Raw genomic sequence first — 57,671 nt, forward strand, 5'->3', positions numbered from 1 at the left:
CAATGTTTTTTCTGAGTTTTGGGATTTCTTCTTCGGCTTTGGCAAAGAGTTGCGCCGCGTAAAGGTTACCCAACATATAGGATGGGAAATATCCTATCATTCCATTGGCCCAATGAACATCTTGAAGGACACCTTCGGCATCATTCTGAGGTTCTATTCCAAGATATTCTTTGATCTTTTCGTTCCACGCTCTTGGGAGGTCTTTAACTTCAAGGGATTTGTTTAGCATCGCCTCTTCCAGTTCGAATCTGAGCATTATGTGGAAGTTGTAGGTAACTTCATCGGCTTCGATACGGATGAGTGAGGGTTCAACGTGGTTTATGGCACGGTAGAATCTGTCCAGCGAAACCCTTCCAAATTGTTTCGGGAAAACCTTTTTTATTTCAGGATAGAAGAATTTGAGAAATTCGTAGCTTCGTGCGACCATATTCTCCATCATTCGGGATTGAGATTCGTGGATTCCTAGAGATACTGCTCCATATATGGGAGTATATTTGAACTCTTCAGGAAGTCCTTGTTCGTATAGCGCGTGACCGCCTTCATGGAATGTCCCGTACAGAGACGGTTGTAGAAAGTGCGGATCATACTTTGTGGTGACTCTTACATCGCCGGCACCAAGGCTTATGGTAAATGGATGAACGGTTTCATCCAGGCGGCCGGCTTCAAAATCATACCCGATAGCTTTGAGTGCTCTTATAGAAAGTTTTTCCTGTGCCTTTTTCCCGAATCGGCCGTATAGAATTGAAGGATCGGTTTTTCCTTTCTGTTCAATTATTTCCCGTAGGAATGGGATGAGTTCCGCTTTCAATGTCTCTATGATTTTCTTTAGTTTTCTGGTTGTTATCCCCGGTTCATATTTATCTAATAGAGCATCATAAGGATTTTCTTTATAACCGTAGAGTTCTGCCATTTCGCGCAACATTTCAAGGAGTTCTTCAAGATAGGGTTGGAAGCTTTTGAAATCGTTGTTTTTCTTTGCCTGTTCCCAGACGGTTTCGCTCTTTGAAGCGGTAATGGTGAATTTCTGAAAGAGTTCCGGCGGAATGGCTTTTGCTTTTTCATATTCCCGCTTTGCGATTCTGACCATTGCTTTTTCGTTTTCGTCTAAACGGTTGAAGTTATCTTCTTTTTCGAGTTCCCTGATTATTTCACCCGTTTCGTCCGATATGAATTTTTTGAAAGCTATCGTAGAAAGGTATCCGATTGCTTCTGATCTTGTTCCGGCACTTTTTGGTGGCATGTAGGTTCTCTGGTCCCAGGCCATTGTTGCAACGGCTGCATTAATGAGTTCCAACTCTTTAGACAATGCTTTTAGTTTTTCCAAGGCGTCCACTCATTTCCCTCCTTTGAATCATTTGATTCGGTGTGAAAAGTTTAGAAGATATGATTCGGTGTGGTGAATGATTAGGTTTTGTACAATTTAATCTACGCTCATTAATTATAGCACCTGGTTCGCTAAACCAAGCGATTACTTACTATTCTGGCGCTTTTTAGGGATTAAGTAAGGTGTGCTTTGAGTCAACGTGACTTTTTTGTGGAAGCGGAGAACAAGGCCACGGAAATGAAGGTAACTATATACGGGATCGTTAGAAGGAGTTTCGGTGAGAATGTGGTAATAACCTGGAGTACGTTAGACAGTTCTGTCGCACCTATCATGATGATGGAAGCAGTCACGACGGGAAGAGGTTTTCCACGCCCGAGAAAAACAGCAACAAGAGCTATCCATCCCCTGCCGGCAGTCATGTTGCCAACAAAGGCTCCCAGCGGGAGAGAGAGGGAAGCGCCGGCGAGCCCGAAGAAAATTCCGGCGATAGTATAAGCTATGAGACGGGTTCGTACGATATTTATTCCAGAAGCGTAAGCGGTTTCTTCGTTCATTCCCACAGCCTGAATTCTAAGCCCTATCTTGGTCTTGTGAACTAAAAAATATACGATTGGAATCGAGATTATGGCAAGGTAATTGAGGATATTCAAATTGTTGAAAATTTCTCCCAGAGGTCCGAATTTGTCCAATATTCCGAAAGAGATTTGTCCGAGTTTCGGTATATTCAAAGGAGCAATGGTTCCTTTGCTGTGAAAGATTTCGACTGATAGGAAAACGGTTAATCCGGAAGCGAATATGTTGGTTGCCAACCCGACGATGAAAAGATTGGCTTTTAGTTTTTCAGTCAGGAAGATGGTTAAAAAGCCTAAAGAAATGGCTGACGCTACTGCAGATAATGTGCCAATCAGGAGGCGTTCGGAGATATAGGTCATCATAAAGCTGAAGAATGCGGAGAGAAGCATCATGCCCTCTATGCCTATGTTTAAGGCTCCTGATAATTCTGTAAATAGTCCTCCGAGCGCAGCAAAAAGGATAGGTGTTCCCGTGATTATAAAACCGTGCAGAAATTCCGTCATTTTTTCTCACGCCCTACTGTATATATTTCATAAAAGGCTCTGGCAGTTATGAAATAAAAAATTACCGATTGAACCACACGTGCAACTTCCGGTGTCAGGTCAGCTTGAAAGGAAGCTATTTGAGCTCCGGTGTCGAGATAAGCAAAGAATAAAGCTGAGGGAATGACAAGGAGAGGATTATTCCTGGCGATTAGAGAAACAGCTATGCCATTCCAGCCGTATCCTGCCGAAAACCCTCTTATTACCCTTCCCTGTATTCCTAGAACATCCACTATTCCACCAATCCCGGCGAGTCCCCCGCTCAAAAACATTGAAATGATATAGATGCTTCCAATCTTTATTCCAAGGTATCTGGCAAATTCCGGATCTTTGCCGGTTATTCTAAGATCGTATCCCATTCTTGTATGATATATGAACCAATAAATCAATATAGCAAAAAACAGCCCTATGAAAAAGCCTGTATGGAAGTCAGAAGGTGGCATAACTTTACTCAGCATGTAGTTGTCAGGTACCTTTGGGGTAGCAGCAAGGCCGGAGTAAAAATCCTGAAAGGGTCCTTCGACGATATAGTCGATCAATATGATGATCGCATTACCAGCTAAGAGAGAGGTGATTAGTTCATTTGCTCCTCTGGAAGATTTTAGCCAACCTGAAACACCAGCTAAAAGTCCTGACACGAGGAAACTTGTAAGAAAGATCAAAGGAACTACTCCGAATGGGAAAGCCCCCCCGAGTCTGACGGCGATGAAGGTTCCTGCGAGGGCACCGAGATAAACCTGACCTTCGACGCCGAGGTTGTATGTACCTGCTGAGAAGGCCAAGGATACCGCCAGCCCCGTAAAAATCAACGGTGTGGCACAGGCAAGCATATTGAAAAAGAAGTACTTACTGGTAAAGGGACTTATGAAGAATGAAAATAATGATTCTGACGGGACATCGCTCGTCAGGAGTATAATTATTATTCCAGCAATTATTGAGATTGATAGAACCGTTAAGGTGCCCAACAGGCTGGAAATTCTATCTCTTCTCTTCAAAATGTATCATCCTCCGGAAAATCGTTTCTTAGGCCTAACATGTATTCGCCTATGAGTTGCTTGGTAAGGTTTGTATTTGGTTTGTTGAACACAATTTTACCTTTATACATTACGATTATTCGGTCGCTGATTTTTAAGATCTCATCGAGATCACTGGAGACGACGAGAACGAACTTTTCATTTTTTAGTTTGAGCAATTTAGAATGGACATATTGAGAAGCAGCGGTATCCAATCCCCGGGTAGGTTCTGAAACGATCAAAACGTCTGGGTTGAGTTCGAGTTCTCTTGCTATTATGATTTTCTGGATGTTTCCGCCTGAAAGGTATTTTATCGGGAGTTCAAGTTCAGTTACGTTGATCGAATAGGTTTTGATAACTTCTTTTGCCCATTCCCGGAGCTCATGGTAATTCAGTAAGAATCCTGGTTCTTCGGAGTTTCTCAGTTTGTGAGCAATCAGGTTTTCGAGTACACTGCATTGCAAGCAACTTCCCACTCTCGTTCTATCTGAAGGAATGTAAGCAATTCCCAGCTCTCTTAACTTCCTTGGGGAAAGTCCAGTGATGTTTTTCCCTTTGAAAAGTACTTTTCCGGAGGTTATTTCTGCCATTCCGAACAATGCATTAACAAACTCTTCCTGACCGTTTCCTGAAACACCGGTTAGTCCAATGAGTTCACCGGCATATCCTTCTATGGAAACATTTTTTACAACATTGCTACCGGTTCCCGGATTTTTAACGCACAAGCCTTTTATTGAGAGAATAAGATTTTTTTCAGACTTCAACTCATGTTTCGTCTCTTTTGAAGAGGTGGTTCCTGACATGACAATGGAGATTTCCTTTTCGTTGAATTCTTTGTTATCAAATTTCCCGACAATACGTCCACGATTAAGAACGGTGATTTTGTCAGCGATTTCTTTAACTTCATTCAATTTATGAGTAACGAAAATAATAGTTTTTCCGGACGTTTTGAGTTCTCGCATGATTTTAAACAGACTTTCTACTTCTTGTTCCGTCAAAACCGCAGTTGGCTCATCGAGTATCAGAAGTTCGGCGTTTCTTACGAGAAGTTTTAGGAGCTCTACCTTTTGTTTTTCACCAACGGACAGTTGTGAGACACTGGAAAGCGGTTTGATGTCCAGATTGTACCGGCTGGAAATTTCTCTCACGATTTTTTCGGCTTTCCTACGGTCATAAATACCGAGCTTTCCAGGTTCTGTCCCCAGGAAGATGTTGTCGACAACGGTTAAATCCTCTATCAGCATAAAATGCTGGTGCATCATCCCGATGCCATGCCTATAAGCGTCCAGCGACGACTTAAGCTGCAATTTCTTTCCTTTGAAAATTATCTCGCCTTCGTCCTTTCTTTCTAATCCAGCGATAATCTTCATTAGGGTCGTTTTCCCTGCGGCATTTTCTCCGATAACAGCGTGAATAGTCCCTTTTTTCACCTTAAGGGTGACTTTATCCAGGGCAAGGACTCCTGTGCTTTTGTAGAATTTGCTGATATTTTTTACTGTAAGTAAGGCACCTTCCATAGAATTCACTCTCCCTGAATATCCTATCACATCACCCGTGCGATGATTTTTTCCAAAAACGCAAACATCGTGATATTAGAAGAATTGATAAGAATTTTTTTTGTGAAATAAAAAAGCGGGGAGAAAAGCTCCCCGCTTTTAGTTTTGTTGAGGTGATTATCCGACATCTTTTGCTTCTTCGGTTACTTCTCTTGCTTCTTCGATCTGGATGTTCGCGTACATATCCAGGCCTGTTCCAGCAGGTATGAGTTGCCCTACGATGACGTTTTCTTTTAAGCCGAGTAGATAGTCCACTTTTCCTTCCACAGAGGCCTCCGTGAGAACCTGCGGTGTCTGCTGGAACGATGCAGCGGATAACCAACCGTGGCTTTCGAGAGATGCCTTGGTTATTCTCAGCAGTCTGCGCCTGTATTTTATGGTTTCTTTCGGGTTTATCTGTATCGTTTTCTGTGGTATGACCAGTTCCGGGTCTATCTCTTCCAGAAGCTTCTGGTATTCGTCTTCAGTTACATCGTATATTGTTATTTCTTTGATACCCGTTTCTATTATTTTGTTCATGAGTTCTTCTGTTATGGGTTCTCCTTCAACGGCTATCTTTGTAACGTTTCCTTCTTCATCTTCGTCTAGAATCCTTCTGGCGAGCCTTCTGCCTATTACATATTCGCGGTTTTCCTCGACCTTCTTGTTGTCTTCCAGAATTTCGCGATTTATCTTTTTGACGTCCTGCAAGCTCAGAAGATCGCCTGGCAGATAGTCCGTGCTTCCGGGATCAACGACTTCCACCATTGATAGCATCTGGCGAATTATTAGCTCGAAGTGCTTGTCGTGTATTTCAACACCCTGCTCTGCGTAAACACGCTTGGTTTCCATGAGCAGGTACATGGCCGTTGGTATGACTCCGAGCTTTTCCATAAGTTTTCTTGGTCTTATTGTTCCTGTTGTAAGGGATTCACCTTTCAGTACCTTGTCTCCTACTTCGACCCTTGGCTTTATGACAGTGGATAGATCATGCTCCTTTATTTTCCCTTCCAGTGTTTCGATGTAGATCTTCTTTCTGCCCTTTTCGTCTGTTGCTATATCTTTGACAATTCCTTCTTCTTCAGCGAAGAGTGCTTCAGGATCCTTGAGTTTTTTACGTGCTTCGAACAGTTCTTCAGCTCTTGGAAGACCGCGTGTTATGTCAGCACCGGTAGCGATACCGCCGGTGTGGAAAGTTCTCATTGTCAGCTGGGTTCCTGGTTCACCGATCGACTGTGCTGCAACGATTCCAACGGCCTCTCCGACATTTACGATTTCGTGGTTGGAAAGGTCCATACCGTAACACATGGCACAGACACCGTGATCGGCATCACAGGTGAGTACTGACCTTATTTTTATAACTGGCCTGACTTCAACGGATGTGAAACCGTTGTCTACAAGTTTCTTTGCCGTGACAACATCTATCTTTTCCTGGTATTTTACGAGTACCGTACCGTTCTTATCCCTGAATTTTGGTCCTACATAGACTTTTCCAACGGCTGGATAGATGTCGAGCATTACTTCGCCAACTTCCAGTGTTTTGAGTTCGTGGAGTATGTCGCTTGTAAGCTGTGTTCCAGCTTTGAATTCTTTGTCTCCTATTTCTACATCTTCAGCCAATTCGGCGTAATAACCGAAATGCCCAACTTCGTTGAGATTTACTTTTTCTGTCTTTTTAACGGGAATAGTTTTTCTGAAACTCGCTACGAATTTGGCGTCTTCATCGCGTATCATTGTGTCTCGGATGTATTCTTTGCCGGAAACAGGGTTTTTAAGGACTTCGTTTGTTTCGGGATCGATGACGTCTTCAGCGAGGACACGGCCGAAGATGAAGTCCTCTAGCTTTTCTATGGTCACATCGTCAGCCATCATTTCGAAGGCTTCTATACCATTGCTGGTTCCACAATCCGGGGTTGTGATGGTAACACCCTGTGCTACGTCAACCAACCTTCTTGTCAGGTATCCGGCAAAGGAGGTTCTCAAAGCTGTATCTGCTGATCCCTTTCTTGCACCGTGCGTTGAGGTGAAGAATTCAAGTTCTGTAAGTCCATCACGGAAGTTGGAGATAATAGGTACTTCGATTGTTTTACCGGATGGATCTGCCATGAGACCTCTCATACCGGCGAGCTGCTTCAGCTGGTCAATGTTACCCCTGGCCCCGGAATCAACCATCATGAAGACAGGGTTGAATGGGTATTTCTTGAATTCATCGAAGGTTTTGCGCATCAGTTCTTCTGTGGTTTTTTCCCAGATCTTTATGATTTCCTGTGATCTGTCGAGTTCGTTAAGGAACCCTTTCCGGTAAAGGTCTTCGATTTTATCAACTTTCTTTCTGGCCTCTTCTATTATCTTGTCTTTTTCCGGATAGATGACGATGTCCCTTATGGATATCGTAAGACCACTGATGGTTGCGTAATGGAAGCCGAGTCTCATCATATCGTCGAGAAGATCGGCTGTTCTGTCTATACCGTACTCCTGGAAACACCTGTAAATCAAGTTTTTAATAGCCTTTTTGCCAAAGGTCGTGGAGTAATCTTTCAGGTCCTCAGGGAGTATCGCATTGAATATGATCCTTCCCACGGTGGTGAGGGTCAGATCACCCTTGTTTTCGTCGAGTTTAACGAGTATGGGTTCGTGCAGCTTTATGATTCCGATATCATATGCGAGTAACGCTTCGGCCTCTGAAGAGAATTTCCAGTTTATCTTTTCAAGGGCTTTTTCCCTTACACGTCTTCTGAGCTCAACGCCATCGATTCCCTGAGATTTTAGTTCTTCCTGGTATTTGTTCAACTTCTCCTCGAAAACCTTGTATTCGTGATCAACTGTGGTGAGGTAGTACACACCAACTATGATATCTTTTCCAGGCATTGAGATGGGTTTGCCGTTAGCAGGTGATATGACGTTGTACCTGCTGAGCATAAGAAATTTCGCTTCAGCCTGCGCTGCAGCAGATAGCGGAACATGAACAGCCATCTGGTCTCCGTCAAAGTCTGCGTTGAAAGGAGCACAAACCAGCGGATGGAGCTGTATGGCGTTACCTTCAACGAGCCTGGGTATAAACGCCTGAATGGATATTCTGTGCAGTGTTGGGGCCCTGTTCAGCAGAACAGGGTGCCCTTTTATAACGTCTTCGAGTACTTCCCAGGCTTCGGGCATTTCCTTTTCTATGATTGTCTTCTTTAGTTTTCTTGCGGTCTTGCTTGATTCACTTCCATGAAGCAATTTACCGAGAACGAAGGGCTTAAAGAGTTCCATGGCCATTCGTTTCGGGATACCACATTCGTGGATTTTGAGATCAGGTCCGACAACGATAACCGCACGGCCGGAGTAGTCCACACGCTTACCGAGCAGGTTTCTTCTGAACCTACCTTTTTTACCCTTCACGAGATCGGTAAGGGATTTCAACGGACGGCCGGATTTATCTGTAACTGCTTTTCCAACACGGCCGTTGTATATAAGGGAATCAACAGCTTCCTGAAGCATCCTCTTTTCATTTCTGACGATTATGTCGGGAGCACCGATACTGAGGAGCTTTGCGAGACGGTTGTTTCTGTTGATTACCCTTCTGTAAAGATCGTTCAAATCGGTTGTAGCGAAACGTCCACCTTCAATCTGGATCATTGGCCTAAGTTCAGGTGGTATGACGGGTAACGCCTCGAGAACGATCCATTCAGGTTTGTTCCCGGATTTCAGGAAATCTTTTACGAATTTGAGCCTTCTGAGAAGTTTCAAGGCTCTAGCACTGCTCTTGGGGATACCCTTCAGCTCGTGCTCTATCTGGATCTTAAGTTCTTCAAGGTCAAGGCTTCGCAACAGCTTCTGGATAGCCAGAGCGCCGTAATCACATTCAATTTTCCCGGGATAGATTTCTTTGTATGCGTCGTATTCGTTTTCAATTATGATGTCTCCAACTTTAAGCCCTGTTTCCTTGGAAACGTCTTCGTCTATTTTGGTTACGATAACAATCGGCCTGTCGCTTTCCGTGTCTGTTTCACTTTCGAACTTACCCGGGTAGTATTCTTCGAAGATCTTAAATTCCTTTTCAGAGAGCACCTCGTCTTCAAACAGGAACCTGTCTGCAAGGGTATCGCCCTGTCTTACTTCGTCGCCGTCCTGAACGTAAATCAAGCCACCTTCGAAGATGGGGTACTTTTTGGTTATTCCATTTTCTCCTTCAATGATAATCCAGTTCAGTTCACGTTCAGTGTTCCCGGTGCCGTTTTCAATCTTTACTTTACCGTCGATCTCTGCGATGACAGGGCCACGTGGAGAACGGATCTTGTAACCCTGTTCAACGTCAAAATCCCATTTCTTTGAGTATATGTCATATTCTGTCTGGTAGAGTGTTTGACCGGGGAAAAAGTCGGTTCCCTTGGGGTCTGTGACGACGTAGAGTTTTTCAATTACGCGTTTTGAGCCGTAGTAAATGATGTTTTCAAGATCCTTTGATGGAATGTTTAAAAGCGATGCGAGAATACTTGGGGCACTCTTGAGATACCAGACGTGAACAACTGGTGCTGCGAGCTCAATATGGCCGATTCTTCTTCGTCGAGCTTCTTTGGACTCCACCCTTACACCACAGCGTTCACAAATTGTGCCCTCGTATTTTTTTCCTTTGTATTTACCGCAGGCACACTCGTAATCTTTGGTTGGCCCAAAGATCTTTTCACAGAACAAGCCATCTCTTTCAGGCTTGAAGGTTCTGTAATTTATGGTCTCAGGTTTCTTTACTTCCCCACTTGACCATGAACGTATTCTCTCCGGAGAAGCGATTTTAATCTGTACAGTAGAGATTTTCCTGTTAAATGTACTTATAGCCATTCTTTTCCCTCCTTGAGGGATTTTTTATAATTTGTCAACATCAAGTTCGTTACCGTTCTGATCGTAAACCCTTATATCCAATGCCAATCCCTGAAGTTCCTTTATGAGAACTTTGAAACTCTCCGGGATACCGGGCCCCGGAACGTTTAAGCCCTTCAGGATGGCTTTGTAAACCTCGTTTCTTCCTTTTATGTCGTCGGATTTTACTGTAAGGACCTCGTTTAGGGTGTGTGCAGCGCCATGAGCTTCAAGTGCCCAGACTTCCATTTCACCAAATCGCTGACCACCAAAGTGGGCTTTTCCTCCAAGAGGCTGCTGGTGAATCAGGGAGTATGGACCGGTGGATCTGGCATGGATCTTGTCCTTTGCTATGTGAACAAGTTTAAGCATGTACATTACACCGACAACAACAGGGTAATCGAAAGGAAGCCCACTCCTACCATCTCTAAGTAGGACTTTACCGTTCTTCTCTTTCTTGGAGTCGCCAACATCTATACCGGCAGCTTTTCTTGCTTTGTAAAGTTCTTCCATTATTTCGTCTTCTTTTGCACCGTCAAATATTGGTGTGGCGAAATATCTGTTGGTTAATTGCCCTAACCATCCGAGGTGAGTTTCAAGAACCTGTCCAACGTTCATACGTGATGGAACACCAAGAGGGGACAAAACTATCTGTACCGGTGTTCCATCTGGAAGGAACGGCATATCTTCCTTTGGTATGATGTTCGAAACAACACCTTTATTACCGTGACGTCCGGCGAGTTTATCCCCAACATCGAGGGGTTTTCGGCAGGCGACATAGACCTTAACGAGTTTGTTCACACCGGAACCGAGTTCGGAAATCTCCTCTTTATCGAAAACCTTGACATCAATTACTCTCCCCTCAACTCCGTGGGGGACTCTTAGTGATGTGTCTTTTACGTCTCTACCTCTGTCGCCAAAGACTGAACGGATTATCTTTTCTTCAGGTGTTGTGTCGGATTCACCCTTGGGTGTGACTTTACCGACCAATATATCTCCAGAACTCACATAGGCTCCAACCCTGACGATTCCATTTTCATCAAGATTCTTAAGCAGTTCTTTGGAGACGTTTGGAATATCAGCTGTGATTTCTTCTGGACCAAGTTGAGTATCTCTTGCTACGGTTTCGTACATCTCTATGTGTATGGTTGTGAAGGTTTCTTCTTCGAGTAGCTCTTGACTCACGAGTATGGCATCTTCGAAGTTGTAACCTTCCCATGGTAGGAATGCGACAAAGATGTTTTTACCAAGAGCAAGCTCTCCCATGTCAGTGGAAGGACCATCAGCGATTGGATCACCTTTTTCGACAGTTTCACCCTGGGAGACAATAGGTCTTTGATTTATTGTGGTATCCTGGTTGGTTCTGATGAATTTGTGCAAAGTATAGACGTCCTGAATGGGTTCGCCACTTTCAGAAAGAATTGGGTTGCCATCTTCGTCGATTCTTTCGATGATGATCTTTCGCGAATCGACTTTCTTGACAATTCCCCTGTGCTTGGCCAGAACAACGTATCCAGAATCTCTAGCGGCAATAGCCTCAACTCCTGTACCAACAATAGGAGCTTCGGGTTTTATAACGGGAACGGCCTGGCGTTGCATGTTGGAACCCATCAGAGCACGGTTAGCGTCATCGTGTTCCAGGAACGGGATAAGAGATGTCGAAACGCTGACGATTTGCTTTGGAGAAATTGCCATCAGGTCAACTTTTTCTTTTTCAACGTATTTTATTTCGCCTGCGTGCCTTACTTCAACGACACTCTCGACAATGTTTCCGTTATCATCGACTTCGATTGTTGATTGGGCAATATTGTAAAGTTCTTCTTCGTCTGCTGCAAGATAGACTATTTCATCTGTGACCTTACCATTTTTGACTTTCCTGTATGGAGTCAGCAAAAAGCCGTATTTATCTATTGTTGCATAGGTAGAAAGAGAAGTCATGAGACCTATATTGGCACCTTCAGGTGTTTCTATTGGACACATTCTACCATAGTGTGAATGATGAACGTCGCGGACTTCAAATCTTGCATGTTCTCTTTTAAGGCCACCAGGTCCGATAGCAGATAATCTTCTCTTATGAGTCAACTCCGCCAGTGGGTTGACCTGATCCATAAATTGCGACAACTGGCTGGTTGCAAAGAATTGATGCAGAGTGGTCATAAGGGTTCTAACATTAACGAGATTCTGAACGGTGACCTTATCGAATGACGTGTAAATGGTGAGCTTTTCTTCTAAAAGCTTATGTATTTTGACAAAGGCTTTTTCGAATTCATTTTGCATTAATTCGCCGACCGTTCTGACTCGTTTGTTCCCAAGATGATCTTTTGTATCCAGCAATTCTGGATGACTTTCCAGCTGGGCCAAATGTCTGGCCGCTAGAACTATATCAAGTTCGGTCAGAACGGTAGATTCTTCGGCGTATTCAATGTCTTCTGGAACTTCAGTCTTTTTAACCTCTTTAAGGTATTCTTTATAAACTTTCCTGAGTCTGGAGTTTATCTTGTGCCTTCCAACCTCAGAAAAATCAAATCTATCAGGACTGAAGTACAGGTTGTGGAGATAGTTCTTTGCGGCGTTGATTCTGGGGATTTCCCCGGGCCTGAGTTTTCTGAATATCTCTATGTACGCGTCTTCAGATTTAATATTCTCACCGTAAGTTCTGTGGAAAGCTTTAAGGGTACTCATTGCTATTGGCATTGGAAGTTTGATAACGTCAACATCGGATTCAGCGATTTTTTTTGCCAGAGCTTCGGTGAGCACTGCGCCTCTTTCTGCTATCAGTTCGTTTCTTGTTTTGACGTCGCTGAGGATAATGCTTCCTACGTGTTCAAGCAAAACATATTCATCGTTGGCATCTACATCATGAACGAATAGGTCAAGAAGTTCGAGGTCATCTTCGTAACCAAGCGTTTTGAGAAGAAGGAAAAGGTTCATTTTTCTTCTTCTGTCAATCCTTACCTGAAGTACTTTCTTATTTGGGTTCAAAAGGATTTCAAGCCAGGCACCTTTTACCGGGAGGAAATGAGCAACGAGAATTGGCAAGGAGCCTGAAGAGGCTTTTGTTGGTTCATCTACAAAGTAAACCCCCGGCGATCTAACCAGCTGGTTTACAATGACTCTTTCCGCTCCGTTGATAATGAAAGATGCGTTGTCCGTCATATAAGGAAGGTAACCGAAGAAGGCTTCTTCTTCCTTGATTTCTCCACTGTAAAGATCAGTTATTCTGACGGTGACATACAGTGGAACGGAGTAGGTAAGACCTTTGTCTTTACACTCCTGAATGTTGTACTTTGGGTTACCAATTCTTGTGCGGACGAACTCCAGTGAGAATCCCTTTTCATTCTTTCGTGAATCTGGGCGTTGAATTTGTGATTTGATAGGAGAGTACTTCTTCAAAACATCCAGAAGTCCTTCTTCAAGGAACCACTTGAAGGACTTGAGCTGAATTTCAATGAGATTGGGAATCTCAAGAGGTTCGATAACTTTCCCGAAGACCCAACGTTCTCTTTTACCAAACATGGCCTTTCTCATCACATCACCTCTTGTTTATCTAAGCACACTAAACCCACATCAGGCATTTCACCTGATGCGGGCAATTAATAATTATAATCTTTGTGTGTAAAGGCTTGATTACCTAATTACTTCAGCTCTACTTCAGCACCGGCTTCTTCGAGCTGTTTCTTGATCTCTTCGGCTTCGGACTTGGATATACCTTCCTTTATAATAGCGTCAGGGGAACCAGCCTTTTCGACGAGTTCCTTGGCTTCCTTAAGTCCGAGACCGGTAATGGCTCTTACGGCTTTAATAACTGCGATCTTCTTGTCGCCGAAGGACTTAAGAACAACGTTGAACTCTGTCTTTTCCTCTTCCTGAGCTGCCTGTCCACCAGCGGCTCCGGGCATGGCAGCAACAGCAACAGGCGCGGAAGCACTAACACCGAATTCCTCTTCAAGAGCCTTAACGAGCTCTGCGAGTTCAGCAACTGTCATTTCTTTAATAGCCTGAATAAGTTCTTCCTTCGTCATTATAACACACCTCCATAAGAATTATTCTGATTTCTTATCTTTTATAGCGTTAAGCGCGTAAACAAGCTTGCTGATGATACCGTTCAGCGAGTACACGAGACCAGAAATTGGGGCGGCAAAACCACTGACGACCATAGCAATAAGCTGCTCTCTGGACGGTAGCTGTGCCAGATCCGGAATCTTGCTTTCATCGTGGAACACTTTCTCCAGGTAGCATCCTCTCAAAACAGGGAGCTTCTTTTTCTTGGAGAAATCGTAGACGATTTTAATCGCCTCAATTGGATCGGCATCGACTATGGTAAGGATAGCTGTTGTCCCGGTAACCTGCTCTTTCCATTCTTCTTCTTCGTAAGACGCGTTTCTCAACGCCAGTCTGATGAGCGTATTTTTGGCAACCTGATAACGGGCTTTATCTTCGAATTTTTCGTACAACTGTCCTCTGAGTTCGGAGATTGTTTGAACATCCATGCCCTTGTAATCGGTGAAGAGAATAAGGGATGCTTTGGAAAATCTATCGGTCATTTCCTGGACAAGTTGTTCCTTTTTGGCTCTTGTGAGCATCCGCTGTTGCACCTCCTTTCAAAAAAAGCGGCCATTGAGGCCGCAGAAATATGTGAAAAATTATTCTTTCAATCTTTTCCGCGTACCTCGGTAGGCGGTATGGAAAACCTTTAGAAACCTACTGTCTTCGGTACATATTCACTTTCACTTCTTTATTCTACCACTTTTAATTCTGTTATTCCACTACTTTCTGGTGATCGAGCTTTATACCAGGGCCCATTGTTGGTGCAACGACCACTTTAACGATGAAGCGTCCTTTGGCGGCTGCTGGCTTCATTTTAGAGATTTGCTCGAGTGCGGATACGAGGTTTTCTTTGAGCTTTTCGCTGTCAAAGGATTTTTTGCCAATCGGGAAGTGAAGATTCCCGGTTTTATCGTTTTTGATTTCGACTCGTCCAGCTTTGAAGGCTTTAACAGCTTCTGCGACGTCTGTTGTTACCGTTCCGGCTTTGGGGGAAGGCATTAATCCCCTTGGACCGAGAATTCTTCCGAGCCTACCGATTTCTCTCATCATGTCAGGAGTGGCAATAGCCACATCGAAATCTGTCCATCCTTTCTGGATTTGCTGGATGAGTTCGTCGGAACCCACAAAGTCAGCTCCTGCGGCTTTTGCTTCTTCAACCTTTTCTCCGCGTGTGAATACGAGAACTTTTACGTTTTTACCGGTTCCGTGGGGAAGACTTATCGTACCTCTCACCTGCTGATCAGATTTGGAAGGTTCAATCCCGGTCTTTATATGAAGCTCAATTGATTCATCGAACTTTGCTGACGGCATCTGTTTCAGAAGTTCAATGGCTTCATCGATTGTATAGGCTTTTGTCCTGTCAACGAGTTTACGAGCTTCGAGATACCTTTTTGATCTTTTAGGCATACAGATCCCTCCTTAGTCTACGACCTCGACGCCCATATTCCTTGCCGTACCCTCGATGATCTTCATAGCAGCTTCGAGAGTCCTGGCGTTCAAATCGGGCATCTTGATTTTGGCTATTTCTTCCACCTGAGCTTTGGTGATTTTTCCAACTTTGACTTTGTTGGGTTCACCGGAGCCCTTCTTGATGCCGGCAGCTTTCAGTATTAAGAAGCTGGCAGGTGGCGTCTTCAGTTCGAAAGTGAAGGATCTGTCAGCGTAGACGGTGATAACGGCCGGGAAAACCATTCCTGGCTTATCAGCAGTGACAGCGTTGAATTTCTTACAGAAGTCCATGATGTTAACACCGTGCTGACCCAATGCGGGACCAACAGGTGGAGCCGGTGTTGCTTTTCCGGCTTCGAGCTGCAACTTGATTTTTGCAATAATCTTCTTAGCCATATTTCACTACCTCCTGTGGTTTTAGCGGGATATTCCCTCCCACGTATTTATCGTGATGCTTCAAAATGCTTCAAACAATTTTTTCTATCTCTGACAGGTTTAGCATAACTGGTGTTTCACGGCCGAATATGCTGACAACGACTTTAACTTCCTGTCTTTCAGGATCAATCTCTGTGATTTTACCTACGAAGTCTTCAAAAGGTCCAGAATTTATACGAACCATTTCGTTGACTTCAAAATCAACCTCAACCTTGATTGGTCTAGTTTTTTCTTCGTATTCCTCGAGCCCAACCAATCTTAACAGCGCCTTGATCTCTTTGGGCTTTAGTTCTATGGGCTGTCCGCCATTTGAGACGAAGTTGACAACATTAGGTGTACTCTTGACGAGATTCCACGTCTCGTCAGTCATGATCATCTCGATAAAGATATATCCCGGGTAAAGCCTTGTGCGGGTGATTTTAAAGATCTTGATCTCTTTTCTACCGGGTAGTTCAGCGATCTCTGTACGCCCATCAATCTTGGAATATATGGTTTTCGAATCGGCTATTTTCTGTCCGCGGCTGACTTTGGCGCCTTTTTTGATGATCTTCGGATCATAGCTCTTCGGATAGACCATGTAGACGTCTTCTCCGCCGTTATCTTTTTCAACTACGATACGTTTCATCTTTTCGGTGAAGACGATTCTACCATCAAGCTCACAGAAAAAATCTCCCTGCTTCGCCAGAGGCATTCCCTGACGAATTCGTGCACCGGCCTTAATCCCTGTTTCGACTTTTGCGCTTTCAGGAATGTAATAGGTTTTAGTATAACGCCTGTCTATTGTTTCTATGAAGATCACCCGGTAATTCTTGATCTCTTTTATTACACCGTCGTTTTTCGCTTTTGCTTCTGGCTCTCTGGCAATGGGATCACCCTTCTTGACATCCTGGTTAGATGATACAAGAAGCTCGGCGTCAGATGAGACAATATGCTTCTCCGCCGCCGCGGAGGTTCTGTCAAGCTTTACCTCTTCCGGGACAAGGATTCTGCCGAAAAGATGATCATAACCATAGGAGCGAACTTTTGCTTCCAGAGCTTCCTTAATAGAATTTTCAAGTCCGGAATAAGTTTGAATTATGTACCACTTTTTACGCACCAGATATCACCTTGCGGTATTCATTATTATAGGCCACCTGTGAGGAACTTAAGAAGGTCGCCTATGACATTAGTAAAAATAATATCGAGAAGTCCGAGAAAAATACCGCAGACCAAGAGAACAACCATAACAGCACCAGTTGTAGAAAGAAGCTGTTTTCTATTTGGCCAGGTTACCTTTTTGGTTTCCTGCCTAACCTCGGTGATGAATCTCCAAAAACTCTTTTGTGCCATTCAATCTCCTCCTAAGGAATGAAACGTCCATTATTTGGATTCTTTGTGCAATGTGTGTTTTCTGCACCTCGGACAGTATTTTCTGCTGTCGAGCTTATACTTTTTTCTTCTGTCCTTGAAACGATAATAGTTTCTGGTACCACATTCAGTACACTTGAGTGTCACGAGTATTTTGTTGCTTTTCGTTTTCTTGGCCATCGTGTCACCTCATCCGTTTTTTTATTCATATATAACATAAACAATGGTGGTAAGGGGTGGGTTCGAACCACCGTAGGCGTTCCGCCAGCGGATTTACAGTCCGCCCCCTTTGACCACTCGGGCACCTTACCACCGCTAACTGTGTGGAGCCAACGAAGGGACTCGAACCCCCAACCTGCTGATTACAAGTCAGCCGCTCTGCCAGTTGAGCTACGTTGGCTCGACACTCGGTTTTTATTATAAACGGTCAATAAGAAGCTGTCAAGATACCAGAAAAAATTTTTGTTTCCAGTGATCAAATTAGTTAGTGTTCTTTGAAATAACGGTCAGTTATTCTTTTCACGATTTCATAAGCCAGTTCAGCTTTTGACATTTGGGGTAGCATTTCAAAATCTCCTGAGTCATATATTATTCCCACTTCGTTGAGTTCGGATTCAAAGCCTATGTCTTTTCTGGATATGTCGTTGAAGATGATCATATTCAACCCTTTTTTCTTGAGTTTTTCCTGTGATCTTTCAAAGACCTGTGAATCTTCGGCACTGAATCCTACGAATATTTTGCCATTAGATTTGTCAAGACTGCTCAATATATCCTTAGTTCTTTTGAGGTTTAGTTGTAATGGTTTATTACTCTTTTTTAGCTTCGCGCTCAAAGTTTTCTCCGGTGTGTAATCAGCGACAGCAGCAGTCATAACAAGAAGATCGGCTTTCTTTACTTCGGTTATTGTAGCTTCAGCCATTTCTGAGGCAGAAACAACGTTTATTACTTTGATCCCGTAAGGTGGTGTTAAATTCGTTGGGCCGCTTATGAGTACAAGTTCTGCTCCCATATATCTGAGAGCACGAGCTATCGCATAACCCATCTTTCCAGAAGAACGGTTGGTTATGAATCTTACTGTGTCAATGTATTCTCTTGTGGGACCCGCAGTGACAACCGCTTTCTTTCCAGAAAGGGGTTTCGGAGAAAGAAGAAATGCCAGTTCTTCAATTATTTTGTCGTTATCTGGATAGCGGCCTTTACCGGTTTCGCCACAGGCAAGATGGCCTTCTTCCGGTTCGATGAAGTACCAGCCGTTATTTTTAAGGATGGCGATGTTCCTTTGTGTTGTTACATTCTCGAACATCCTTGTGTTCATGGTAGGAACGAGAAGCTTTCTATTCCCGTTATATGCCAATACTGTTGACAACAAAAGATTATCGGCTATCCCGTGAGCTATTTTTGCTAGAGTATTTGCTGTTGCTGGTGCAATGATTAAAGTATCTGCCCAACGGGAAAGCTCAGTGTGTGGAATCCATCCTTTTTCTACAGCGTTGAGATCTGTGTATACCGGACAGTTGCCGACAGCGGAAAAAACAACACCAGAGATCATTCCTTGAGCCTCTGGTGTCATAATTATTGCTAAATTTGCCCCTAATTTTCTCAGTTTACTTACAAGATCAACAGCTTTGTAGATTGCTATGCCGCTGCTTATACCTAAAAGTATGTTCTTACCTTTCAGAAATCTGCTTTCCATCATTTTACCTTTGGGACGAGGATTTTCAACATTTCTTCGTTTCTGATGACTATGCGACCCTCTTCCAATTCTTTAAGGGCAATGTTTATCTTGTCGCCGGCTTGTTTCACCATTTGGGGGTCGAGTTTTGGCCTACCAAAGTCTTTTAGACCCTCGGCTCTACGCGCAGCGGCTATAGGGATAGCGTACTTATGCCTTATCCTTTTGAGAAGTTTGTCGTAATTAATTATCACAGACATCGTTATCACTCTCCTTAAAGAAGTCCTGTAGTCCCATATGATCTTTTATTCTATCAACTCTCAGTTGTTCTGCTATTATTACTGCTTCAAGTTGTTTTACCGACTCGTTTAAAGTTCTGTTAACTACCAGATATTGAAAATCTGAAATGTGGGATAATTCCCACTTGGCATCTTTGAGTCTTCTTTCCCGATCTTTCTCTTTTTCAGTGCCCCGGTTGTCAAGGCGCTTTTTCAGATCTTTGAATGATGGAGGGCATATGAATATGGTAACAGCGTCGGGAAGTTTTTTCATCACAGACAATGCACCCTGAACATCAATATCCAGGATAATGTTTATCCCTTTTTCAATCTTTGACTCAACGAAACTTTTTGATGTTCCGTAGAGGTTACCATGGACTTCCGCCCATTCAAGAAATTCCCCACTATTTACCAGTTCCACAAATTTTTCTTTACTAACGAAAAAGTAATCTTCCCCATCAATCTCTCCAGGCCTTTTGGGGCGCGTTGTATAAGAAACAGAAAATGTAAGATTCGGGATTTTTTTTAGGACTTCTTTCAAAATTGATGTTTTTCCAGCTCCGGAAGGACCGGAGACTACATAAATTGTTCCCCTCATTCTTCCGTCCGTCTCTCCGCCTGTCTGATTTCTTCGAGAAGTTTCTCGATGTCCGTGAAGGTTTGCATGAAACGAGAAGCGATTGTTTCTGGTTGAATTGCGCTGAGAATAACGTGGTTACTGTCAGTGATTACAATAGCACGAGTTTTTCTACCGTAAGTAGCGTCTATTAGCTTTCCTTCCTCTTTGGCAACCTCTTTTAGTCTTTTCAAGGGAGCTGATTCAGGGTTAACAATCGCTATAACACGATCCCCAATGATTACGTTTCCAAACCCAACATTGATAAGTCCGTACACTCTCTGCACCTCCTACTCTATGTTTTGCACCTGTTCTCTGATTTTATTTACCAACGTACGTCCTTCGATTGAAAGAGATGTTATGGACAGTTTCTTTGATTTAGCCGCTATGGTAGAAAATTCGCGATGCATTTCCTGACAGAGGAAATCAAGTTGAATACCACATTCGCCATCTTTATCGAGAAGCTTTTCGAAGGAATCTATGTGTGAGAATAGTCTTACTATCTCCTCAGATATATCGGCGCGTTCAGCGAGGATTACCACTTCCTGCTCCAATCTATTCTTATCAGCTTCAAAATTGAGAATTTCTTCCACTCTCTTTTTGAGCTGTTCACGATAAAATTCCAGAAATCCTTTGGATTCCTCTTTTAGAGAATTTGCTATTTGTCTCAAACTGGTGAGATAGGAGCGTATGGCTTGAGAAAGGTTTTCGCCTTCTCGTTCTTTGTCTTTGTTTAAGTCCGTCACCGCTTTTCCCAGAGCGATCTTAGCACAGTCCCATATTTTTTCCATCAACTCTGGAGAGACTTTGTACCTCAATATATCTTTCATTTTCGTCATTACATCGAGACTTATCCTGTCAGCAATTTTGAATTTATCAGCGAGTTGATTTAAAGCTCTGTAATAAGCGCTTGCCATTCCCATATCTGGTTGAATTACATCGGCCTGATCCATGAACAGAATATCTATGTATGCTTTGATTGTTCCCCTTCTGAGGTGATCTCTCAAGAATCTGGAGGCTTTGATTTCGAGTTCGGTGAATCTTCCACCTGTGTTTACATCAATGTTCAGGTGTTTAGAGTTAACGCTCTTTAATTCAACGGAACATAGTATTCCGCCTTTTTCTTCCTCTGCTCTTGCGAATCCTGTCATACTTCTAATCATTAGATCACCTCAAAGAGAATTATATCTGACTGTGAACAATTATACCCGTTTAGAGTCAAAATTTCAAAGCGGCGGCCAGTTTCTTTAGGACATTGACAAAGGTCAGAATTTCCTTTTCAGTATTTTCTCGTGACATACTTATTCTTATTGCCGACGCGGTCTGTTCAGGATTGATCTTCATTGCTTCTAAGACGTATTGACCACCATCGCTTCGTGAAGAGCAAGCGGAAGAAGTTCCCACACAAATTCCTTCATCGGAGAGAGCATTTACCAGAATTTCTCCCCTTATTCCGGGAATAGAGATGTTAAGAGTGTTAGGAATAGAATGTTCGAAAGGTGTATTTACTACACCGCCTATTTCTTTAACTGTTTTGATGATGATTTTTCTGTATTGATTGAGACGGGTAGAGGTTTCTTCGAGTGAATTGACAGCTAATTCTAATGCTAAAGCTGTTCCAACTATTCCGGGAACGTTTTGTGTTCCAGAACGCATGCCCCTTTCCTGTCCGCCTCCGGTGATGAAAGGACGCAGCTTCGTGTTTTTACGAACGTAGAGGATGCCCACACCTTTCGGACCGTGAAACTTATGAGCGCTGAAACTTGCAAAATCGCATGTCACTTTTTTTAAGTTGAAAGGTATTTTTCCTATAGTTTGTACCGCGTCTATATGATAAAAAATTCCTTTTTTCGCAAGAAGGTTTCCTAGTTCTTCAAAGGGTTGAATCGCTCCGGTGACATTATTAACCGCCATCAAAGAGACAAGGTAAGTATTGTCATCGATTTCTTTCAATATTTTTTCAGCAAGGACGATACCGTTCCTTTCCGGGGGTACCTGAATGATTTCGATATTGTGGGTATTTTTGAGATCTTTCAAGGTGTTTAAGACCGCTTTGTGTTCTATGGAGCTTGTAATAACTTTTTTTCTATTTCCTCTGAAACTGGTAGCGGTTCGTAATGCCCAGTTGATCGATTCAGTTGCACATGAAGTGAAGAATATTTCTCTTGGGTTTGTACCGAGAAGATTGGCTATTTTTTCTCTAGCTTCTTCCATAGCCATGCTGGCGGTTAGTCCCATGGAATGGATAGAATTGGGGTTCGCGTAATCTTGCATATAATAGCGTGTCATGGTTTCAAGGACTTCAGGAGCAAGCCTGGTTGTAGCGTTGTTATCAAGATATATCATTTTTTTCTCCCTCCCGAATCAACTTAATGAATTCCTCTTCGTTTATTGTTTTGACGTTTAGGGCTTTGGCCTTTTGAAATTTTGAACCAGGATTTTCTCCAACGACCACGAAATCGGTATTTTTTGAGACGCTGGAACTCACTTTTCCTCCCAGAGAGACTATGAGTTCTTCCGCTTCTTTTCTGGTGAAGTTCTTCAAGGTTCCGGTCAACACAAATTTTTTCCCTTTGAGAAGCTCTTCTTTTTTCGAGGAACGTTCTGAGGTATTAACTTCTTTCTTGAGGTGCTCAATTTCTTCCTTTATCTCTGGAAGGTTGAAAAATTCCACTATGTTTTTTGCCAATTCCAGTCCGATGCCCGGAACTTCAAGAAGCTGGTCGATTGTTGCATTTTGAAGTGCATCAAGGGTTTTAAAATGTTCCGCCAGATCCCTTGCGAGTTTAACTCCGACACCTGGAATGCCAAGCCCGGCAAGAAGCTTGTGCAAAGGTCTTTTTCTACTTTTTTCAAGTTCTTTATAGAAGTTCCTTATGGTTTTTTCTCCTATTCCGTTGCCGAGTTGCGCAAGATCAAAAGGGGTGAGTTTATAGAGGTCAGCCGGGCTTTTTACAAGTCCCGAATGAACGAGCCTTTTTATCATTTTCTCTCCGAGTCCATTTATGTCCATAGCATTACGTGAAACGAACAGCAAAATCCTCCTTTCCGTCTTAGCAGGACAAGCAGGGTTGAGGCAGCGTAAAGCTACTTCGTCTTCTTTTGCTTTCCCAACCTTTCCACCGCAAACTGGACAGCTTGATGGAGGTTCAATGACTTTTTCTTTGCCCGATCGGGTTTCGGCTATTGGTTTAACGATTTGCGGGATTATTTCTCCAGCTTTTTCTACTATTACAGTGTCACCGATTCTTATATCCCTATCTCGAATGTAGTCAAAATTATGTAAAGTAGCACGTTTAACAATTGTTCCGGCAAGTTTAACCGGTTCCAGTTCAGCTACAGGGGTTATTACACCTGTTCTTCCAACCTGAAAGGTAACATCGAGGAGTTTTGTTCGTGCTTGCTCGGCTGGAAATTTGAAAGCGATTGCCCAGCGTGGACTTTTGGCGGTGTAACCAAGCTTATTTTGAAATTCTATCCTGTTTACTTTAACAACGAGTCCATCTATTGCATAGTCTAAGTTATTTCTCGATTCGGACCATTCTTTCCAGAACTCGATAACCTCTGAGATATCGCTGACCAGCCTGGCATGTGGTTCAGTTTTCATACCAATTTCTTTCAGAAACTGCAGAACCTCCCATTGAGTTTCTAATTCATAGTTCTCCGGGGAAACTATCTGATAGAAAAAGGCATCGAGATTTCTTTTGGCTACTTCTTTTGGATCAAGTTGTCTTAGCGTTCCAGCGGCTGCATTTCGCGGATTGGCAAAGAGAGGCAATTCCTGTTCGGCCCTTTCGTCATTTATTTTTTTGAATTCGCTTTTGGGGAGATAAACTTCTCCTCTTATTTCTATCGTAAGTGGTTTTCTTAGTCTCAAGGGTATTGACTTTATCGTTCTGATATTTTTTGTGACATTTTCTCCAACGGTACCATCGCCCCGGGTAGCTCCCAAAACGAGAATTCCTTCTTCATACCTTAGGGTAACGGAAAGCCCATCTATTTTTAGTTCGCACACATAATCGAGCTGTTCGACATTGAGTAATTTTTTTATTCTTCTATCGAAGCCTTTGAGTTCTTCTTCAGAATAAGTATTGTCCAGGCTGTAAAGCCTGGAAGAATGAATGACCTGTTCAAAGCCATTTAGGGGCTTAGCCCCAATCCTTTGGGTTGGAGAGTCAGGAGTAATTAGCTCCGGGTATTTTTTTTCAAGTTCCTGGAGCTCCTTTAACATCCTGTCATATTCTTCGTCGGTGATTATTGGATCGTTCAGTACGTAATATCTATAGGCGTGGTAATTCAGTTCTTCTCTCAATTTTTTTGCCCGTTCAATTACATCATGGGGGGCTCTCATTTTTCATCCCTCCTCAGTACAATTACAACCGCAATGGCATACTCTTTTTCATGGGATATGCTGACCTGTAATTCAATATCATTAAGTAGTTTTTTGAGTTTCTTTCCGGGGATAGGTTTCCCGTTTTCATCTTTTAGAAATTCTATTTTTTTGAAATCTAAATTTTTTTCACCATAAGCTTTTATAAAGGCTTCTTTGGCAGCGAATCTTCCAGCCACAAATTCCTTTTTTCGTTTTACGCTTTTGAAGCTGTTGTAGATCTTTTTTTCTTCTTCACTCAGAATTCTTTCCGCCAATTCTTCGGAAATTCTCGAGATGGCTACTATATCTGTCCCAACGCTGAACATCATCACACCTCTATCACCGTTACACCGTGGCCACCCTCAGAAGGGGTTCCCACTCTGAAGGTTTTAATTTTCTTTGATTTTCTTAGATAACGCCAGACGGCTTCAGCTAGTTTTCCCGTGCCCTTCCCGTGGATTATATACCCTGTTCTGAGCTCTTCGTTAAGTAACTCATTGATGAATTTATCGAGGACGAATGGAACATCTTCAGTGACCATACCGCGAATGTCAATCTCCTTTGCGGTGAATCCACGGGATCCTGAAGGGGTGTAAGAATCGCTACTTATGTCGGTCAGATTTGTGGGGGTATCAGCGTGTTCAAGTTTTTCTAGAGGGAGATCCAGAGTCAATCGGCCGGATTTTACAATTGCCCGGTTCTCATCTATATCAATTATTTCTCCTGTTAAACCTGTTTCGATTATTTTCACCGTTTCACCTGTTTTGAATTTTTTGAAGGTTTTTTCTCGACTTATTAACTTCCCGGCGTCCATTTCCTTACGAACTTTCTGGAGTTTTTTCACAGCTTCGACCTTATCTTTTTCTCTGCTGGAACGCGAGAGGTTTATTGCATTTTCGATTTCACTCATGAGTCTGGTAACTTTCTCTTCAAGTTCCTTCAACTCTTCGCTAACCTCGGCGTATCGCTTTTTCTTCAGTAGCTCGAGTTTTTTCTCATAGGTTTTTTTCAGTTCTTTGAGATTTTGTTTTTCATTTAACAGTTCCCGCTTGAGTTTTTCTACCGTAGATCTTTCCCTATGCAGTTTGGAAATGAGTTTTTCAAAATCCACAGTTTCTGAGGTAAGGTAACTTTGGGCTTTTTTAACCACCTCCTGTGAAAGCCCGAGCTTTCTGGAAATCTGGATTGCGTTCGAGCTCCCGGGGACACCTATAATCAAATGATAGGTAGGCTTCAGACTTTCTACATCGAATTCGACACTCGCGTTGAGGACTTTTTCTTTCTCCATGGCGTACATTTTCAGAGGGGATAGGTGAGTGGTTATTACGCTTTTGCATTTCTTTTCCAGAAGTTTATCTATTATAGCCATGGAAAGTCCCGCGCCTTCCACAGGGTCGGTTCCAGCGCCCAGCTCGTCGAGGAGAACCAGGGTATTTCTATCAGCATTTTCGAGTATTTTCACGATCCTGCTCATATGAGAAGAAAACGTACTGAGGCTTTGTTCAATTGATTGTTCATCTCCTATATCGGCGAAAAGTTTATCGAAGTATGGAATTTTTGATCCATTAGCTGCTTGAACTGGAAGGCCGCACATCGTTAATGCAACTGCAAGACCAATATTTTTCAATGCTACGGTTTTTCCGCCAGTATTTGGGCCTGTTATTATGACGGCACTTTTGTCAGGAGGAAGCTGAAAATCTATTGGTACAACTTTGTCAGAAGGGATCAAAGGATGTCTTAGATTTATCAGATCAAATTCAAATTCGGTATTGGGGAAGATAAAGATCGCTCGATTTTTCTTCGCATAGATTGCAGCTGCGTAGAGAACATCCAATTCTGAGATAGCTGCAATGTTTTTTTTCAAGCGTTCCAGCGAAAGGAAGAATTTTTGGGTAAGGTTTCTAAGTATCCTGTGTATTTCTTCTTCTTCCATTGAGTAAAGGATTTTGAGCCTATCGTTTAGAGATACCAGCTCCTTTGGTTCAAAATAGACGGTAGCACCACTTGCGGACGCACCATGTATGATTCCTTCATAAAGGTTCTTTCTGGCAGCCAGCAGTGGCAGGACGTATCTTCCTTCACGGGTAACAAGGTTGCTGCTGGTCAGGTTTTCTTGATATTGCGAGATGAGGTTATCGAGTTTTGTTCTGAGGGTTTTTGTTAAGCTTGTCAGTTCCCTTCTTATTCCTTTTAATGCCGGAGAAGCGTTGTCTTTTACATTTCCATTTTCATCTATGGCTTTTTCTATTTCATTAACCAATCCGCGCTCACAATAAAGATTTTCAGCTATTTTCCAGACTTCCGGGTATTTTTCTTTAACAGCTTCGATGAATTCCTTAATTCTACAAAGAGATTTAAGAGTGGAGGAGATTTTTCTCAGATCCTGTCCGCTTAAGATGCTCCCTGATGATGCTCTTTCTATCTCTATGCTCAAATCATGGATACCAGACGTTGGTGGTTCACCTTCGTAGAGCAGAAGTTCAAAGAATTCTTTTCCCCTTTCCAGCCTTTCGTAAGGTTTTTCAGCGGGGGAAAGAATTTTGAAAGCGTTTTTGCCGTAAGTGGAGAAACAATGAAGGGAAATCTTCTCCAGGACATGATCAAATTCGATAAGCCGGAGGGTTTCATCTAGCAGTGAAAAAACCATTGCTTTTACCCACCTTCCTGAGTATACGTGGCATGAGTTTTTCTCTGTTTTTTTTGTCATAGATCGATAATAACAGATAAACTCCAGCAACAGCCAGCAGACCAACGATAACAGCGAATCCCTCCGAGATTCCCAGAGAAACCAATCCCATCATAGTAATGATAAATGCTATTAGGGGGAGTCCATAAAGAAGAAAGGCGAGTTTGGTTGCGGAAAAATTAGGAACCTCTATTTCTACAATATCACCGGGTTTAACATCGATACCGTTTTTCATAGCTCTAATGGTCATTGTTTTTCCTGTGGTGCTATTGGATACGCTACACATATTCTTAGCTGCGCACATCGCACAGGCTTCTTCTCGTGATTTCGTTAATATCGCATATTCTTGCTCTACCTTTTTTACAATCGCTTGTTCGGTCATTTTAATCACCTCAGAAACTGTACATCGTTTCCATCGATACAGACCATAAACTAAGAGTGTTTCCGTCGAGAATCTGTGTTTCTATCCCAAAATTAAATGCGAAAGATAGATTGTTCAAATTAAAAGCAAGTCCCGGGGTTAGGCTTAAGAATGTCCCCATTTGTTTGAATCCTATAACTGAAAAGCCAGTTGCGAAGCAGAACCTTATGCTGAATATCTTTTCGGGAGATGATTCGTAAGCGGTGATATATAAAAATTTCAGAAACAAATTGATGGGATTCTCAAGAAATTCTTGAGAAGAACGAGATTCAATGAGTGCAAAGGTAAGACCGGCTCCGCTTGATAATTTTAGTGATGTTGGACTGAAGTATTTTATTGTTATTCCATCATAATAAAGATTGAGATCGAGAGTATTTGGTATAGAATTAAAATGTCCGGCTTCGAATCCAAGTACAGGAGAAGCTGTTAAAAGGGTGGAGAAACTTAAAATCAGTATAATAACCAGGTATCTCACCTGATCACCTCCCATTAAATTATATCATGTTAATTCTGCCGAAATCTGAAGAGATGCGGAAAGGAGGCAATATTTGAAAGTACTGGTAGTTGAGGACGATGAAGGTTTGAGAAGGCTGCTAAATCTAGAATTAACTCACTATGGTTATGAAGTGAAAACATCTGGAAAAGGAATAGATGCATTAAGGATGTACAGGGATTTCTGCCCGGATATAGTGTTGCTCGACATTTTATTGCCTCAACTTGATGGCTTTGAATTGCTGGTGGCTTTTCGGGAGATCTTTCCGGGTGCCGGAATAATTATATTAAGTGTGATAAATGACAAAGAGAGCAAGCTTAAAGCCTTCAGGCTTGGTGTTGATGATTATGTGACTAAGCCTTTTGACATGGAGGAATTACTGGCGAGAATAGAAGCTCTTGCACGCAGGGCTTTTTTACATGAAAGGGTCAAGAATAATGAAAGGCTATCCGATATATCTTCCCGCATTGAGATAGATGATAAAAGCAGAACCCTGCGGAGTGGTGAAATCGAAGTCAGGTTGTCTTCCCTTGAATTCAGAATATTTAAAATACTTTATTCGAACACGGGAACCGTTGTCGAAAAAGATCAGATTATAGCAGTTCTTTGGGGACAGGAAAGAGCTCCAAGCGAGAGTACAATACCTGTTTATATAAAGTATCTCAGGGAAAAATTAGAACCTTTGAAGATAAAGATTGAGACTGTGAGAGGAGTTGGCTATGTACTCAAAGTTGAGGGCTAATTTCTGGATGACGGTTATAAGTCTTATCGCGTCGCTGATAGTTGTTTTGCTGGCGTATGCGACCGTTTATCGCGTTGTTATTGTCAGTACCAGCAGGAATGCCCTTATCGCATTGAAACAGATTGATCGTGTTTATAATGAAAAAATTCTTCAAACGATTCCTCCAAAGATGTTTAATAGAATTCCCGCTACGGTTATTATCCTTAGGAATGATGAGTATAAGGTTATTCAGGATGCTCTTGGAATTGGAGAACAGGTTGAAAAGATTTTGGTGCTCTCTGCAGAAAAAAAGATATTCGATCTTAATGGTGAATACTTTTTAAAGACACAATTGAAAACAACACGTGGAATTATTGTTGCTATTCAACCTGCGAATCATATTGTCGAACTTTTAAAACGTACAGCTGGATTGTTCTTCATCGTCTGGTTGATAGGTGCAGGTGTAATCCTTTTCTTTTCTTTCCTTTTCAGTTCACGGTTCATAAAGAGTATTGGAAGCATTATAAAGAGAGCCGAAAAGATATCGAGAGAGATGGAAGGATTACTTCCTGAAGAAGGATTGAGCGGAGAGATGCTGGAGCTGACGAAGAGTCTTAATAAAATGATTCTTAGATTAAGAAATGCTCTTGAAGATGAGAAAGCATTTTCTGTAAGTGCTGCTCATGAATTAAAAACCCCTCTGGCGAATATTATTGGATATGTTGGAATGCTGAGGCGCTGGGGGTTGCAACATGAGGATATAGCCTATGAATCTCTAGAAAGAATTGAAAGAACCGCTATTGAACTGAATGATCTTGTATCGAAGTTTCTCAATCTTAACGAACCTATCGACCTTTCCAAGATGCTGGAAATACAGGCGAGTGATTTTCTTAATGACTATATTGATGAACTTAAAGGCAGATTACCGAATAGGAAGATAGAAGTTGATTGTAAAGCCGACCCGTTTTTGAAAATTCCCGATGGACTTTTAGAAAATATCCTCAATATACTTGTTGATAACGCAAACAAGTTTTCTCCGGAGAATCTGCCGATAAGGATTGTTGTTGAGAACAATAAAATAGGTGTTATGAGTTACGGTCCAAAGATACTCGAGGAGTATAAAGAAAAAATATTTGAGCCGTTTTTCAGGCTGGATAAAGAAAAAAAAGGTCATGGACTTGGTTTAACCATCGCGAGACGATTGGCTAGAAAAGCGGGATGGGATGTTTACCTGGATATCTCAAAAGAAGGAAATATTTTCTGGATAAAATTTAACTGAGGATGGCAGAAAGGTAGCCCACTGTATGATATTTATCTCCAGAAACGTCGCCGCTCGTGGCATGCTTTAATATTTTCAGTTCGTCGAAAAGTTTCAGAACCACTGCTATTGGTCCCAATCCACATGCAGTTATTCGGTTTTCCCGGGCGACCTGATAAATTCTGTCAATATCTTTTGTTAGCAAAGCTTTTATGAGAAGTTCGTCTTTTCTAAGTGTTGTTTCGTGATTGTCATAATGGTTCATGTCTGAAGACGCGATAACAAATATCCCTTCTTCTTTTTTTAGAATGCTTGAAATGGCTTCTACCAAAGTTCTTACGGCGTTTATGCTTTGGTCTGTCATTATTATTGGAACGATTGTGGGATCGTTATCAAAGATGTGCTGGATGAATGGAAGCTGCACTTCAATGGAGTGTTCGTAAAGGTGAGCGGAAGTGTCCGGTTTCAATTCACCCTGGGAATTCCTTACTAGTTCACCAACAAGGGATTCGTCTATTCGTAATGTTCCAAGAGGAGTATGCCAGCTGCCTTCAGGCCATATGGACAGCCGCGCGCCATAACCTGTATGATTCGGGCCTATAATGATTATCTTTCTGGGTTTACCAATTTTCGACAGTTCCAGATAACCGTGGGCCGCAACAGGACCACTGTACATATAACCTGCGTGTGGAGTAATGAGTCCAGCATTTTTGAGCGCAAAAGAAAAAACTGGTCCGGGCAATTCACCCGGACCTACGGGGTGATCGTAACATGCAGTTATCTGCTTTTTCAATTCTTCAGCATTGGAAGCGTAAAATCTACCGGCAAAGACCGGGTTCCTATCCATTATGGGGCCACCACCTTCGCCGTTATGAATATGACCATTTCCCTCTGTTCTTTCGTTGTCTTTTCGGCCCTGAAAAGTTTCCCAATGAACGGTAAATCGCCAAAGAAAGGCAACTTGGTAACGCTCACGTTTTCTCTTTCGCTTACAAGGCCACCTATCGTCAGGGTGTTACCATCGGAGATAACAAGTTTTGTTTTTGCTTCTCTGGTTTTTTCACCGTAGAGATCGTTGGCGTAGGGTTGGGGTTCACTGACCTTTATGTAGAGATCGAGCAATATGGTGCCGTCGTCTTTTACCGTTGGTGTTATCGTCATTTCAACACCGGTTTCAAGATATTGGAGTTCTTCAACAATGTTTCCCGTTGCTGGATCGATCTTCTTGAGCAATATAGGTATGGTGTCACCTATATGGATTCTTGCTTCTTCACCACTCAAAGCTACGATAGATGGATTGGAGATTATGCTACCATCAACATTGGATTTTTCAAGTTGTGCTGTTATTGTGGCAGAACCAGTTATGAGATTTTTGAGCAGCTTTGCGAAATCCACACTATCAAGAATACTGAAGCTGAGGTTCAGAGACCCAGAGCTGAAAAGGATATTTGGCTGTTCAAAACCCAAACTGGTACTGAACTGCTTGGTGATATCATCCAGCAACGATTTATCTACGATCCTTGTTTCGATCTTCACCTGTTTTTTCGGTGATGTAAAGGTCCCACTTACCTGCTCCATTAATTCCAGAACTCTGGATTTGGGTAATCCCTTCACAACCAAAATCCCATTGACGGAATCTGCATACACCGTGCCCCCGTAGAATTCAATAAGAGTTTTGAGTTCTTCGATGTTGTGATAAACGCGGTAAATTTGTTCTCCTGTTGCATCATCAGTTGGAGCTTCAGAAACTATCTCTTTTTTTCTCACTATGTATATATCATTAACCTTTTCTACTTTTACGGGTTCACATTCCTGAATAGCAGCAACAAAGGTATCCCAGGTCACACCTTCCAACGTCAATGTGAAGGTTTCATCTAATTCTTCCGGGACCATGAGGGAGATACCGAGGCTCTTAGCAATGCGTTTCATGACAGCAATAAGATTCGCATTTTCAGCGTAAACGTAGATTAGTCCGTCTTTAACCATGAAGTTGTCTTCTGGCGAAATCTCTACATCTTTTGATTGAATTTGTTTGATTAGTTCCTCAGCTTTTGCCAGAGCTTCTTGGTCTTTAGATTTAAGTACTATGACACCAAGGTTTTTGAATACTCTTGTTTCAACCTGTGGGAAAGTTGCTTCCATGAAAAGCTCCAGTTCTGTCGAGACATTCGTTACGTTATAAATGTAGCTTTGGTAATCTTTCTCTTCAGTTAGAGCACCTTCTATTATTCCTTTGATTTTGTCAAGAGCATTTTTATTTCCAATCAGCAGCCACGCGTTTTCCAGCTCTATGATGTTTACACTAACGTCCATGCTATCCACAACGTTTTTCAGTTGTTCTGCCGTTGCCAACGATTTTTCTATCTTTGTGAACTCAGTTTTTTGATCTTTCACAAGGAAATTCAGTAGTTCTTTGGCACGTTCGAGTTGTTCTGAAAAACCAATTCCTATGACTTTATCGCCGTAGGAGAAAAGAGATCTCAGTGAAATATCTGCTGCTTTCAAATACTCAGTGATTTGTTCCAGAGTCCAACCTGGGAGTCTTGGCAACTCGGAGATAACTATGTTAGTTTCAGTTGCCGCGGATGTATTGTACGTTGTCGTCAATTCTTCTATTAACTTGTTAGCCCTCTCGATATCATTTTCTTTGCCAATGATAACGAGATTTTGCTCTGTTTCAAGAAGTTTGACCCTCAAGTCCAAACCGCTAAAAATCTCTTCAAGCTGCTGAAGTTGAATACCTGGCTTTTTAATTATCCGATAAGCGAGAGTACCTGTTTTTAGAGAGTAAAGACCGGAGAGAGTCTCTTTGAACTTCAGAATTTGTTCGGTTTTACCGCTTATAAGGAAGGTATTCTCAGAGACTTTGGTTATTCCTATATCCACCATAAGTGAGTCAGCAAGGGTATTCAAAAGCTCTTCTGAGATGTTTTCAGGTACTTCTACAAACTCGTAGGAACGTTTGGTACTATCAGCGAGGTAATTTGTCAGCTGTTGGGCCTGTTCAACAGCAGAATCACTTCCAAAGATTAGATAACCATTATCAACGTCAAAAACATCACTTACTGCTATCCCTTTACTCAACAGATATTTTTTGAGTGTATCAGCATCGATACCAGGCAATTTCTGTAAAAGTTTGACGTTCCTCTGACCCTCAGGTTTTTCAGGTACTGCTGTTTTTTCTATTATGTCTTGAATATACTCTATCTCGTTGAGATCACCAGCGATGAGAACCTGGTTGCCTATCGGTTGAATTTTCAGTTTTAGTTCGAGAGTTTTAGCTATTAAGCTGAGTTCATCCAACGAACTTCCGGGTGGCAGAGTGATTAGTTTATAGCTCAGTTCGTTGCTGACCACCGTCGTTTCAGTGGCTTGAGCTGAATCGACAACCTTTTTAATGAGTCTTTCGGCATCTGCAAGGTTTGTTGCATCACCGGTGACTATCATGAAATCGCCAAGTTGGAGAATTCTTGCGGATATCTGTAATACTTCGAGGACCTTCTCTAATTGGTCTGGATCGATATTTTCAGGTAATTCTACGATAGAGTATTCGAGCTCTTGGTGACCTGTTTCCGCGCTATCTACCTTGAGAGAATCCAAAAGTTCAATGGCTTTTGAAATATTTGAATCTGTTCCTATCAGAACCAGCGAGTTACCAATTTCAATGGCTTTTACGTCGAGACCAACGGAGGTTAACAACTCCCTCAATGTAGCGAGAGCTATCTGCCCCGGGCGTTCAAAAACCTTGTAGCTGTATTCAACAAGTTCTGCAGGTTTCTTTCCCAGTGCTGACAAGGTGGAGATGACGCCTTTGGCGTCCGTTATGGCGCTCTCTCCACCTACCAGCAGGGCCGCCGTACCTGCCGGTATCGTCTCAACATCTATTCCGATTTTTCTTACAATGGTCTGGATATCTGTTGTTGTGAAACCTTCGGGGATGTTTACCAGTTCGTATACCTTCCTGGTTTCTGTCGCCTCAGGTGTATCTTTCTCGAATGCTACCAGGACTTCTTCCGCCTTCGTTATCTCTTCTTCCGGTCCAATGAGTACAAATTTACCGGAAACTTCTATTCCTTCTGCAGCTATTCCTACCTTTTTGAGTAATTCGTTCAGCTCATTCACCGTCAGTGTCGTTTCACGTTCTTCTATTTTGTAACTGAGCTTCACCATTTCTTCTGGTTTCGTGCTCAGTTTTGCGAGCGTCGCTATGACGTTCTGGGCTTTCTGTATCTCTGTTTTGCTTCCTACAACGAGTACAGTGTTGGCAGCTCCTACGAGCTCTGTCTTTATCCCTATCTTTCGTGTTATCGTCTGTAGTTGTTCTATACTGAGTCCTTCCGGCAGATTCACCAGAGTGTATGTCTTCTCTTCTACTTTCGTTGCTTCTTCTGTTATCTCCGGCTTGAGCAGTTCTATCATGTTTTTGGTTTCTTCTATTTCGCCGCTCGTGCCGATCACTATGAGTTTGTCGTCTGTTTTGAGTATCTGTGCGGCCACGTTCAGTGCGTTGAGTGCTTCTTTCACCGTGTTGAGGTCAAGACCTATCGGGGCTTCCAGAACGGCGTATTCTATCTTGCTTATCTGTGGCCGTTTGTTCAGCCCGTGCAGTCTGGTTATGACCTCGGTGGCTTTGGCGAGGCTTTCTGCTTCGCCAACCATTACCACAACGTCACCGGCTACTGTTATATCTACCTCTATCCCTATCTTTCTCAGTACCGTTTGCAGGCTCTCAAGGGTAAAGCCCTCAGGTACGGAGATAGTCGTGTATTCTTTCTTCACCGGTGTCGCTTCGGCTGTTTCTTTCGGTGCAAGCGCTTTGATAGCTTCTTCTCCTTTTGCTATGTCTTCGTCCGTTCCCACGAGTACGACGTAACCGGAGATTTCCAGCGTCTTCAGGTTGAGCCCTATGGTTTCGAAGAAGGTACTCAATTCCTGAGGGGTCACACCGATCGGCAGCGTGATTATTTTGTAGCTGTATTCAACCAGTTCCGCTGGCTTCTTTCCCAGTGCGGACAGGGTGGAGATGACGCCTTTGGCATCTGTTATGGCGCTTTCTTCACCGACAAGCAGAGCTGCCGTACCTGCCGGTATGGTCTCCACGTTTATCCCTATCTTCCTAACAATGGTCTGGATATCTGTTGTTGTAAAGCCTTCGGGAATGTTGATCAATGAATAAGTTGTTTTTGTACCTTCTGCTGATTCTTGAGATGAGAATTGTATTTGTTCCAGGAAGGATTTGGCTTTTTTAAGATCTGCACGGGAACCAATTAAAACGAGTGAGTCTGGTAATTCATGTACGGTTAGATTCAGTCCGAGACCTTCGAATATCTGTTCAAGATTTGTGATATCTATACCTGGCCTGGATACCAGGGCGTAAGAAAATTCTTCTTCTTTTATCTGGGATTGAAGTCCGTTTATAAATTCAACCATGGATTCAACATCTTCTCGGGAACCTACAACAATGATTCCGTTTTCTTTGATAAACAGGAAGGTTACCTGTAAGTCCAGGGAAGTTGCTGCTGTTCTAAGGAATTCCTGATTCATGGGCTCAGTTGTTTCTATGTATTTGTAAACATTGGTTTTAAGAGATGGAAGACCGCTTAGATGCTGAACTATCTCTTTGGCTTTTTGTATTTCCTCCGGATAGCCTATTATAGCGAGTCCGTTGTTGAAGGAATAGAGTTTTACATTGATTGACATATCATTCAATAAGGCTGAGAGTTTATCTGTTTCTATGTTTACGTTTGTCAGAACCGCTATATCTTTTTTTAGAGGCAATACGTCAGTTGTAGCAGGTTCTGTATCTTCTGGTGTCAGTTCTGAGACGAGGCGTTGAATTGCGGCAACGTCTTCTGGATTTCCAAAAACGATTATTTTATGCTGGGTCTCAACGATCGAAACAGAGAATCCAAGAGTCTTGATCACATTTTCGAGTTCAGAATATGCAACTTTTTTATCGAGTGTTAAGAGCTTTCCTTCACCGTCGCTTTCGAGTTCTTTATACACCGGTATGAAGTCTTCAACATCTTTTTGAGTGCCTATAACGATTACTTTTCCTGCTGCCTCTATGATATTCAAATTGTATGAGAAACTTGAGGCTATGGTTTTCACAGTTCCAAGGTCCAGATTAGCGAGTTTTGGTAATATTGCATATCCTTTGTTAACGGTTTTTTCAACTTCTTCTCTTCGCTTTGAAAGAACAGACTCAATTACTTCCGTGGCCCTTTTTACTTCATTTGGAGTTCCAATTAGTAGCGGACCTGTTGGAGATTTCATGATTTCTACATTGATTCCAAGCTTTGTGATGATGGCCTGAATGGCTTCTATCGAATCTTCAGGAATGTCGACGAAACTGAATACTATAGTTGATGTTGTTGTACCTTCCGTTGTTTCTGCTGGAATTCCCATCTCAATTTGATTTATAAGATTTCTTGCTTGCAAGACGTTATCTCTTGTTCCTGCAAGGATATATTTTGAATTTACAGGGAATATTTCAACGGTAATGCCCATTCGAAGTAACAGATCGTTGAATTGCTCGATCCGTGGGAGTCTTTCAACGATTAGATAATACGGATTCTCTAGCTCTCGTAAGCGTTCTATCTCATTTTCAACAACCTTAACGGTGGTTTCATCCCCGATAACAAGGTATCCACCGGTGGTTGGAATTATTTTGATTCTTTTGTAAGCCTCTTCCCCAAGGTAACTTTCAAGGTAGGTATTGAATTTTTCGTCGTCCCAACCGGGGAGTGACTTTATGAGTTTGGAGATCTTGCGTTCTTCGATCGGGGAAGTTTTCAATCCGAGATGTGATTCTATCTTGGGTGTCATTTGTTTAATCAGGTTTTGTAAACTGGTGAGATCATTCTTGTTTCCACGTACTATGAGGATTTCTATTGAAGGAATGTAGGTGTAATCGATTTTTCCTGTGTATAAGGTTGATATCAAATCCTTTATACCGCTTTCATAAACGTTCTCAGGAATTTCTATAAAGTATTCTCCTGTTTCCGGGAAGAAAACTTTCTCATATTTTCCCAATTCTTGAAGAGCGCGTTCAAGAGCTTCCTCAGGGGCAGAGATAAATACGAGTCTTTCAGCTATTGCGTCTATAGTATACTGTTCTGGTTTCAATCCTTCAGTGGCGAAGAAATGTTCAAGGAAGTTTTTAACGGAATCGAAAGCGTCTGCAGTTTTTATCTCTATAAATCTGCGCGCTATTTTTCCGTGTGATGCTTCTGTGAATTGTGAGATCAAATATTCTGCAATATCGAGCTTATTTTTCTCTCCCTTAATGATGTAACCATTATTTTCGCCCAGTGATTCGATGATTACTCCAGTTAAATCCTCGATTTGCATGATGATTTCATTGTCTATGGGAGCGGTATCCCGCAGTATTCTGTAACCAATTGTCTGTGAGCGCAGGGTGATGTCTCGCAATATTTCATTGACTATATCCGTCATAGCTTCCGGGAAGGTTAAGGTTATTTTTCCGAGAGATTCAAAGGTACGGTCAACTTGTAGTTGCTCTCCGGGAATATAATTACTGAGCAAACTTTCGATAAGACTTGCAAGAGTGATTTTCTCAGTTCTATTGCGGTTTATAACGTCCTCGACGATCTTAAAGTTGTCAGGAAGTTTTACGGTTAAGATCTTCGGTTTCGATTGTTCGAGATCTTTCTGCAAAGATTTTTTATAACTGTCCAGGTATGAGATGATGATGTTTACATCTCTGGCGCTTCCTGACAGAATCAGTTTATTAAATTCGGGTAAGGAGTCTATCTTTACAGAGCCATCACAGAGAAAATTGTTGACTTCAGAGGCGATTTTGTAAAAGTAATCAAGAGTTTTTTCTCCTGATGGAAGCTTCAAAAGCTCCACGTTATATTCTTTTTTTATGTAGGATGAGGTTAGAAGGTTGGAAAGTAGGAGATGGGTTTCGAGATCTCCGAAAGCTAATAAAGTGGATTCGTTTGGAATATATTCCAGAAAAGCTTCCACCGGTAAAGCTTTTCTAATGGCTTCGAGCTGGTTTTGCCCATCTTCTCCAACCTTTATGTCGACGCCGATGTACGTTTTCCAGAACCTGTTAACAACATCTTTGACCTCTTCAGGGGTTCCTATATAAAACGTTCCATCTGTGAGATAGGCATAGGCAATCTGACTGCCGAGAGAAATGAGGATGTTCCGCAAAATATCTTCGGGGTGTGAGGAGGTGAATCCTACGGTTACCGGGAGTTTTCCAACCTTCTCGGTGATAACGTGGGAGAGATTCAGAACCTCGTCACTGAAAAGGTAGGTCAATACCGTCTGGAGGTTCATGCTGTAGGTGCTGAAACGGTCAACTGATACCTCGATTGCTGATCGCCAGAAACGAAGGATGAGCGTATTATTTTTCAACAATACCTCGGGTTCTTTATTTGCCGGGATCAGTAATGCAACGCTAAGGGACATTCTGTCCCCAAGATCTCTCGTCCAGAGCCCTTCGACCGGTCCGGCTCTTAATGGAAGGTTCATGTTTTTTCCACTAACGCCGTAAAGCGTCAACGAGTACACGGTTTTTGATGGGTTGGATTGGATATTGTAATCTAATTCGTTCAAAGCAGAGCTGAAGGTCATGGTTATCGTGACCGAGCGATCATCCAGAGTAGGTACAAGAGACTTTAATTGATTTGCATGAATCAGGATTGAAAAGAAAATCAAAAAAAGAAACAATAAAAGCAACGAAGATTTCTTCATGTTGATCACCCCGTATAATTGCTATTTTTTTATTTTATTTTTCCTTTATTAATTTTCTTAATTTTCTGCCTGGAAAAACTTCACGATGGCAAAGGTGTTGCTTCGAGTATCATTCAGGAGCACCGCAAATTCTGTAATCCCGTACACAATATATGGAGCAATGAAATCCCCAACTCTGACGGTTTTAAGTTGGTTGTTGACTTCAATAACAGCGTAGTTGACATCATTTAGTTTTATGTAACTCTTATAAGCCAGTGATGTGGCTTCCACACCAATCTCCAGAAGTGATTGGATGACCTCTTCCGGCTTTGCGAATAGTGGTTGAAAATAATTTTCTAACTTCAAATTTTTTTCGAATAATGAAAGATCAATTTCTTCTTGTTTGTTATAAACAACACTCTCTTCTGTTATTGCAAGGGGTTGTATAAACAGAAGAGATAGCAACAGAAAAATACCTATTAGACTAAAAAATATAGAAAAAATAGCAATTTTTTCAAGCATAATATACATCCCTTAGAAAAGATCAGTAACATAGAGATCCAATGTCAATTCTACCACAACATTTGTCGGTAAGTCCGTTTTAGGAAGTATTGGGAACCCCAGATTAGACTTTATGGATATTTTTTTCATGATAACTTTGGGATCATTAGTTAGCCTTTCCATTATTTTCAAGGTATCCTCTGCGCTACTCGCTATATAGATTCCTTCTAACGCTTTTCCCTTCGTATTGGTAGAAATGCCCAGTAATTTTGCCAGCTCTTCAAAATTACTTTTTGAAGATAGGAAAGCGACAGTTTCATTTGCTACCTTCGATAATTTTTGAACCTGATAATAAGTTTGTTCCAGCTCTTCTATCTCGGTGGTAAGCCTTGAAACGTCTCTGAAGGCGTTAAACATGTAAAAACCCACGAAGAGAAGAAACGCAGTTATTGTGGTTAAAATTATCAAAATACCAGCGACTCTTGTAGGAATTCCTTTTCTGTGGAGAGGGGTAACTTTTCTTTTTATCCTGTTCTTGTACTTTTCAGAAACGAATAGCAATTCCCGATTTTGCCCGGATCCAAGGAGGCTTTCTCCCAGAAAGAAGGCGTCTTCGCTAAAATTTTCCATAAAACCTTTGTTTATTTCATTATCTCCGTTGTTAATCAATTTCATCACCAACTTTTAGTTCGTAAAGCTTTAGTGTGTAAAGATTGGAAAATTCCATCTCGCCTTTTAAATTTAACTGATATGGGGTAGAAGGTTTAAGCGCCGGTGAAGGTACAGTGGTTTTTGAGTCTCTATCGTAGATTAAGTAATAGTAAGCTACCCCTGTTCCACCCTCATAATCTAGCCTGGTCACAATTGATCTGATGGCGTTTTGGTCTTCAAGAAATGCTTCAAGGGTTTTAAAAAAAAGAATTTCTTTTTCTTTGCTTCGTATATGTTTTTTCAATTCAGAAACACGCCGGGCCAATTTCGCCTGTTCTACTACTAACTCATTTCGTTTTGTGCTTATTGCGCTGGCGTCAATTTTTGGGACCCCTGTTAGAATGATGCCTACACTGTCCAGCAGGTACCCTTTTATGTATGCAATCTGGTTCAATCGGCTTTCAAAACCTTTAGCAAGAATGAATTTTCCCATAAGTATTATTCCCAGTGATATTCCTATTACAACAAAGAAGGTGAAAAGGCTATAGACTCTCTTCTTTGAATGCAAGTTTACGTTTACCAAGAATCTCACCCCCTCTTACAAGCAATCCCGCAACGTTGTATGAAAACTGGGGCGAAGCGTCCATACGTAAGGGTAGAGCTAAAACATTTTTTTCATCACCAAGTATTCTCTTAAAGGTTTCAACATAGATCTTTGTTGAAAGATCACTTTGAGCTACTACAAAAACCGTATCAAAGTAAGGTTCATCGCTGATTGAGGTGTTGGGAGAGCTGGAGAATGTATTTGATATGTACATCCTTAACTGGTAACCAATAGTCTGAGAAAGATAGTTGGAGGCTTCATCAACAAGGTCCGTATCGACAGCTTCTTGACAGGTCAAAAAATTTTTTAAGAAATCAAATTTACTTTCATCTGGCTTGGTTAGGTGGTCTATGATAGCATTAAAACCTTCACCTATGTAGTTGATTCCAATTATTTCGGAGTCTTTGATAATGTACAAAATAGAGTAGTCCAGATCAACAGAAAAGAGTATTCTGGAACCAGCAAAAATTTCTCGAGGTGGAAGCTTCAAAATCGGGAGAGGATTGATATCCACAATATCAGGTTCGGGGAAACCAACTTCTTTAATCTTTTCAAGAAAATTTTTTAAAAATCTGTCCCTTGTCACAGCAAAAATTGGTATAACAGAGTTCTTAATTGCTTTTAAGCTGTTTAAAGGGCTTGGAATGACTTCAGCTGGCGGAAGAGAGAACTGAGTTGCTATCTTGAAATTGGCCACGTTCATGAGGCTCTTCTCGTTTTTTACCTTCGGAACCTCAACATGTTGAAAAACAACGTTTGATGGGTGGATGGCTGTGGTGATAACTTCATCTACATCTAGGACGTTGTATTCGAAATAGCGTTCTGCAGCCTTCTTTAAAGCGTTCTCTCCATATTCGAGGACACTAAAGACCGGTATTATGTATTTTTTCTTGACGAGTACTCTCGAAATCTCAGCAAGATCTTCCCAGAAATTTATGGCAGTTACGAACTTTTCGAACAACCCTTTCACTCCTATTAATAAACTACTCTACCGGTTACTGGCATGATAACCAGCGAAGAACCATCTTCAAATGAAAAAGTAGTGGAACCTTTCTCTATAAAGAAAGAACCATCATCTTCAAATCCAAAGATACAATCTTGAGAAGCTGTACCGGGAAAATCTTCAAATTTTCCTCCGGTAGATACTATAAATATCCCTGTTGTATGGTTGTAAAAGATTTTTCTTCGCTTTGAACTCTGTATTGCTTCCTGCTTTACATCTTCCAGAAAGATATCAAATTGTATTTTCGAAAGTTTTATATTATAACTCCCAAAGAAATTTATAATCGGGAAAGAGATTAAGAACATTCCCAATGAGATTAAAAGAATATACAGTACTGTTTCCGTGAGATTCATGGCTATAAGTTATCCTCCCATTGCTTGTTCCATCGAGAAAATTGTGTTGTACATTGTGTAAGCAAGGAAGCCAATAAATCCACCGATAAACATGATCATAATTGGTTCAACCAAGGAAACGAGTTTCTTGAGAGAGGTAGTTACCTGCGCATGGTAAAAATCCGCTACTTTGAACATAACTTCATCTAATTTACCTGTTTCCTCACCTGTTGAAACCATGCTTATAACGATGGAAGGGAATATCTTCTGCTTTTCTAGCGAAACGTGTATAGGTTCCCCGGCTCTGATCATATCTACAGCTAATGAAATTCCGTTCATTATTTTGGTGCTTTCCGAAACCTCGGCGGCGAGTTCAAGGGATGTTGGAAGATCCACACCACTTGCCACCAGAACCGCTAGAGTACGTGTGAAACGCTCAAGGGCTGTTGTTTCTCGTAACTTTCTTACAGGTGGAATGATAGATCCAAAAAAATTTTTTACGATCAGACCGTATTTTGTCATCATGAAGATTTTGGCTCCTATAAAGAACATTACCACTGCAATGGCAACCACTACTCCATGATTTGTCAGCAGCGAATTCATCCACAGGAGGAATCCCATAACTCCGCCAGGTTCAAATCCAGTACCAAAGGCACTCATTAGATTTGGTAGTATGAAGAAGGAAATAACTCCAACGATACCAACGGCAAAAGCCATCATGAACAATGGATAAGACATTGCTGATTTTACCTGGTTTTGAAGGTCAACCATTCCTTCGTAGAATTCGGCAACCCTTTGTAAGGCCTCATCGAGTACGCCGCCAGTTTCGCCAGCTCTGACAAGATTCACAAAGAGTTCATCAAAGACGCGTGTTTTTTCAAGGGCATCGCTGAATCCTTCACCTGATTCAATTAAAAGAACGACTTCAACCAAAATTTTTCTGAATCTACGAGAAAACATAGTTTGTTTTGAAAGTACCTGTAGTGCGTCTCTAATCCTAACTCCTGACGATACCATCGTTGCCAGCTGTCTTGAAAAGAGGCTAAGTTCTTTAGGTTGTATAGGGAACAATGACCTTTTTCTTTTCCGGGTCTTTGAAATTGGCTTGATGGATGTAACCACGAATCCCTGGCTATTCAATAGTTGCAACGCTTCAAGTTGGGAAGCTGCGCTAATTTTTCCTCTTTCTGTTTTTCCATCTTTGGTGATTATTTCGTACCTATATTCCGGCATACTATGTCCCCACCTTTTTTAACATACACACAGCATATACAGACACTGAATTTCCATACAAAGTATTTCCAGATTTTGGTTTCACATTTATATTCCCTTTACTTATGCCAAGAATTCTTGCAAGTTTTAGTCGTATGTTTTCTATATGAGGATTCATTCTGACTTTGTCTATAATAATCACAGAATCGATATTCAGTATCTCGTATTTTCCTGCTAATATCTTTTTTCGTATTATTTCAAGGAACTCAGTACTTCTCCTTCCGCGATTTTCTTCATTTTCCGGAAACCAGATACCTATATTGCCGGCATTCGTGGCTCCTAATATTGCATCTACAATGGCATGAATCAATGCATCGCCATCGGAATGGCCAATTGAGGAATATTCCTCAGATACTTTTACACCCCCAAGATATAATCCTTTTTTGTTTGCTTCTAAAGGGTGAGCATCGAATCCAATTCCTACCCGATACATTTAGATCAGCCTTATTGGCATTATAATGTATAGATATCCTTCAACATCTACAGGATTCATCTGCAACGGACTGTTAGAATCCACAAAGTTGAGTTCCACTTCTTCTGTATCTATCTTCTTTGTTGCTTCCAGCAAGAATTTTGGATTGAAAGCAATGATAAGGTCTTCTCCGTCTTTCTTTATTTCAAGCTCTTCAGAGGATTCACCGTGATCTGGGCTCTTAGCAATGAGTTTCATGTTATCCTCTTTGATCTCGATCTTAATAGAATCACTTCCGAGCCTGGCGGCGATAGAAGCGCGTCTGATAGCATCAGATAATGATGAGGTGTTAGCTACAACACGTGTTTTGAAGGCTTTAGGAAGCACTTTTTTATAATCCGGGAAATCGGCTTCAACAACTCTCGCCACCATCTCTGTGCCATCAAAATAGAATCCTACCCGGGTGCCATCATAAACGATCTTCATGTCATCTGATCCAGCTGTTTTTATGCTTGATTGCAAGTCTTTCATACTTTTAAGTGTCAACAGAAAATGATCTTCGAGGTTTTGATTTGTTTTTTCCTCAGCGAGTGCCAGTCTGAATCCATCTGCGGCTACGAGCCGGAGATAACCACCTTCGAGTTCCCAGTACACACCGTTGAGATTTCTCATAAATTCATCTTTTGCCGCACAAAAGAGCACCCTATCTATCATTATTTCAAGCGCGGTAACGGAAGTTTCCAGTTCCCATCCACCCTGAGCGGGTTCTACCTCTGGAAATTCTTCGCCAGACATTGTGGGTAGAACGAAACGACTCTTTTCCATTCTTATGACGAGGTTCGTGTCCTGAAACTCAAAGAAAACCTTTCCATCCGGTAAATTACGCATTATTTCAAGCAAAACCTTCGCGTCAACGACAAATTGCCCGGTTCCGGAGATTTCGCTTGGTTGAACATAAGTCTTTATAGAGGTCTCCAGGTCAGTTGCGATAAGTTCTAACTTGCTGTCTTCTGCTGTTCTGAAGAGTATACCAGAAAGAATAGGCTTAACGGTCTTTGAAGCAACAGCGGTTGACACGGATTCGAGGCGTGTCAAAAATTCATTCCTTGGTATTGAAAATCTCATTTAGACACCTCCAAACGTCCATCTTCTACCTTTATATTTTAACCTAACAGAGGGTATAATTCCAACGAACCCTTATAAAGGAGGTTAGCATGAAAATTCGGTGCTTACACGATTGGAATGTTTCTCTGGAAGAAGCCGCTGATATCCAGAGAACCCTGAAAGGAATGTTATCCTTTGAATTTCCTGCGAAAAAGGTTTCAATCGTTGCAGGTGTGGATGTTTCTTTTCCTCAGAAGAATCTAGGGCTCTGTGTGATAGTAGTGATGGATGATACTTTGAAAGTGATTGAAAGTGTCTATCACACCCAGGAAGTTCATATTCCTTATGTGTCGGGGTTCCTTTCCTTTCGAGAAGGCCCAATATTCATTGAAACAGTGAAAAAATTGAAAATAGTTCCTGACCTTTTCTTTTTTGATGGTCAGGGAATAGCGCATCCTCGAGGCCTTGGCATTGCTGCTCATATGGGATTGTTATTGGAAAAGCCATCTTTAGGTGTTGCAAAAAGTCATTTGTTTGGTAGCTACAACGAACCAGGTAGAAATAAAGGAGATTTCTCTTATATGTATAATAAAACCGGGGAGATAATTGGAACAGTTTTAAGAACCAAAAAAAATACAAAACCTGTTTTTGTTTCACCGGGCCATATGATGGATGTTGATACCGCTATGTCATTAACCCTAAAATATACAGGAAAATATAGGTTACCAGAACCAACAAGGCAGGCTCACATACTTACCCAGCGTTTGAGAAAAAATCACCTCTTGCGATAGAAAACGATGGAAGCGGCCCCTTTTATTCCGGCATCTTCCACCAGATCACTTAGATCTACTTTGGCCGTTCCCTTGAATGAAGTCATTACGTATCTATCAACCCGTTCTCTAAGGTTTTTTAGTAGAAAGTCTCCCGCTTTACTCACACCTCCGCCGACTATTACTACTTCCGGGTTGAACGTGTGAATGAATCCACCTATTCCACGTGCAAGAGCATCAATAAACCTATCAAAAATAATTTTTCCAAGTTCATCTCCGCTTTTTGCGGCATCTATAACGGTTTTTGCCTCTATTTTTTCAGATGAGAAAATCGCAGAATCAGGAAAACGCTTTCTATATTCGTGAGCAAAACGCACAATTGCCGTTGCGGATGCTACTGCTTCCAAACAGCCATGTGAACCACAGCCACAGAGTGGACCGTTTGGCTCCACAATAATATGTCCGAGTTCCACAGCATAACCGTTGTGGCCGGTTATTAGTTGACCGTGAGAAATGACTCCGCTACCAATTCCTGTTCCGATAGTGAGTCCTATCATATGTTTACTACCTTTATATTTCCCAAAAGCCCATTCACCAAGGATAAAAGCGTTGGCATCGTTTTCAATAAAAGTTTCCAATCCTGTATGTTTTCTTATCATAGAAGCAAGGGGAAAATCTCTCCAATCCGGAAAATTCGGTGAAAATAAGACCTTTCCGCTATCTCTGTCTATTGATCCAGGGGAACCAATTCCTATGGCAAGCACTTTGTCCTTCTCGTTTGCGATGTCTAGAATATTATGTATACTATTGGCAATACGTGCCACCACATCTTCTCGGCCTCTGGAAACCAGGGTGGGAATAGTTGTTTTGTTCAGAATCTTTCCATGTTCATCTACCAAACCTATTTTAGTTTCTGTACCTCCAAGATCGATGCCAATAACTAATCCCATTTCATCCTACCTTTCAATATCTGCTTTTTTCGAGATCTATCAGATCAAGAAATTCCTCGTTGGATTTAGTGGTTTTCATTTTATCTACAATGACTTTTAATCCTTCCTCTTCACTGATTCCCGCAAGCATTCTTCTGAGAACCCAAACTTTCCTTAGAATTTCAGGCGGAAGCAGGAGTTCTTCCTTCCTTGTTCCGGAAAGGTTTAGATTTATTGCAGGGAATATTCGTTTGTTGGCGAGTTGTCTAGAGAGAACCAATTCCATATTTCCAGTGCCTTTGAATTCTTCAAAAATAACTTCATCCATCTTGCTTCCAGTTTCAACCAACGCGGTGGATATTATGGTCAAACTTCCTCCGTCTTCAATATTCCTGGCAGCACCAAAGAAATGCTTTGGATGATACAGTGCAGATGGGTCGACACCACCACTGAGAAGTTTTCCACTTGGGGGAACGTAGAGGTTGTATGCCCTTGCAAGACGAGTGATACTGTCCAGCAATATCACGACGTCGTAGCCAAACTCGACCAGACGCTTGGCCATTTCCAGTGTCAACTCTGCAACTCTTATCTGTTTGTCAGGTGACATATCAAATGGGGCAGCTATTACGTGAGCATCAGTTGACCTTCGTAAGTCGGTAACCTCTTCTGGGCGTTCATCTATCAAAAGAATAATTCGTATTGTGTTTGGATGATTTTCCGCGATTCCATTGGCGATCTCTTTGAGCAGAGTGGTTTTTCCAGCTTTAGGTGGTGCGACGATAAGCCCTCTCTGGCCTTTGCCGATTGGAGAAAACAAATCAATTATCCTTGTGCTAACAATATATGGTTCCGTTTCGAGAATGAACTTTTCATCCGGATAAACAGGAACAAGATTCTGGAAACTTATTCTCTCTTCAGCGTAAGACACGGGTTTTTGATTGATTGCTTCGATTCTCAACAGTGCAAAATACTTTTCTCCTTCTTTGGGAGAACGGACCTGACCCGCAACCCAATCACCCGTATTCAGGTTGAATCTGCGAATCTGAGATTGACTGACGTATATATCGTTAGAACTTGGTAAGAGATTGTTATCAAGGGTTCTAAGAAACCCATAGCCCCCGTCAGTTATCTCAAGCACACCTTCAGCAAAGAAGTATCCATAAGATTCGGTTTGTGCTTTGAGCACAGCAAAGATAAGATCTTTCTTTGCCATTTGTGTATAACCGGTGATGGAGTATTTTCTCGCGAGTTTGTAGAGTTCACGTATGGGCATTTTGAGAAGCTGGGAAATGTCGATTTCCACTTCCCTGATAGTATCCTTGACCTTGTTGTTCTGGTCTTTTTCGTTGTCAGTTTTATCTGTTGTGGAAGAATCTTTGTTGGCGGAAGTTTCAGGAGTTTTGTTTACCTTCTCAGAATGATTCTGCTCGGAAGAGCTCACACTTTCGACTTCCTTAACTTCCTTTTCTTCAGAAGATTTTTCAACACTTTTTTTCCTTCTTGGGCTCAATTTTCACGGTGCAATCCCCAGAATAAACGGATGCACCAACCCTCCTTCCAAAAAGAAGATTATTTATGAATTAACACTGGTGCAGTTTTACGAAGGGAAAAACAAGTAAGAGGGGAAGTACAAACTTTCCTCGCATTAAATATAACACACCTCTATTCAAAAATCAAAGGCCTGTACCTTTTCTGTATTCTTCCCAGTCATTTAAGAACCTTTCAATTCCTTTGTCAGTTAGGGGGTGATGAAAGAGTTTTTCGAGAACATTAAAGGGCATAGTTACAATGTCTACGCCGATTGTAGCGAGTTCCAGCACGTGCATCGGATGGCGTATACTCGCTGCGAGAACGTTTGTTTGAAAACCATAATTTGAGAATATAGCAACGATATCCTCAACAAGCCTCAAGCCATCAGAGGAGATATCGTCCACACGCCCGATAAACGGGCTTACATACGTTGCGCCCGCTTTTGCTGCCAGAAGAGCTTGAACCGCACTGAAAACAAGAGTAACATTTGTTTTAATTCCTTCAGATGAAAGGGTTTTTACCGCTTTGATTCCTTCAGGAGTCATTGGAATTTTGATAACGACGTGTTCATCGAGCATTGCAAGATCCCGTGCTTCTTTCACCATTCCTTCATAATCCAGTGCAACGACCTCCGCACTGACAGGGCCCTTCACTGTTTCGCAGATTTCTTTTATTCTCTCTGTGAAAGGGGCTTTTTCGCGAGCTATCAATGTTGGATTTGTAGTAACTCCATCGATTACTCCCCAGGCCACAGCTTTCTTAATCTCTTCAATATTAGCGGTGTCCAGGAATATTCGCATATTTTACCTCCTTGGATGACGCAGATAAAAAAGATGGCTACCGCGGGTAGCCATCTTTAGTTTTCAACGTTTTCTTCGCTTTTTGTTTCTACGAGTTGAAGAATAGAGAGTTCAGCGGCGTCTCCTCTTCTTCTACCTACCTTGATAATTCTCGTGTAACCACCGTTTCTGTCGATGTAATTAACAGCGATCTCATCACAGATTTTTTTAACAAGTTTTCTGTCATTGAAATGCCTGTTGATTTCTCTTCTTAGAGCGACGTTTTTTGATCGCAAAGCCTGGATTTCAGGATCACCGTTGGATCTTTCATTGATTTCTTTTGCGTAAAGGGCCGCTTTCTTAGCTTTGGTTATTATTGATTCGACAAAGGGTTTTACCGCTTTTGCTTTAGCTGTGGTGGTGATAATTGTTCCATGCTCGAAAAGCTCCCTCGCAAGACCTCGCATTAATGCGAGCCTTTGGCTGTGAGGTCTGTTGAGCTTTTTCTTCTTGACTCTATGTCTCATGGGGCAACCTCCTTAACCTTCTTTTACTGTTCTTTCTTTAGTGAGAGGTTGAACTTCTCCTTCAATTTTTTCTTGACTTCTTCCATTGATTTATCACCAAAGTTCCTTATTTTAAGAAGATCAGCCTCTGTTCTGCTTATAAGGTCACCAATTGTGTTGATTTTATCGCGCTTCAGACAGTTAAGCGACCTTACGGATAGTTCCAGTTCTTCTATACGTCTTGAAAGCACGGAATCCTCTTCTGAGATGGGTTCTTCAACAGGTTCTTCTTCCGGTTGGGGTTCTTCGGGTTCAAAAATCGAAGCGCTGTTTACTAAAATTCCTGAATTATCAAGTACCTGATTCAGACTTGATGTGGTAACCTCAAAATGCTTTATCAATATATCTGTTGCCTTTAAAAGCGCTTCTGTTGGTTTTATAGATTTCTTTGTCCAGACTTCCAGAATGAGTTTGTCGTAGTCGGTTTTCTTTCCTACACGAACATTTTCGGAAATGAAATTGACTTTAAGAACCGGACTGAATATACCATCTATATAGATCATTTCCACATCCTGTTCCAGCTCCATTTCCGAGACTGGAACGAAACCCTTACCAATTTCAGCAAAGAGCTCCATGTAAACAGCAGCATCTTCATTTAAGGTGGCTATATATTGGGAAGGGTTAACCACTTCGACTCCTGTAGGAGCTTTTATATCTCCAGCAGTTAAAATAGCTGGGCCCTTTTTCTCTATGCTTAGCTTAACAGGATCAGAAAACTCTAGGGCAGGTTTAAGCTGCACTTTTTTTAAATTCAGGATTATTTCAAGGATGTCCTCTTTAACCCCATCGATTGTATCATACTCATGATATTTCCCCGGGATTTTCAATCTGGTTATTGCCATACTTGGAATTGAGGAGAGGAGAACTCTTCTGAGCGCATTTCCTATGGTTACAGCGTATCCTCTTTCCATTGGTGAAAGGACAAACTTTGCGTAATAACTGTTCTGTTCCTCTCTCTCCTCTTCAATCTTTAGAGATTTTGGCATTACAAATCCAACCATTGTGACTGCCCAAGTATCGGGCACACACCTCCTTTCAAGAAGGTAACAACATTACTTCGAGTAGAGCTCGATGATGGATTGCAGATCGACAGGAATATCTACTTCTTCTCTCTCAGGGAATCTAACAAATGTTCCTCTAGCCGCATCGAAATCGATTTCCAGCCATGGAGGTGTGGTTCGATTCCTGGAAGCCTCGATCGCTTCTTTAACAGGAACTTTTGCTTTGCTCTTTTCTTTGATCTCGATAATATCACCCGGTCTCACACTGTAAGATGCCTTGTTGACTTTTCTGCCATTTACGAGAACGTGACCATGACTGACAAGCTGGCGAGCCTGTTTTCTGCTGGAAGCAAAGCCCATTCTGTAAACCACATTGTCCAGTCTGCTTTCCAGTACTTTAATGAGAGCTGTACCGGTTTCTTCAGACTTTCTGGATGCAATTTCAAAATACCTTCTGAACTGTTTTTCAAGAACACCGTACATTCTTTTGAGCGCCTGTTTGGATCTAAGCTGCATACCATATTGTGTAAGTTTGCGTGTTGCGCTGCCGTGTTGTCCAGGAGCAAAAGGACGTTTGACAACAGCACATTTGGGAGTGAAGCATCTTTCTCCCTTCAAATACAGTTTGAACCCTTCACGTCTGCAAAGCTTGCAAACAGGTCCAGTGTATCTGGCCATTCATTTCCCTCCTCGTTTATACTCTGCGTCTTCTTCTGGGTCTGCACCCATTGTGCGGGATTGGGGTGATATCCTTTATAGAGTCCACAACAAGACCGGCTGCCTGAATGGTTCTAATAGCAGCTTCTCTTCCCGCACCGGGACCCTTAACCTCAATTGAGACTCTTGTAAGTCCAAGTTTCAAGGCTTCCTTGGCTATCTTGTCGGCAGCCAGTTGGGCTGCGTAAGGGGTTGATTTTTTTGATCCAGAATAACCAACGGTACCTCCGGATGCCCAGAGGATCGTATTCCCATCTAAATCCGACAGAGTGATGATCGTGTTATTGAACGTGGATTTGATATGGACAACACCACGATCAATATTTAACTTTTTTCTTTTTTTGGTTCTTGATGACCTATTCCTTGCCATTCATCTTACCTCCTCGGAGACCCAACTATTTCTTCTTAATCCTGCTGGCCCTTGGACCTTTTCTTGTTCTCGCGTTGGAATGGGTCTTCTGGCCTCTAACAGGTAGTCCAATCTTGTGCCTTATGCCGCGGTAACATCCTATCTCTATCAATCTCTTGATATTGCGCTCTACTTCCTGACGAAGTTCACCTTCAACCTTGTAATGGTCGGTTATATACTTGGAAATTCTACTGATCTCTTCGTCTGTGAGATCTTTAACCCTCTTATCACCGTCTATGTTTGTGTTTTTCAGGATTTCTTTTGCCCTGGCAGGACCTATTCCATATATGTATGTTAGAGCAACAAAGGTCTTCTTGTTGTTTGGCAATTCAACACCAACGATACGTGCCATTCAGCGTTCCCTCCTTAACCCTGGCGCTGGTTGTGCCTTGGATTTTTCGAACACACAACCATAACTCTTCCTTTTCTTTTTATGAGCTTGCAGTGTTCGCAACGTTTTTTTACCGACGCTCTTACTTTCACTGTTATGCTCCTCCTTTGTTTATTTTCTTTCGAAAAACTATTCTTCCTTTGCTTAGATCGTAAATGGATACTTCTACGATAACGCGGTCACCCGGAATCAAACGTATGAAATTTTTCCTCATTCTTCCGGAAATGTGTGCCAGTACGATATGGTCATTGTCGAGTTTCACCTTAAATGTGGCATTGGGCATTGATTCAATTACCACACCTTCCATTTTAATTACATCGCTTTTATCAGCCATGACGTCACTCCCTCACAAGCTTGAGAGAATACGCGAACCATTCTTCTCGATGACGATTGTATGCTCAAAATGAGCTGCCTTCGAACGATCAATGGTAACAGCAGTCCATCCATCATTGAGAACCTCTACCCTGTAACTGCCACTGGATATCATTGGTTCGATTGCTATAGTCATTCCTGCACGTAACAAAGCACCCATTCCTTTTTTACCATAATTGGGTATTTGCGGATCTTCGTGCAGTGCAATCCCAACTCCATGGCCTACGTAATCTCTTATTACAGAAAACCCATTTGCTTCGACGAAATTTTGGATCGTGTACCCTATATCACCAACACGGTTACCTGGAACAGCTACGTCGATAGCCATATAAAGGGCACGTTCGGTGATTTCCATCAGTTTCCTGTCTCTTTCACTATTGAAGTTGTCAACAACGAATGTCCGTGCTGCATCACCGTAATATCCATCCTTAATTACACCACAGTCAACCGTGACAAGGTCTCCCTTTTTGAAGATCTTGTCCTTCAAAGGAAATCCATGAACAATTTCTTCGTTCACAGAAACACAAAGTACATAAGGATATCCGTTGTATCCTTTAAATGCTGGCTTTGCCCCGGCGTTAAGGATGAATTCTTCAGCTATCCTTTCCAGATCATATGCGGTTGCACCGTTTAGTATGTTTTCACTTATCAATTCTAGGACTTCCGCAACAATTTTAGCAGCATATTCGATTTTACGGATTTCTTCAGGAGATTTCAACCTTATCATATTACAAATTCTCCAAATTTTTAAATATTTCTTCAGTTACAGCTTCGATGTCTAAAGAACCGTCAATGGTTATCAGAGAGCCATGTTCGCTGTAGTAATTAATCACCGGCGCTGTTTTTTCCATGTAAACTCTGTAACGTTCGCGAACTGTTGCTGGTTTGTCATCCTCTCTCTGAATCAATCCGATATTACAATCATCGCAAAGCATATCGTTTTTTGGTTTAATCGTGAGAAGGTTATACACCTTTCCACACGAGGGGCAAACACGTCTGCTTGATATCCTCTCAACTACAACTTCTTCGGGAGCATCAATGAGTATAACAGCGTCAAGTTCCTTCCCAAGATTACCCAAAATCCCCGACAGACTTTCCGCTTGCTGGACAGTTCTTGGAAATCCATCAAGGATGAATCCCTTAGCGCTGTCGGGTTTCTTCAAGCGGTCTTCAACAATAGCAACCATAAGGTCATCAGGTACGAGCAATCCTTTTTCAATGATCTCTTTCACTTTCTTTCCCAGTTCTGTGCCAGCAGCCACGGCTTCCCTGAGCATATCCCCCGTCGATATATGAGGGATTCCATATCTCATAGCAATTTTTTTTGCCTGGGTTCCTTTACCCGCACCGGGAGGACCGAGCAAAATAATGTTCATTTGTATCATCTCCTCCCGCGCAGTCTACCCTTTTTGATGAATCCTTCGTAGTGTCTAACGATAAGGTGGGATTCTATCTGCTGAAGGATGTCTAAAGCGACACCAACAGCGATCAGCGTGGATGTACCTCCAATGACTATCTGAATTCCTATGAATCCCTGAACGATAGACGGCAGCAGGGCAATGATAACAAGGAAAATAGCCCCCATAAAGGTAACCCGTGTTAAAACCCTGCTTATGTATCGTTCGGTTGGATATCCAGGTCTAATTCCCGGAATATAACCACCGTAGTTCTTTATGTTATTCGAAACATCTTTAACATCAAAGACCAACGTGCTATAGAAATAAGTGAAGAAGAACACCAACAGACCGTATAGTGTCAGGTACAACGGTGAGGAATAAGCAAACAGTCTGCCAAGCAGGTTCCCTTCTGGTAGGACACTGGAAATCATCTGGGGTAGCGTCATTATTGCTGCCGCAAAGATTATCGGGATAACGCCTCCCTGATTTACTTTTATCGGAATATGTGTTGAAACGCCGCCGAAAACACGCCTTCCAGATACACGCCTTGCATACTGTATTTCGATTCTTCTTTCACCCATTTGTACATAGATAACGGCAACAACTGTTAATACGGCGATAGCTATAAGGACAATCCACTGCAGCGGAGTAAGGGACACTGCTGCCTGAGCGATGTATTGAGGATACCTGGCAACTATACCAGCAAATATCAGCACAGAGATACCGTTACCTATACCCTTTTCTGTTATACGTTCACCGAGCCAGAGCAGGAACATTGTACCACCCAGGAGAGACACCGTTCCGAGTAGTACAAAAATTGCTCTGTTTGGTGTTGCGATGAGCCCTTGGTTGTTGGAAAGGGCAAGTGTAAGAAGGAAAGCCTGGAGCGAGCCCAAAAACACGGTCAAACGCCTTGTAAGCCGGGCATATTTTTTCCTTCCTTCTTCTCCCTCTTTCAACATCTCTTTGAGACTTGGAACGACAGAAGCGAGTAACTGTAACATGATTGATGCGTTTATGTATGGTGTAACACTGAGAGCGAAAAGCGAGAAATTCTTAAGAGCACCTCCGGTGAAAACATCGAAGAATCCGATGAAGCCTCCGGCAGCTCCTTCAGAAAGACCAGAAAAGTAGCTAGCCCAGGCATTGATGTTAATGCCTGGGATTGGTATATATATACCCAAACGAAAGATGGCCAACGCAAAGAGTGTGAAAAAAATCCTATCCCTGAGTTCAGGGATTTTGAAGGCGTTCTTAAGCGCATTCCACACGTCAAATCACCTCAGCCTTGCCACCTACAGCTTCGATCTTCTCTTTCGCGGTCCTGCTGAAAGCATGAGCTTTAACGACCAACGCTTTGGTAAGTTCTCCTTTGCCAAGTATCTTTACGCCATCTTTCAAATTCTTAATTATCTTTTTCTCCAGAAGGATTTCTGGGGTGATCACGTTTCCCTCTTCAAATACTTCTTCAAGGGTAGAGAGGTTGATAATCACATACTCTTTTGCATTTCTATTCTTGAAACCTTTTATCGGGATTCTACGAAACAGAGGTGTCTGACCACCTTCGAAGAACATCCTGACTTTTCCTGTGCCTCTTCCCTGTCCCTTGTGACCACGAGATGAGGTTTTTCCTTTTCCGGAACTGGAACCCCTACCAACTCGTTTACTCTTTGGTCGCGAACCAGGTGCAGGGCGAAGGTTTTCGAGACTGAATGCCATCGACTATACCCCCTTCAATTTTCTATCTCTTTTACTTCTAGCATGTGAATAACAGCGTTGATCATGCCCCTTATCTGAGGGGAATCATCATGCACAACCTCATCGCTGATTTTTCTTAGGCCCAACGCTTTGAGTGTGGCACGCTGCCTTCGATTGTATCCAATAGGGCTTTTAACAAGCTTTATCTTCAGCTTCTTGGCCATGATTCACCCTCCTCGGAAACACCGTTGAATACTTCTTTAACGGAAACATTTCTGAGCTTGGCATATTCAGCTGGTGATTTCAGCTGAAGGAGACCGTTTATTGTCGCTCTTGCCAGATTGATTGGATTGGTTGATCCGAGAGATTTTGTGAGTATGTTCTTTATACCGGCAAGTTCAACAACGGCTCTTACGGGTGTGTTAGCTATGATACCAGTACCGGGACCAGCGGGTTTGAGGAGGACTCTGGACGCGTCCTGCCTGCCGAGAACTTCATGAGGGATCGTGTCTCTGAGAACCGGTACATCTATAAGGTTCTTTTTTGCGGCAATTATAGCTTTCCTGATGGCTGTTGGAACCTCTCTGGCGCTTCCAACACCAAGACCAACCTTACCGTTTTTATTGCCAACAATAGCTACCGCACGGAAAGAAAGATTCTTACCTCCAGCGACGACTTTTGTGACACGGCGAATCTCTATTATTCTTTCTTCGAATTCTTTTTCTTCAACCTGTTTCTGGATTGAGATACCTGGTTTTCTTGCTTCGGGCATTCAAAGCACCTCCTCAGAACTCGAGGCCGGCTTCTCTTGCGGCATCGGCCAATGATTTGATTCTACCATGAAATTTAAAACCGCCTCTGTCAAAGACAATTTTTTTGATGCCTTTTTCAGCCGCTCGTTTGGCGATTAGCTTACCGACCTCTTTTGCCGCTTCCTGATTCCAAGTTTTTGTGAGTTTTTCTCGGAGTTCTTTATCAACCGTCGAAGCGGAAACGATGGTACGACCTGCAATATCGTCTATGATCTGTGCGTATATATGTCTTTCACTCCTGTAAACGGCCAACCTTGGCCTTTCAGGAGTTCCCTTTATTTTAGACCTGACGCGCAAATGGCGTTTTCTTCTTAGTTCTTTTCTATCTCTGCGCTTTATCACAGGAACTGTCCTCCTTTCACCGATCAGACTTTCTTACCGACCTTGGTTCTGACATATTCACCCTTGTATCTGATACCCTTACCGGAGTAAACGATTGGTTCTCTCCAGCGTCTGATGTTTGCAGCAACCTGTCCCACAAGATACTTGTCAATTCCTTTTACAATTATTGAAGTGGGATTGGGAACCTCAATTGTGATTCCTTCTGGTGGCTCGATTTCAACAGGGTGAGCGTAACCAAGGTTGAGCACAAGCTTCTTCCCTTGTAACTGGGCACGATATCCTACACCTTTGATCTCAAGTTCTTTTTGATAACCCTGTGTGACGCCGATAATCATGTTTCTTACCAATGCCCAGTAGGTTCCAGAGAACATGGCGAGTTTCCTGCGGTCACTCTGCCTTCTAACCATTTCCTCATTTGGTGTAACCCAGATACCGTCTTCTTTCTGTTCTATTTTAACGTATGGAAGGTATTCCTGAGACAGTTCACCTTTAGGGCCTTTAACCTTGATGATGTTTTCCTTAATTTCAACCTGGACTCCATTGGGAACTGGTATTGGTTTTTTTATGAGCCTTGACATCACTATCCCTCCTGTTACCAGACGTAGCAAATAACTTCACCGCCGACATTTTTCTTGCGGGCTTCCTTGTCCGTTATGATGCCTTTTGATGTGCTGATAACGGCAATTCCCATCCCGGATTTTACTTTCGGCAGTTCGTCTTTGCTGACGTAAATTCTTCTTCCGGGTTTAGAAACCCTGACGATTCCACTGATAACTCTCTGTCTGTTTCTTCGATCTCCTTTGTACTTCAGAAATACCTTCAGAATCCCTTGTTTTCCGTCTTCGATGTATTTGTAATCTTCAATATATCCTTCTTTCTTCAGGATTTCCAGTATTGCTCGCTTCATGTTAGAAGCTGGGAGATCTACGCTTTCTTTAAAAGCTGCATTTGCATTTCTAATCCTTGTGAGCATGTCAGCTATGGGGTCGCTCCACATTTTACTTCCCTCCTCACCAGCTTGCCTTCTTCACGCCAGGGAGTTTTCCCTCTGAGGCGAGTTTTCTAAAACAAACTCTACAAAGGCCAAACTCCCTATAAACGGCTCTTGGTCTTCCACATATATGGCAGCGATTATACTTCCTGACTTTGTATTTAGATCCTCTTTTCCACTTAGCAACCATCGATTTTTTTGCCATAATCTACCTCCTTACCCTCATCTTTTGAAGGGCATGCCCAGAAGTGCTAAGAGCTTACGAGCTTCTTCATCTGTTTTTGCAGTGGTTACGATGATTACGTCCATTCCCTGAATTCTTTTGACCTGATCAGGAGCTATCTCGGGGAATATTAATTGTTCTGGTAAACCGAGAGCGTAATTACCTTTTCCGTCGAAACTATCAGGATTGACTCCCCTGAAGTCTCTCAGTTTGGGTAGAACGATGTTTATCAGTTTGTACAGGAAATTGTACATCCTTGCGCCTCTGAGCGTTACTTTGAGTCCAAGAGGCATGCCTTTCCTGATTTTGAAGTTTGCAATACTCTTCTTTGCCTTTGTAACAACGGGTTTCTGTCCCGCTATTGCCATCAATTCCCTCGCGTGAATTTCGATGAGGTCAGCATTTCTTGATCCTTCACCAATTCCCATGTTAATGACTATTTTTTCGAGTCTGGGAACCTGAAGCTTGTTCTTGTAGCCAAATTCTTTCATCATCGAGGGAACGACTTCTTTTTCGTATTTTTCTTTTAGTG

At 42.1% G+C, this 57,671-nt stretch carries 58 protein-coding genes and 2 tRNA genes (2 of these 60 cut by a window edge); 3 read left to right on the forward strand and 57 right to left on the reverse strand.

The window, feature by feature from the left end:
* The 26 genes from KOLE_RS09255 to KOLE_RS09380 form a co-directional block, all read right to left on the reverse strand.
* On the reverse strand, window positions 1-1,333 hold the 5' portion of the coding sequence (locus tag KOLE_RS09255) for a carboxypeptidase M32 (protein WP_015869158.1). Its footprint begins 170 nt before the window's first position; the window shows 1,333 of its 1,503 coding nt (coding positions 1-1,333); it begins with the start codon at window positions 1,331-1,333; its stop codon lies off the left edge, out of view.
* 185 nt (window positions 1,334-1,518) lie between these two features.
* Window positions 1,519-2,400, reverse strand: coding sequence for an ABC transporter permease (locus KOLE_RS09260; protein WP_015869159.1), 882 nt, complete (start codon window positions 2,398-2,400; stop codon window positions 1,519-1,521).
* Window positions 2,397-3,434, reverse strand: coding sequence for an ABC transporter permease (locus KOLE_RS09265; RefSeq protein WP_015869160.1), 1,038 nt, complete (start codon window positions 3,432-3,434; stop codon window positions 2,397-2,399). The genes KOLE_RS09260 and KOLE_RS09265 overlap by 4 nt, the downstream gene beginning before the upstream one ends.
* Window positions 3,431-4,969, reverse strand: coding sequence for an ABC transporter ATP-binding protein (locus KOLE_RS09270; RefSeq protein ID WP_015869161.1), 1,539 nt, complete (start codon window positions 4,967-4,969; stop codon window positions 3,431-3,433). Before KOLE_RS09270 ends, KOLE_RS09265 begins: the two co-directional genes overlap by 4 nt.
* A 156-nt stretch (window positions 4,970-5,125) precedes the next feature.
* Window positions 5,126-9,808: a DNA-directed RNA polymerase subunit beta' gene (locus tag KOLE_RS09275; protein ID WP_015869162.1), complete on the reverse strand. Its 4,683-nt coding sequence runs from the start codon at window positions 9,806-9,808 to the stop codon at window positions 5,126-5,128.
* A 24-nt stretch (window positions 9,809-9,832) separates the two neighbouring features.
* On the reverse strand, window positions 9,833-13,354 hold the full coding sequence (gene rpoB / locus KOLE_RS09280; protein ID WP_015869163.1) for a DNA-directed RNA polymerase subunit beta: 3,522 nt from the start codon (window positions 13,352-13,354) through the stop codon (window positions 9,833-9,835).
* Between the two features lie 107 nt (window positions 13,355-13,461).
* On the reverse strand, window positions 13,462-13,848 hold the full coding sequence (gene rplL / locus KOLE_RS09285) for a 50S ribosomal protein L7/L12 (protein WP_015869164.1): 387 nt from the start codon (window positions 13,846-13,848) through the stop codon (window positions 13,462-13,464).
* A gap of 21 nt (window positions 13,849-13,869) precedes the next feature.
* Window positions 13,870-14,409, reverse strand: coding sequence for a 50S ribosomal protein L10 (gene rplJ, locus KOLE_RS09290; RefSeq protein ID WP_015869165.1), 540 nt, complete (start codon window positions 14,407-14,409; stop codon window positions 13,870-13,872).
* Between the two features lie 175 nt (window positions 14,410-14,584).
* The gene (rplA, locus tag KOLE_RS09295; protein WP_015869166.1) at window positions 14,585-15,280 is read right to left on the reverse strand and encodes a 50S ribosomal protein L1; all 696 of its coding nucleotides are present in this window, start codon (window positions 15,278-15,280) and stop codon (window positions 14,585-14,587) included.
* A 12-nt stretch (window positions 15,281-15,292) separates the two neighbouring features.
* On the reverse strand, window positions 15,293-15,718 hold the full coding sequence (gene rplK / locus KOLE_RS09300; RefSeq protein WP_015869167.1) for a 50S ribosomal protein L11: 426 nt from the start codon (window positions 15,716-15,718) through the stop codon (window positions 15,293-15,295).
* 70 nt (window positions 15,719-15,788) lie between these two features.
* The gene (nusG, locus tag KOLE_RS09305; RefSeq protein ID WP_015869168.1) at window positions 15,789-16,853 is read right to left on the reverse strand and encodes a transcription termination/antitermination protein NusG; all 1,065 of its coding nucleotides are present in this window, start codon (window positions 16,851-16,853) and stop codon (window positions 15,789-15,791) included.
* Between the two features lie 26 nt (window positions 16,854-16,879).
* Window positions 16,880-17,086: a preprotein translocase subunit SecE gene (secE, locus tag KOLE_RS09310; protein ID WP_015869169.1), complete on the reverse strand. Its 207-nt coding sequence runs from the start codon at window positions 17,084-17,086 to the stop codon at window positions 16,880-16,882.
* Between the two features lie 30 nt (window positions 17,087-17,116).
* Window positions 17,117-17,284, reverse strand: coding sequence for a 50S ribosomal protein L33 (rpmG, locus tag KOLE_RS09315; RefSeq protein WP_015869170.1), 168 nt, complete (start codon window positions 17,282-17,284; stop codon window positions 17,117-17,119).
* A gap of 44 nt (window positions 17,285-17,328) precedes the next feature.
* A tRNA-Tyr gene (locus KOLE_RS09320) sits at window positions 17,329-17,415 on the reverse strand.
* Window positions 17,416-17,428: 13 nt separating this feature from the next.
* Window positions 17,429-17,504, reverse strand: a tRNA-Thr gene (locus tag KOLE_RS09325).
* An 84-nt stretch (window positions 17,505-17,588) separates the two neighbouring features.
* Window positions 17,589-18,800 (reverse strand): bifunctional phosphopantothenoylcysteine decarboxylase/phosphopantothenate--cysteine ligase CoaBC, encoded by a 1,212-nt coding sequence (coaBC, locus tag KOLE_RS09330; protein WP_015869171.1) that lies wholly within the window; start codon window positions 18,798-18,800, stop codon window positions 17,589-17,591.
* On the reverse strand, window positions 18,797-19,036 hold the full coding sequence (gene rpoZ, locus KOLE_RS09335; RefSeq protein WP_015869172.1) for a DNA-directed RNA polymerase subunit omega: 240 nt from the start codon (window positions 19,034-19,036) through the stop codon (window positions 18,797-18,799). Before rpoZ ends, coaBC begins: the two co-directional genes overlap by 4 nt.
* The gene (gene gmk, locus KOLE_RS09340) at window positions 19,020-19,652 is read right to left on the reverse strand and encodes a guanylate kinase (RefSeq protein ID WP_015869173.1); all 633 of its coding nucleotides are present in this window, start codon (window positions 19,650-19,652) and stop codon (window positions 19,020-19,022) included. Before gmk ends, rpoZ begins: the two co-directional genes overlap by 17 nt.
* Entirely contained in the window at window positions 19,649-19,948 is a 300-nt protein-coding gene (locus KOLE_RS09345) for a DUF370 domain-containing protein (RefSeq protein ID WP_015869174.1), read from the reverse strand. Before KOLE_RS09345 ends, gmk begins: the two co-directional genes overlap by 4 nt.
* A gap of 12 nt (window positions 19,949-19,960) precedes the next feature.
* Window positions 19,961-20,833: a YicC/YloC family endoribonuclease gene (locus KOLE_RS09350; protein WP_015869175.1), complete on the reverse strand. Its 873-nt coding sequence runs from the start codon at window positions 20,831-20,833 to the stop codon at window positions 19,961-19,963.
* Between the two features lie 55 nt (window positions 20,834-20,888).
* The gene (locus KOLE_RS09355) at window positions 20,889-22,016 is read right to left on the reverse strand and encodes a cysteine desulfurase family protein (RefSeq protein WP_015869176.1); all 1,128 of its coding nucleotides are present in this window, start codon (window positions 22,014-22,016) and stop codon (window positions 20,889-20,891) included.
* Window positions 22,003-24,021: an NAD-dependent DNA ligase LigA gene (gene ligA, locus KOLE_RS09360; protein WP_015869177.1), complete on the reverse strand. Its 2,019-nt coding sequence runs from the start codon at window positions 24,019-24,021 to the stop codon at window positions 22,003-22,005. The genes KOLE_RS09355 and ligA overlap by 14 nt, the downstream gene beginning before the upstream one ends.
* Entirely contained in the window at window positions 24,018-24,371 is a 354-nt protein-coding gene (acpS, locus tag KOLE_RS09365; RefSeq protein ID WP_041288733.1) for a holo-ACP synthase, read from the reverse strand. Before acpS ends, ligA begins: the two co-directional genes overlap by 4 nt.
* On the reverse strand, window positions 24,371-26,689 hold the full coding sequence (locus tag KOLE_RS09370; protein ID WP_015869179.1) for an endonuclease MutS2: 2,319 nt from the start codon (window positions 26,687-26,689) through the stop codon (window positions 24,371-24,373). Before KOLE_RS09370 ends, acpS begins: the two co-directional genes overlap by 1 nt.
* The gene (locus KOLE_RS09375) at window positions 26,667-27,110 is read right to left on the reverse strand and encodes a SoxR reducing system RseC family protein (RefSeq protein WP_015869180.1); all 444 of its coding nucleotides are present in this window, start codon (window positions 27,108-27,110) and stop codon (window positions 26,667-26,669) included. Before KOLE_RS09375 ends, KOLE_RS09370 begins: the two co-directional genes overlap by 23 nt.
* A gap of 10 nt (window positions 27,111-27,120) precedes the next feature.
* Window positions 27,121-27,624 (reverse strand): hypothetical protein, encoded by a 504-nt coding sequence (locus KOLE_RS09380; RefSeq protein WP_015869181.1) that lies wholly within the window; start codon window positions 27,622-27,624, stop codon window positions 27,121-27,123.
* A gap of 73 nt (window positions 27,625-27,697) precedes the next feature.
* Here KOLE_RS09380 and KOLE_RS09385 point away from each other — a divergent pair, with 73 nt between their 5' ends.
* Entirely contained in the window at window positions 27,698-28,384 is a 687-nt protein-coding gene (locus tag KOLE_RS09385) for a response regulator transcription factor (protein WP_015869182.1), read from the forward strand.
* A complete protein-coding gene (locus tag KOLE_RS09390) occupies window positions 28,362-29,642 on the forward strand; it encodes a sensor histidine kinase (protein WP_015869183.1) in 1,281 nt (426 codons plus the stop codon). The genes KOLE_RS09385 and KOLE_RS09390 overlap by 23 nt, the downstream gene beginning before the upstream one ends.
* Here the strand turns inward: KOLE_RS09390 and amrB are convergent.
* The 10 genes from amrB to dnaN are packed head-to-tail and all read right to left on the reverse strand — an operon-like array spanning window position 29,635 to window position 44,233.
* On the reverse strand, window positions 29,635-30,468 hold the full coding sequence (gene amrB, locus KOLE_RS09395; RefSeq protein ID WP_015869184.1) for an AmmeMemoRadiSam system protein B: 834 nt from the start codon (window positions 30,466-30,468) through the stop codon (window positions 29,635-29,637). The genes KOLE_RS09390 and amrB overlap by 8 nt on opposite strands.
* Window positions 30,468-38,354, reverse strand: coding sequence for a type II secretion system protein GspD (locus tag KOLE_RS09400; RefSeq protein WP_015869185.1), 7,887 nt, complete (start codon window positions 38,352-38,354; stop codon window positions 30,468-30,470). Before KOLE_RS09400 ends, amrB begins: the two co-directional genes overlap by 1 nt.
* Before the next feature lie 57 nt (window positions 38,355-38,411).
* Window positions 38,412-38,855, reverse strand: a complete 444-nt coding sequence (locus tag KOLE_RS09405) for a hypothetical protein (RefSeq protein WP_015869186.1) — start codon at window positions 38,853-38,855, stop codon at window positions 38,412-38,414.
* Between the two features lie 12 nt (window positions 38,856-38,867).
* On the reverse strand, window positions 38,868-39,509 hold the full coding sequence (locus KOLE_RS09410; protein WP_015869187.1) for a hypothetical protein: 642 nt from the start codon (window positions 39,507-39,509) through the stop codon (window positions 38,868-38,870).
* A complete protein-coding gene (locus tag KOLE_RS09415) occupies window positions 39,496-40,068 on the reverse strand; it encodes a hypothetical protein (protein ID WP_041288735.1) in 573 nt (190 codons plus the stop codon). The genes KOLE_RS09410 and KOLE_RS09415 overlap by 14 nt, the downstream gene beginning before the upstream one ends.
* On the reverse strand, window positions 40,028-41,050 hold the full coding sequence (locus KOLE_RS09420; RefSeq protein WP_015869188.1) for a hypothetical protein: 1,023 nt from the start codon (window positions 41,048-41,050) through the stop codon (window positions 40,028-40,030). The genes KOLE_RS09415 and KOLE_RS09420 overlap by 41 nt, the downstream gene beginning before the upstream one ends.
* 14 nt (window positions 41,051-41,064) lie before the next feature.
* Entirely contained in the window at window positions 41,065-41,445 is a 381-nt protein-coding gene (locus KOLE_RS09425) for a hypothetical protein (RefSeq protein WP_015869189.1), read from the reverse strand.
* Window positions 41,446-41,454: 9 nt separating this feature from the next.
* Window positions 41,455-42,657, reverse strand: a complete 1,203-nt coding sequence (locus KOLE_RS09430; RefSeq protein WP_015869190.1) for a type II secretion system F family protein — start codon at window positions 42,655-42,657, stop codon at window positions 41,455-41,457.
* A gap of 1 nt (window position 42,658) precedes the next feature.
* The gene (ispF, locus tag KOLE_RS09435; protein WP_015869191.1) at window positions 42,659-43,129 is read right to left on the reverse strand and encodes a 2-C-methyl-D-erythritol 2,4-cyclodiphosphate synthase; all 471 of its coding nucleotides are present in this window, start codon (window positions 43,127-43,129) and stop codon (window positions 42,659-42,661) included.
* Window positions 43,130-44,233, reverse strand: coding sequence for a DNA polymerase III subunit beta (dnaN, locus tag KOLE_RS09440; protein ID WP_015869192.1), 1,104 nt, complete (start codon window positions 44,231-44,233; stop codon window positions 43,130-43,132).
* Window positions 44,234-44,322: 89 nt separating this feature from the next.
* On the opposite strand from dnaN, the gene nfi reads away from it, so the two are divergent.
* Window positions 44,323-45,003 (forward strand): endonuclease V, encoded by a 681-nt coding sequence (gene nfi / locus KOLE_RS09445; RefSeq protein WP_015869193.1) that lies wholly within the window; start codon window positions 44,323-44,325, stop codon window positions 45,001-45,003.
* On the opposite strand, the gene KOLE_RS09450 is transcribed toward nfi, so the two are convergent.
* The 21 genes from KOLE_RS09450 to rplE all read right to left on the reverse strand — a co-directional run.
* Window positions 44,988-45,932 (reverse strand): ROK family protein, encoded by a 945-nt coding sequence (locus KOLE_RS09450; RefSeq protein WP_015869194.1) that lies wholly within the window; start codon window positions 45,930-45,932, stop codon window positions 44,988-44,990. The genes nfi and KOLE_RS09450 overlap by 16 nt on opposite strands.
* 13 nt (window positions 45,933-45,945) lie before the next feature.
* Window positions 45,946-47,223 carry a transcription termination factor Rho gene (gene rho / locus KOLE_RS09455; RefSeq protein WP_041289031.1) on the reverse strand — a complete coding sequence of 426 codons (1,278 nt, stop codon included), beginning with the start codon at window positions 47,221-47,223 and terminating at the stop codon, window positions 45,946-45,948.
* 361 nt (window positions 47,224-47,584) lie between these two features.
* Window positions 47,585-48,241, reverse strand: a complete 657-nt coding sequence (fsa, locus tag KOLE_RS09460; RefSeq protein ID WP_015869196.1) for a fructose-6-phosphate aldolase — start codon at window positions 48,239-48,241, stop codon at window positions 47,585-47,587.
* A 56-nt stretch (window positions 48,242-48,297) separates the two neighbouring features.
* A complete protein-coding gene (gene rplQ, locus KOLE_RS09465; protein ID WP_015869197.1) occupies window positions 48,298-48,747 on the reverse strand; it encodes a 50S ribosomal protein L17 in 450 nt (149 codons plus the stop codon).
* A gap of 23 nt (window positions 48,748-48,770) precedes the next feature.
* Complete coding sequence (locus KOLE_RS09470) at window positions 48,771-49,787, reverse strand: DNA-directed RNA polymerase subunit alpha (protein WP_041288736.1); 1,017 nt, start codon at window positions 49,785-49,787, stop codon at window positions 48,771-48,773.
* A 51-nt stretch (window positions 49,788-49,838) separates the two neighbouring features.
* Window positions 49,839-50,465, reverse strand: coding sequence for a 30S ribosomal protein S4 (gene rpsD / locus KOLE_RS09475; RefSeq protein ID WP_015869199.1), 627 nt, complete (start codon window positions 50,463-50,465; stop codon window positions 49,839-49,841).
* 16 nt (window positions 50,466-50,481) lie between these two features.
* Window positions 50,482-50,874 (reverse strand): 30S ribosomal protein S11, encoded by a 393-nt coding sequence (gene rpsK / locus KOLE_RS09480; protein WP_015869200.1) that lies wholly within the window; start codon window positions 50,872-50,874, stop codon window positions 50,482-50,484.
* Between the two features lie 25 nt (window positions 50,875-50,899).
* Window positions 50,900-51,265, reverse strand: a complete 366-nt coding sequence (gene rpsM, locus KOLE_RS09485; RefSeq protein ID WP_015869201.1) for a 30S ribosomal protein S13 — start codon at window positions 51,263-51,265, stop codon at window positions 50,900-50,902.
* Between the two features lie 14 nt (window positions 51,266-51,279).
* Window positions 51,280-51,396 carry a 50S ribosomal protein L36 gene (rpmJ, locus tag KOLE_RS09490; protein WP_015869202.1) on the reverse strand — a complete coding sequence of 39 codons (117 nt, stop codon included), beginning with the start codon at window positions 51,394-51,396 and terminating at the stop codon, window positions 51,280-51,282.
* Window positions 51,397-51,398: 2 nt separating this feature from the next.
* Entirely contained in the window at window positions 51,399-51,638 is a 240-nt protein-coding gene (gene infA, locus KOLE_RS09495; RefSeq protein ID WP_015869203.1) for a translation initiation factor IF-1, read from the reverse strand.
* A gap of 12 nt (window positions 51,639-51,650) precedes the next feature.
* The gene (map, locus tag KOLE_RS09500; RefSeq protein ID WP_015869204.1) at window positions 51,651-52,403 is read right to left on the reverse strand and encodes a type I methionyl aminopeptidase; all 753 of its coding nucleotides are present in this window, start codon (window positions 52,401-52,403) and stop codon (window positions 51,651-51,653) included.
* A 1-nt stretch (window position 52,404) separates the two neighbouring features.
* Entirely contained in the window at window positions 52,405-53,052 is a 648-nt protein-coding gene (locus tag KOLE_RS09505; protein WP_015869205.1) for an adenylate kinase, read from the reverse strand.
* A 5-nt stretch (window positions 53,053-53,057) separates the two neighbouring features.
* On the reverse strand, window positions 53,058-54,344 hold the full coding sequence (gene secY, locus KOLE_RS09510; protein WP_015869206.1) for a preprotein translocase subunit SecY: 1,287 nt from the start codon (window positions 54,342-54,344) through the stop codon (window positions 53,058-53,060).
* 1 nt (window position 54,345) lies between these two features.
* On the reverse strand, window positions 54,346-54,792 hold the full coding sequence (gene rplO / locus KOLE_RS09515; protein ID WP_015869207.1) for a 50S ribosomal protein L15: 447 nt from the start codon (window positions 54,790-54,792) through the stop codon (window positions 54,346-54,348).
* A 14-nt stretch (window positions 54,793-54,806) separates the two neighbouring features.
* Window positions 54,807-54,995 (reverse strand): 50S ribosomal protein L30, encoded by a 189-nt coding sequence (rpmD, locus tag KOLE_RS09520; protein ID WP_015869208.1) that lies wholly within the window; start codon window positions 54,993-54,995, stop codon window positions 54,807-54,809.
* Window positions 54,980-55,543 carry a 30S ribosomal protein S5 gene (gene rpsE, locus KOLE_RS09525; protein ID WP_015869209.1) on the reverse strand — a complete coding sequence of 188 codons (564 nt, stop codon included), beginning with the start codon at window positions 55,541-55,543 and terminating at the stop codon, window positions 54,980-54,982. The genes rpmD and rpsE overlap by 16 nt, the downstream gene beginning before the upstream one ends.
* Before the next feature lie 13 nt (window positions 55,544-55,556).
* Complete coding sequence (gene rplR, locus KOLE_RS09530) at window positions 55,557-55,925, reverse strand: 50S ribosomal protein L18 (RefSeq protein WP_015869210.1); 369 nt, start codon at window positions 55,923-55,925, stop codon at window positions 55,557-55,559.
* 23 nt (window positions 55,926-55,948) lie between these two features.
* Window positions 55,949-56,503: a 50S ribosomal protein L6 gene (gene rplF / locus KOLE_RS09535; protein ID WP_015869211.1), complete on the reverse strand. Its 555-nt coding sequence runs from the start codon at window positions 56,501-56,503 to the stop codon at window positions 55,949-55,951.
* Between the two features lie 14 nt (window positions 56,504-56,517).
* The gene (rpsH, locus tag KOLE_RS09540; protein WP_015869212.1) at window positions 56,518-56,922 is read right to left on the reverse strand and encodes a 30S ribosomal protein S8; all 405 of its coding nucleotides are present in this window, start codon (window positions 56,920-56,922) and stop codon (window positions 56,518-56,520) included.
* Between the two features lie 13 nt (window positions 56,923-56,935).
* The gene (locus KOLE_RS09545; protein WP_015869213.1) at window positions 56,936-57,121 is read right to left on the reverse strand and encodes a type Z 30S ribosomal protein S14; all 186 of its coding nucleotides are present in this window, start codon (window positions 57,119-57,121) and stop codon (window positions 56,936-56,938) included.
* Window positions 57,122-57,138: 17 nt separating this feature from the next.
* On the reverse strand, window positions 57,139-57,671 hold the 3' portion of the coding sequence (rplE, locus tag KOLE_RS09550; protein WP_015869214.1) for a 50S ribosomal protein L5. Its footprint extends 19 nt past the window's final position; 533 of the gene's 552 nt are visible here — the last part of the coding sequence; its start codon lies beyond the right edge, outside the window — the gene reads right to left on this strand; it ends in the stop codon at window positions 57,139-57,141.

Origin of the sequence: Kosmotoga olearia TBF 19.5.1 (assembly GCF_000023325.1) — a bacterium.
Classification (GTDB): Bacteria; Thermotogota; Thermotogae; order Petrotogales; family Kosmotogaceae; genus Kosmotoga; species Kosmotoga olearia.

Coding starts and splice junctions, on each gene's coding strand:
- KOLE_RS09260 (WP_015869159.1), bottom strand. CDS start 2,400: ATGACGGAATTTCTGCACGGTTTTATAATCACGGGAACACCTATCCTT.
- KOLE_RS09270 (WP_015869161.1), bottom strand. CDS start 4,969: ATGGAAGGTGCCTTACTTACAGTAAAAAATATCAGCAAATTCTACAAA.
- KOLE_RS09275 (WP_015869162.1), bottom strand. CDS start 9,808: ATGGCTATAAGTACATTTAACAGGAAAATCTCTACTGTACAGATTAAA.
- rpoB (WP_015869163.1), bottom strand. CDS start 13,354: ATGAGAAAGGCCATGTTTGGTAAAAGAGAACGTTGGGTCTTCGGGAAA.
- rplL (WP_015869164.1), bottom strand. CDS start 13,848: ATGACGAAGGAAGAACTTATTCAGGCTATTAAAGAAATGACAGTTGCT.
- rplJ (WP_015869165.1), bottom strand. CDS start 14,409: ATGCTCACAAGAGCCAAAAAGGAACAACTTGTCCAGGAAATGACCGAT.
- rplA (WP_015869166.1), bottom strand. CDS start 15,280: ATGCCTAAAAGATCAAAAAGGTATCTCGAAGCTCGTAAACTCGTTGAC.
- rplK (WP_015869167.1), bottom strand. CDS start 15,718: ATGGCTAAGAAGATTATTGCAAAAATCAAGTTGCAGCTCGAAGCCGGA.
- secE (WP_015869169.1), bottom strand. CDS start 17,086: ATGGCACAAAAGAGTTTTTGGAGATTCATCACCGAGGTTAGGCAGGAA.
- rpmG (WP_015869170.1), bottom strand. CDS start 17,284: ATGGCCAAGAAAACGAAAAGCAACAAAATACTCGTGACACTCAAGTGT.
- coaBC (WP_015869171.1), bottom strand. CDS start 18,800: ATGATGGAAAGCAGATTTCTGAAAGGTAAGAACATACTTTTAGGTATA.
- rpoZ (WP_015869172.1), bottom strand. CDS start 19,036: ATGTCTGTGATAATTAATTACGACAAACTTCTCAAAAGGATAAGGCAT.
- gmk (WP_015869173.1), bottom strand. CDS start 19,652: ATGAGGGGAACAATTTATGTAGTCTCCGGTCCTTCCGGAGCTGGAAAA.
- KOLE_RS09350 (WP_015869175.1), bottom strand. CDS start 20,833: ATGATTAGAAGTATGACAGGATTCGCAAGAGCAGAGGAAGAAAAAGGC.
- KOLE_RS09355 (WP_015869176.1), bottom strand. CDS start 22,016: ATGATATATCTTGATAACAACGCTACAACCAGGCTTGCTCCTGAAGTC.
- ligA (WP_015869177.1), bottom strand. CDS start 24,021: ATGAGAGCCCCCCATGATGTAATTGAACGGGCAAAAAAATTGAGAGAA.
- acpS (WP_041288733.1), bottom strand. CDS start 24,371: ATGATGTTCAGCGTTGGGACAGATATAGTAGCCATCTCGAGAATTTCC.
- KOLE_RS09370 (WP_015869179.1), bottom strand. CDS start 26,689: ATGGTTTTTTCACTGCTAGATGAAACCCTCCGGCTTATCGAATTTGAT.
- KOLE_RS09375 (WP_015869180.1), bottom strand. CDS start 27,110: ATGACCGAACAAGCGATTGTAAAAAAGGTAGAGCAAGAATATGCGATA.
- KOLE_RS09390 (WP_015869183.1), top strand. CDS start 28,362: ATGTACTCAAAGTTGAGGGCTAATTTCTGGATGACGGTTATAAGTCTT.
- amrB (WP_015869184.1), bottom strand. CDS start 30,468: ATGGATAGGAACCCGGTCTTTGCCGGTAGATTTTACGCTTCCAATGCT.
- KOLE_RS09400 (WP_015869185.1), bottom strand. CDS start 38,354: ATGAAGAAATCTTCGTTGCTTTTATTGTTTCTTTTTTTGATTTTCTTT.
- KOLE_RS09405 (WP_015869186.1), bottom strand. CDS start 38,855: ATGCTTGAAAAAATTGCTATTTTTTCTATATTTTTTAGTCTAATAGGT.
- KOLE_RS09410 (WP_015869187.1), bottom strand. CDS start 39,509: ATGAAATTGATTAACAACGGAGATAATGAAATAAACAAAGGTTTTATG.
- KOLE_RS09425 (WP_015869189.1), bottom strand. CDS start 41,445: ATGAATCTCACGGAAACAGTACTGTATATTCTTTTAATCTCATTGGGA.
- KOLE_RS09430 (WP_015869190.1), bottom strand. CDS start 42,657: ATGCCGGAATATAGGTACGAAATAATCACCAAAGATGGAAAAACAGAA.
- ispF (WP_015869191.1), bottom strand. CDS start 43,129: ATGTATCGGGTAGGAATTGGATTCGATGCTCACCCTTTAGAAGCAAAC.
- dnaN (WP_015869192.1), bottom strand. CDS start 44,233: ATGAGATTTTCAATACCAAGGAATGAATTTTTGACACGCCTCGAATCC.
- nfi (WP_015869193.1), top strand. CDS start 44,323: ATGAAAATTCGGTGCTTACACGATTGGAATGTTTCTCTGGAAGAAGCC.
- KOLE_RS09450 (WP_015869194.1), bottom strand. CDS start 45,932: ATGGGATTAGTTATTGGCATCGATCTTGGAGGTACAGAAACTAAAATA.
- fsa (WP_015869196.1), bottom strand. CDS start 48,241: ATGCGAATATTCCTGGACACCGCTAATATTGAAGAGATTAAGAAAGCT.
- rplQ (WP_015869197.1), bottom strand. CDS start 48,747: ATGAGACATAGAGTCAAGAAGAAAAAGCTCAACAGACCTCACAGCCAA.
- KOLE_RS09470 (WP_041288736.1), bottom strand. CDS start 49,787: ATGGTTGGATTTGTAATGCCAAAATCTCTAAAGATTGAAGAGGAGAGA.
- rpsD (WP_015869199.1), bottom strand. CDS start 50,465: ATGGCCAGATACACTGGACCTGTTTGCAAGCTTTGCAGACGTGAAGGG.
- rpsK (WP_015869200.1), bottom strand. CDS start 50,874: ATGGCAAGGAATAGGTCATCAAGAACCAAAAAAAGAAAAAAGTTAAAT.
- rpsM (WP_015869201.1), bottom strand. CDS start 51,265: ATGGCACGTATCGTTGGTGTTGAATTGCCAAACAACAAGAAGACCTTT.
- infA (WP_015869203.1), bottom strand. CDS start 51,638: ATGGCTGATAAAAGCGATGTAATTAAAATGGAAGGTGTGGTAATTGAA.
- map (WP_015869204.1), bottom strand. CDS start 52,403: ATGATAAGGTTGAAATCTCCTGAAGAAATCCGTAAAATCGAATATGCT.
- KOLE_RS09505 (WP_015869205.1), bottom strand. CDS start 53,052: ATGAACATTATTTTGCTCGGTCCTCCCGGTGCGGGTAAAGGAACCCAG.
- rplO (WP_015869207.1), bottom strand. CDS start 54,792: ATGGCATTCAGTCTCGAAAACCTTCGCCCTGCACCTGGTTCGCGACCA.
- rpmD (WP_015869208.1), bottom strand. CDS start 54,995: ATGGCCAAGAAGCTGAAGATAAAGCTTGTTAAAAGCCCTATTGGATAC.
- rpsE (WP_015869209.1), bottom strand. CDS start 55,543: ATGCCCGAAGCAAGAAAACCAGGTATCTCAATCCAGAAACAGGTTGAA.
- rplF (WP_015869211.1), bottom strand. CDS start 56,503: ATGTCAAGGCTCATAAAAAAACCAATACCAGTTCCCAATGGAGTCCAG.
- rpsH (WP_015869212.1), bottom strand. CDS start 56,922: ATGTGGAGCGACCCCATAGCTGACATGCTCACAAGGATTAGAAATGCA.
- KOLE_RS09545 (WP_015869213.1), bottom strand. CDS start 57,121: ATGGCAAAAAAATCGATGGTTGCTAAGTGGAAAAGAGGATCTAAATAC.